This is a genomic window from Methylobacter sp. (assembly GCF_023227905.1).
Lineage (GTDB): Bacteria > Pseudomonadota > Gammaproteobacteria > Methylococcales > Methylomonadaceae > Methylobacter_A.
Genome location: NZ_JALOCF010000027.1, coordinates 1 through 54,942, shown reverse-complemented (window position 1 = coordinate 54,942; position 54,942 = coordinate 1). Strand labels below are relative to the sequence as shown.

The following is a 54,942-nucleotide window of genomic DNA, read 5'->3' as shown; positions in this document are numbered from 1 at the left end:
CGGCGAACACGCAATCCGTGCTCATATGCACCAGACGGGCGCCTGATAATTCACATAATCTGGCCAGCCTGTGCGGCAATAACGCATTGATCGGTATCGCCTGTAACGGATCGTCCGCATCGGCCAGTTGCTTGATTAACCCCACACAATTGATCACCAGCTCCGGGCGGGTTCGGATGAAGGCTTGCAACAGGGAGTCGTGCTGCTCGACATCGATACCTGGCAGCAGGCGCTCGGCGATGTCGGCAGAAAAAAATCGCTTGGCGCTTTCCGAACGGAGCGTCCCATAAACCTGCCAACCGGCTTTTTCGCTTAGCACCCGGATCATTGCATTCCCGAGCATGCCGCTGGCGCCTAATACTAATATTCTCATTCGGATTTCTCTTTAGGTGCGCACACAGAGCGCAGGTGTTCTATCAATTGATCAACCAGCATGTCATGCGCGAAATGCTGTTCGTAGTATAAGCGGCCGCGCATACCCATGGCTTCTCTCTCTTGCGACGGCATGTGATACAGCTGCAAGACTGTTTCTGCCAAGGCGCGCCCGTCTTCAGCCGGTACCGTTAAGCCAGCGCCGGCCTCGGCGACCAGATTCGCGCCCTCGCCGTTGAGACACGCCAGAATGGGCCGTCCGGCAGCCAGATAGGCCTGTACTTTACTGGGAATGGTGGCCCGGAATATTTCTCGATCCGCCAGCGTCACCAGTAGTGCGGATGCCTGCTGCATGAATCCGGGCATAGTTTCTACCGGAAACATACCGGGTAAATGTAAGTTGCTTAGCGCTCGCCTTTGAGCTTCCTGGCGCATCCACTCCCATCGACTTCCCTCTCCAAGCACGACAAAATGGATATCCGCATATTTCTTCAGCAACGAAGCCGCCTCCACAATCACCTCGACCGCCTGCGCGGTGCCGATGTTGCCCGCGAACATGACAGAAAATCCATCACCGAGCCCAGCAACAGCGGGAAGTTCGCCTTTGGCCGGAACGGCGAAGGTGTCGTCCACGGAATTCGGATAATACGCGATTGGCGTGTCGGATGCCAGCTCACGGACCGGCGCTTCAAAAGCTCTCGACTGCACCAACAACAAATCGGTACGCCTGTAGATGAGGCGCACCACCTGCTCGACCAGTTTGAGCACCGTGCGGTTTTGCAGATGCCCTGTCGCCGACAGACTTTCCGGCCATAAATCCTGCACCGACAATACCACCGGGCAGCTCTTCAACCATCCAATGAAAATTGCAGGAATGGCCTGAAGTATCGGCGAGGGTGCATAAACGAAAATTATGTCATATTTTTTCTTGCGCAACATCCAAGGGGCAAACATCATCCCTGATACAACGAAAGATAAGTAGTTCAGCGCCAGGCGCCATCCGCCTCCGCCTCTCGCCAACAATGGAAGGCGGTTTATGTTAATGCCTTGATAGATTTCTCGCTGGCCCCCCCAGGCACGGTACCCGGCAAATATCTCCCCGCGCGGATAATTCGGTTTACCGGTCAAAACTTCGACCTCGATCCCCTTCTCCGACAAGGTTTTGGCAATCTCGTTGATGCGAAAGCTCTCCGGCCAAAAGTATTGACTGACGATCAAAATTTTTTTCATTTTGATTTCACCAGGTTTTCATAAAGTTGTCTGTATTTCTCGGAGACAGCACCCCATGAAAAATTAAAAGCGACGTAATCACGAGCCTTGATCCCTGTTGGCTTGATTTCATCGGGTGATGTCAATGCCAATTCCAGCCCCTTTTTCAAGCCTTCAACGGTAGCTGGTACCGACCATCCGCATCCGGCTTCTGCCATAGTATTCAAGCCGCATTGGTCGGTAAACAATGCAGGCACCCCACACACCCCTGCCTCAAGCACAACGATGGACATTGCTTCCTGCCTGGATGAAATGGTGAGAATCCTTGCGGCATGAAACGCGCTGGACTTATCAGCTCCCCCCAGATAACCCAAAAAATGCACTCGCTTGCAGGCTCCATTTTTAGTGACGATCGCTTTCAGTTGCGAAAGCATGCCATTGTCAGGCCCAGCGAAAACGAGATCGTAATCGGGGAATGCCTCCATGATCTGGAGAAATGCGCTCAAAAGCAAGTCCGGCCCCTTGATCAGATTCAATCTGCCAAAGAAAAGAATAATTTGTCTATTGGTGAGTCTATATTTGCTTCTGAAGCCTATTTCATCCGCCATGGCAAAATCGGCTTCGTCGACTGCATTGGGGATAACATCAATTTTTTCCTGAATCACTCCGTATTCGAGAAATTGTTTTTTTTCAGCTTCGGTGATTGCAATACACCTATCTGCGTTTTGCGCGATTTTTCGACCAATAATCCAATTGTAGATTTTCTTCAGCATCAATGACCGGCCAAAAATTGGGAGTGCGCCTGCAGGACAAAATACGTAAGGTTTATTGAGACTTACGGCTGCAAGATAGACCGCTGCATTCAAAATCGTCCAGTGCCCCATCAGGTGAATGACGTCATGCTCCGCGACAATCTGCTTGATTCTACCGAAAGCACATCGCGGGAATGGGAAACGCCTGGATAGACTCGGAATCGTTACAATTTTCCCATTTATAAGTCTTCTGGCAGAAGACCCTGCTGTTTCCATCGTCAATATCGAACACTCAATACCGTTCCTGATAAGATGCTGACTCATCTGGAATGTCCTTTCAGCCGTTCCACCTCCGGTTACTTGATCGATTGTATGATTGACGTTCAGAATTTTCATTTGTTTTTGTACCACCTTGAAAAAGCATCTATCCCTGTTTCAAGTTTCATCGGTTTTTTAAAGCCAAGCTTGGTAAGCTTTTGGTCGCTATATTTTACTACCGGATTGGACTGAGGCTTCTTTGCCATTCTCAGAACTGTTGCCAACAGCAGCATAGGCAGTCGAACCACAGGAAATTGAAAAGGCTCGATCTCCAAGTTTTTTATCAGTCGTTTTTCGATGTCCCGGTAATTGTTGATTGACGCATCATCATCCGAAATAATAAAGACTTCACGGTCGATTTTACTGTTTGCGTCCAGAAGAAATATCAATGCAGCAACAACATTTTCTACGCAGACGAGGTTCATACTGCGACGTCCAAAAAGACAGGACTTTGCATAGGATTTCAGCTTATTACCTGCACAGAGCTCATCGGCGAGCTTGATCAGATTTTTCCCCTCTGAGCCAAAGACCGCTGAAGGCCGTAGAATTGAAAGTTCAAACCTGCCCTGTGCTCTTGCTAGCAGAACTGTCTCAATCGCGAGCTTGGACCTCTGGTATTCCGATGCAGGACTGCATAGGGTTGTCTCGACAATAACCTTTTCCGGGATGTTTCCGGCCACGACTGCGGTACTGCAGTGGATCAGCCTTTTGACTTTCCGTGCTGCGCACGCTTCTGCCAGGTTGACCATCGCATCAATGTTATCCTGAAAACGATGAGTGGCGAGGTAAGCCAGATTGATTACAGTGCACCCGGACTCGAATAATGGAATAAGTGTCTCTGGCTTGAGTAGGTTTCCTTCAATGAAAACGATGTTTGGCTTATCTCCAGCCCTTAATTTTCTATGATGAACAAGAACCCTAATCTCAACGTTTTTCCTGGCCGACAGAAACGCAACTAAATGCTTGCCAACAAAGCCTGATGCACCAATAACGGCAATTACTTCCACGTCAGGAAGGCCAAGATTCTTATTCATTCAATTTCTAGCTATACGACACAAAAGCCATGGCTTCCAAGATCCTCGTCTGGTTCATTTTTCTTTCCATTCGCTACCAATCCAAGGTTATCAATTACCATAATTCAAACGATTTTTAATCGTTCTCAACACTTTATGACCCCATCTGTTAAAAAGTCCATTGGCAAGCATCCTTTGCACTCTCAGTGAGAAGAAAGTCCCGGGCGATATGAGCATCGCTTTACATATCTCAAAAAACGCCGCCTTATACCTACCAGCCCGAAGATGCAACTGTGCTACTACGAATCTCGCATTAGCCATCGCTCGACCATTAACTGAAATGATTTCAGCGGGTATACATGGCAACTGAAAATACTTTTCCATTACCCTTAACGCTTCCTCTGCGCGCTCGGTTGGGGCCTGTGCAAATGTCTGTGAATCTTCATGTACTCGAAATGCAGCCAGCTGTTCATGAATGTGAACGAAGCTGCCTAATAAACCTAACCGCAGCCAATAGTCATAGTCGGGATATTGCCGAAAAGAAGCGTCCCACCCATCCGTGTGAACGAAAGCACTGCGCCAGAAATAGGCCCCAGGGCCTGGAGCACAGATAAACCTTACAACCATTTCTCGATAACTATATTCAGGAGCCACTACGCTTCGGATTACCCTTGATTCCGAGTCAATCAGCCGAAAATCGCCATAACATAGAACGGCATCAGGATTACCCAGCAAACATTTTACAGACTTGCTCGTGGCTTGAGGCAATAGCACATCATCAGCCGAGAGATAAGCCAGGATTTCTCCTTTCGCCATGCTCCAACCTTTATTCAAAGTACTTGCCTGCCCCATATTCTTCTGAGACTCCCAATAGAACTGATTTCCGAAGCTGTCTAGCACCTCGCGTGTATTATCAGTCGATCCATCGTCTAAAACGATCAATTCAATATTCGAGTAATCTTGGTTTAAGACACTGTCTATTGCCTGTTTAAGGTACTTACCGTGGTTATAAGCTGGAATCACTATCGTGACTAATGGAGTAAGCATTACTTGCATAGACACTGCCTCACCTTATTAAATGACTCATATCCAACTTAGAATTGCTGTACTGAACTTTGAAAGAGATCATAGTAAAATGGTCCCCAACAACTTTCGCGTTAATCGAACAAAGACGAAGTATATTCGAGCCAATGTAATAGGTAATGAAATCAATGGCTCAAGAAACAAACGGTATCTCCAATTGCCATTAAACACTCGCCCCATGTCAATTGCGACATCCTCCTTCAGATAACCAGATTCGCCTTTTCGAAGGTTCATGATGTAAGTAGGAAACCATGTCACTATGACCCCGTTCTGAATAGCTTGCGCTAACTCCGGTTGAAGTTTAAATATACTGTTCGTAATATTAATCAAATTATTACCGAATACATTTATTGCTCCGTATCCTCCAGAGTTTCCAATTTTGGCCGCGTAAATCCTGTCTTCAAGTATTGCAAATTTTTTGCCGTCACGAACTAAGGGCAAAATCCAACCCAGTTGAGGGAGATTGCTGCCATCAACCAATTGGCTAACAGATTCGGTTTTCACTCCACTGCGTACAATCAAGGCGGTAATAAAGGTGAGCATTACATGAGTGCTCTTAACAAAATCTAAGGCTCTTGAGCATTCTACAAACCCACTTTTACCTCGCCCCCGCTTAGGCTCGTCCAGATAACTTTCGAAGTAACCGTAGCCACCCAGATACAGGATATCTATTTCCTGCTTAACCAAAATATCCAACACCAGCTTGAGCTTTCCGGGAAGTATGACATCGTCGTCTCCAAATAACCAAACATAGGGTGTGGTAGCAGAGGCATAGCATTGGGCAACATTACGTTCAGCTCCAATATTTTCGGTGTTATGCACAACCTCAAATACTTCTGTATCTATGAGTTGATATTGGAAAATGACCTCGGCTGTATTATCAGTGGAGGCGTTGTTCGCAATATACACTTTCACCCAGCTACGCTGATCTTCACTTAGGCTGTCGAGCTCTTCGCCAATACGCTTGAGGCACAGCTCAAGAAAAGCGGATCTGTTATAAGTGGGTATCGCAATTGTTAGCAGTGGTTGTTTGCCCTTCATTGAATCGATAACTTGCATTTATAACATTCCGTTTTTAGACGTTTCGAGTACGCACTGCTTTTGCCACTCATGTCGCTTAGACAAAAAAATCTTACTACCCCAGCCTAATCCGATAACCGTGCATACGGATAAATAGCCGGACATTACTCCCACAGCACCATATTCTTTTCCAAGAACCAATGTTAGGGCAGCGATCAATCCGGCACTCACCAGACTAATCAGCAAAAAAGGCTCTTGCTTATGCGCTCGCAAATAAGCTGATTGCGCATAAGTCACATAATTTAGCGTTGTAGCCAACATAAGAAGTGTGAAAGGCAATGGGTCGAGGAAACGCGATGCAAATTGAACGTGTTCTACATGCAGAAAATAGTTCGCGAGACATAACACAGCCCCAAGCACAACCATTACAAAAAGCGAACGCGACAATGTCAAATTGAATATCTGATCCAAGTTAATGTAATCTTTCCTCGCTATCAGTGTTCCGAATTGAGGCGCTTTTGTACTCATCCAAGCCATCGCAATACTCATTAGCGCATTGGCTATTGAAAAACTCATTCCCATTTGCCCTGCCTGTACCGCACCACGGTAAGCGAAGAGTACTGGGGTAAATAACTGAAAGATGAAATAACCGCTTAACCAACTGAGCGCAATCTTCCATTGGAACGGCCAAATTTCAGTTTTCCACTGTATACCGGCGGTCGCATCGATCTTGCAATCCAATAAGTTTTTAAAAAATACCCTTTTGGTGCGCCACAGCCACACCAAAGCCGTAAATGCCAAGCCTGTGTTCATGGCGGGCATAGCCAATAAACCGCCACCGCTGATTAGCATCCCCCATGCGGCCAAGCTACCTATGATGTTTTGATACATCCTTAGCCGTGCAATTTCGGTTATATGCCCGCACCCTTCCAACAACGCTAATAATGGCAAGAAAAAAATGTTTATTGCGGCCGAGGACACCAACCAGACCCAAGCCACTTGCCAACTCACACTCGATTGCGGATAGCTAACAGAAAAGAATACCCACCCGATTGGCAGTATTAGCGCAATGATAAACGTTGCAATGACGCCATACCACTTGGCCATCAGTACCAATAATGAGCGTAGGCGATTTTTTGACTGGGCGTTCCCCTCGATGGTACCGTTATCCGACCATGACAAATGCACCATTTCATGGCTGGAAAATTGCATAATCACGTAACTCATCCCCAATTCAAAAAAAATCTGCATCGCTAGCAGGCTGGCAAATGTGTAGTAGTAGCCTTGTTCATCAGGCGTTAGAAAGCGCACAACCAGCAATAAAGTAACGGCGCTGGAAAGCAAGCCCCAGCCTCGTCCCGCCAAGGTGTAAACAATCGCGCGATCAACACCCATATAGCCAAGCAGTTTTTTCATTAGCTGCAAACTACTGCGTAAATCTGATAATCATCATGAGTTGGACAACTCATCAATGAGCTGTTGGTGTTTTTTAGCATGCAGGAAAAAGAAATTGGTCTCTACCGTCTTGTCCGTCATTTCAACCAACTCTTTTAAAGCGGCTCCGTCTGCATAAAAACAGCGATACTCAAAGGATGCAAAGAGGCTGATGATTTCATTCGGATGGTAATTAAACTTCGCCGCCCATTTCCGCAACATTTCAGTAAACACAATGGGTTTATCTCTTTGCAACGTTTCTATTGCTCCTTGAAATGCAAACAACTCCGCTCCCTCAACATCGCACTTAATGAAATCGACATGAAGCTTATTGGCCGAAACAAAGTCATCCAGCCGTTCGACATGGCATGTTATTAACTCGGCATCCATACGTTCGCTAACGTTTGCAGCTGATGCATTGACACTTCCTTCAGGATAAAAGTAGAACGTCAAATCCTTACACTCGTCGGACAATCCAAAGTGGTGTGCGACCACATTCGAAACCTGGTTTAGTTTGATGTTTTTCTCAAGAAAATCATAAGTCTTCGGGATAGGTTCGAATGCATGCACAGTACTTGCGGGATATGTTTTGGCAATATTAACGGCATACCATCCCGCATTGGCCCCGATGTCTATAACACAGTCCTCTGGCGATACCAGTCGCATAATCATGGTTGAGTCGGTTGTTTCATAATCCAAAAAATTGAGCGCTTCAATGGGGGCCACACGATGATCTCCCAATGGGCAAATCATCTTTACACCCTTGTCTCGCGATGTCATGACCACTGAGCCGTCAGATATTTCAATGGAAGCTATATTGGTCTGCTTAATATAATTTGCATACTCAAAAAGCTTGGCATGATGCAATTGATACATCGTCCGGATAAATTCAGGCTTAGTAAGGTCGCCTTTCAAGAAATCGCTACGTGTATCGGAAATATTCATGATAAATAACCTTTTATTGTTTTGAGAAAACCATTTTCAAGCGAAGTAATAGGGCTCCAGCCCAATCCTCTTGCAAGCGTTATATCAGGACATGTCACTGAAATTTGACTGGCGAGATAACTCTCCGATACTTTTCGTTGTTCCATCCTGACTGATAAATGCTTGTCCGAACAGATTCTTGCAACCAGATGCGCCAAGTCATGAATGCTAATCTCAGCATCAGGATTTCCGATGTTATAGGCTTTGGCATTTGTTCCATTCAATAGCACCGTCCAAAATCCGGCGGTTGCGTCTGCCAAGTAACAAAATGAGCGTCTGGTTAAGCCGTCGGTTTTCAATACTATATCTCGGCCATTCACTGCATCAGCCACAAAATCGGCATAAACACGGCCATCATCCAGACGCATACCGGGACCGTATGTATGAAAGGGCCGAACAATTTTGGCCGGGACTCCAAATTGATGATGCCACGAAACACACATATTTTCGCCCATGCGTTTACTTTCCGCATAGCATGAACGAACCGCCAAGGGATCAAGATACCCATAATCCGACTCGGACGTTGGCACACGGGCAGCTTCGCCATAAACCTCCGCACTGCTAAAATAGAGAAAGCCTTTCACATTATGATTTCGAGCCAATTCAAGCAGATGTGCCGTACCTAATGTGTTTGCACTCAAAGTCCCTACCGGATCAGTCGCATAATATTTTGGGCTCGCTTGACTTGCTGCATGAATAATGAAATCAAGCGGCTGATTCACTTGCATCGGTAAACTAATATTCTGCTCGATGCAGATTAAATCCGGCCTTTTTTGATGATGACTAAACCTTTGCGCAAATCCATTACGGTCCCTAACAACAGCGATAACCGTCACGTTGAGCTGTTGCGTTTCGTTAAGAAACAATAATGTTTCTATCATGTATGCGGCCAGGAAACCCGCTGCACCGGTTACCATCACTGTTTTTCCGCTCAACGCCTGCCATGGAATCGCATAGTGAGTGGTTAGTAACTTCATGTCTGCGGTCACTACGGAGTGGCGGCCGACGCTTAGAGCTTTATTCATCAACAGGAGAGTAATATGGGCGGCACATTGGCTACTTGGTTATCGCAGGAAACTGTTCGTCGAGCTTTGATCCAAAAGCCAAGCGAGGCCTGCATTCGGTCGCGCCCTCCAGCATAATTTCAATGAGTAACGGTCCTTTGCGACCGGCCATTAAACTGAAAGCGTCATCAAGATCCGTAATATTGGTAACACAGCGGGATTCGATGCCATAGGCTGACGCAATATTTGTAAAGGAAGGACTGCTATAGCCTTTTCGGGTTGATTGATCGCGCCCGTTAAAATACATGTCCTGAAAGTTTTTGACCATTCCTAATGCGGCGTTATTCATTACGATAATGGTGATGTCCAATGCCAAACGGTTAAGTGTATCCAGCTCCTGAATGTTAATTTGAAGGCTGCCATCACCGGTAATCACAACTACCCTGCCTTGAGATTGCAGGGCAACCCCTATTGCCGTCGGCAAAGCAAAACCCATCGCCCCCATGCCGCCGCTGTAGTGAACGGCATTGTTTTGAGACAAGCGCAGATTTTGCGCCGCCCACATTTGATGATTACCAACATCGCAAACATAATCCACAGGCTGGCAGGACAAACGATTATTCAGTTTTTTGAAAATCTCACTAGGGCTGATTTCCCACTCCGGATATTCATTGATTTGCGCATCACTACGCTGCATTGACAGCTCGTGTAACCACGCATGATCCAAGTCGGGAAATGTGTCGACGTGTAGAGGAAATTCTCTAAAGAAACTTTCAGTCGCTGCGCAAATATTAAGATCGGCGTGAACCCGATTACCTAGTTGAAACGGATCAATATCAACCTGGACGATGTGCGCTTTACGGGCAAAGTCTTTAGTGTCGGCACCAGTCTGACGCACATCGAGACGGGCGCCCAAAACAATCAGCAAATCGCAGTTCTGAACGGCCCAGTTAGCTTCACGATTGCCATAACTACCGATCATGTTCATGTACTGGCCGCGCGCAATCACCCGTTCATGCCCCATCAGCGTCGAAACATAAGGAATGCCCAGAGCATCCGCTGTTAACAGCCATGCATCCATTGAGTCGGCCCAACGCGCGCCACCGCCGATACAAAACAATGGTCTCTTTGCTTCGCCGCACACGGCTTTCAGCGTGTTTAGATCGTCTATGCTTATTGCAGTCCCCGTATTGGCCAGTAATGGCATGTTCAGCCATTTTTCAACCAGAGCATCCGGAATGTCCGCCCGTTGAATATCATTGGGAATATCCAGTAATACCGGGCCTTGCCGCCCGTTAAAAGCAGCCGTCAACGCTTTGTGCAATTCGGGCAAGAGATCCTCGGGGCAATCCACCCGCGCGGCGTATTTGGTCAAAGAATGTACAACTTCAACAATATCCAGTTCTTGGAAACCTTGTTGCCGGATAGGGCGGTTTCCTCTAAGTTCATGGGTATTCACTTGCCCGGTTATGAATAAGCAGGGAACCGAGTCGAACCAACAACTACCGATACCTGTTATTAAATTAGTGGCACCAGGACCGCTGGTTCCCATTGCCACTGCAATCGTTTTTCCTTTCGCATATCTTGCGACACCTTCCGCAGCAAACGCTGCGGACTGCTCATGATGCATTGAGACGATATTGAATTGACCTGTTTGGGCAAAGCTATCCAATAGATGAGTGATCATCCCGCCCACAAGTTCAAAGCAAGTTTGAATACGGTGAGCAATTAGGAATTGAGCGAGGGCATCTGAGGCTTTCAATGGGTATTACCTGTTATTTTCGTTATTGAGGCTATTACTTATCCAGCCCCAAAAACGACTCAATCCGTTCGCACACATAGTCCAGCATCGATTCGTTTAAGCCGGGGTAAACGCCGATCCAGAAAGTATTGTTCATGATGTCGTCGGTGCGAGCAAGTTCGCCACTGACGCGATAGACTCTGTCTTTAAAATAAGGCTGACGTGTGAGGTTACCGGCAAACAAAAGACGGGTACCTATTTTATATTGATCCAGGTATTTCAGCAGCTCTACCCGTTCGATACCGGCCGACTCCCGGATGGTGATCGGAAAACCGAACCAGGACGGCTCACTATCCGCAGTCGCCTCGGGCAAAATCAGCTGCTGTTCACAGGATTTCAGCCGTTCTTTAAGGAAGGCAAAGTTTTGTTTACGCGCGGCTATAAATTCCGGCAAGCGATCCATTTGCGCCAAAGCACAAGCAGCTTGCATGTCGGAAATATTGAGGTTATAGCCCAAATGCGAGTAGGTGTATTTGTGGTCATAGCCTTTCGGCAGGGTTCCAAGCTGCCAGCCGAAACGTTTGCGGCAGGTGTCGTCGCAACCGGGCGCACAGTAACAATCCCGACCCCAATCGCGAAAGGATTCGATGATTTTTTTCAGCTTGCGGTCTTTGGTAAAAATCATGCCGCCTTCGCCCATGGTGATGTGATGGGCAGGGTAAAAACTACAGGTGGCGATATGGCCGAAAGTGCCGACATGCCGGTCTTTGTAAAGCGAACCTAGCGCATCGCAGCAATCTTCAATGACCCACAGATTGTGCTTTTGCGCGATAGTCATTACCGCATCCACGTCAAACGGATTGCCCAAGGTGTGGGCAATCATGACGGCGCGAGTACGGTCGGTTATCGCCGCTTCAATTTTTTTGGGATTGATGTTGTAGGTTGGAATATCCACATCCACAAACACCGGTACCATGCCGTTTTGCAAAATAGGATTAACGGTAGTTGGAAAACCTGCCGCTACGGTAATCACTTCATCACCCGGTTTTAAAGCGCGCTCACCCAGTTTGTAAGAGGTCAATGCGGTAAACGCCAGCAGATTGGCCGCAGAACCTGAAGTGGTCGTCAGTGCATAAGGCACGCCGACAAACTCGGCAAAGCGTTGTTCAAATTCCTGGTTGAAACGTCCGGTGGTGAGCCAACCGTCCAGGGAGGCGTCGACCATGTTGATCAGTTCGCCGGCCCCCAGCACTTTACCGGACGGAGGAATCACGCTGGTGCCAGCCTCAAATGACTGCTCCGCGAAATGTAACTCACTGTAACGTTCAACCAGATCGAATATCTGTTGTTTCAACTCTGCCTTACCCACTTCAAATTCCCGCTTAATATTTTTCAAAACTATTGTTATACGCTCTGATCTGGCGCAACGTCAGCTCGCGCATGTCTTGCCCGTCGCGATGGGCTCGATACCAATCGATAATCGCAGCCAATGCCTCTTCGAGACACCATCTAGGCTGCCAATCCAACTGAGCTTTTGCCTTGGAACAATCCAGTTTCAAGTAATGCGCCTCATGCGGATGAATGCCCGAATCCAGCGCCCAGCTCGCATCCTCGCCCCAGGATTCAGTTAAACTTTCCACAATCCATTGCACAGGCTTGGCATCTTCACTGTTCGGCCCGAAGTTCCAACCCTCTGCATAAGCTGCACCTTGTTCATAGAGCTTTTGCGCTAATAATAAATAACCGGACAACGGCTCCAACACATGCTGCCAAGGACGGATCGCGTGCGGATTGCGAATATGCATCGGCTCGCCTTGCATGATTGCACGCATAATGTCGGGAATAAGCCGATCTTCCGCCCAATCGCCTCCACCGATCACGTTGCCGGCTCTGGCCGATGCTAATGCCACACCGTGATCAGTAAAATTACCAGGATTGAAATAAGAACTTCGGTAAGCCGATGTCACCAGCTCAGCGCACCCTTTACTATTGCTATAGGGATCATAGCCGCCCATCGCTTCGTTTTCCCGGTAACCCCACGCCCATTCGCGGTTTTCATAGCACTTGTCGCTGGTAACGTTAACAATTGCCCGCACGCTGCTCGTCAGTCTTGCCGCTTCCAACAAATGAACAGTGCCCATTACGTTAGTCGAATACGTTTCTATCGGGTTAGCGTAGGAATAGCGCACCAAAGGTTGAGCCGCCATATGAATGACGATCTCGGGTTGATATTTTTCAAACACGGCTGCCAGCGCCGCAAAATCGCGTATATCCGAGTCGATGCTAACCATGCCTTCAGCAACATTAGCGGCATCAAATAAACTGGGATTAGTGGGTGCCGCCAGCGCATAGCCGATTACTTTGGCCCCCATGTCTTGCAACCAAAGGGAAAGCCAACTGCCTTTGAAACCGGTATGGCCGGTTAACAATACTATTTTATCGGCCCAGAAAGATGGCTCTACCATATTTTCCACGGCGCTTTACCGCTTGCCCACAACTCTTCAAGATAGTTTTTATCGCGCAAAGTATCCATAGGCTGCCAAAAACCGGAATGGAAATGAACGGCCATTTGTCCGTCTCTGGCTAACTGCTCCACAGGCTCACGCTCCCATATCGTCCGATCGTCTTTAATGTAATTAAACACCTCAGGCGAGAGCACAAAGAAACCACCATTAATCCAGCCACCATCTCCATGAGGCTTTTCCTGAAAACTAATGACACTGTTCCCGCTTAAATTAAGCGCACCAAATCGTCCTGGCGGCTGCGTTGCTGTTAAAGTAGCAAATTTGCCATGTTGTTTATGGAATTCAATTAATGCTTTGATATTCACATCGCCAATGCCATCACCATAAGTACAGCAAAAATTTTCGTCTCCAACATACTCGGCAATACGCTTAATACGACCGCCGGTCATGGTTTCTTCCCCGGTATCTACCAGCGTTACTCGCCATGGCTCAGCATTACGCTGATGAACTTCCATCTTATTATTTTGCATGTCAAAGGTCACATCGGACATATGCAAAAAGTAATTGGCAAAATACTCCTTAATGACATAGCCTTTATAGCCGCAGCAAATAATAAAGTCATGTATGCCATGAGCTGAATAGGTTTTCATGACGTGCCATAGCACTGGTTTGCCGCCAATCTCAACCATAGGCTTAGGCCGAATTGATGTCTCTTCACTAATCCGTGTGCCTAAACCGCCTGCAAGAATAACCGCTTTCATACCTGTACCTCATCGGCTTCAGGCTGATCTAAAGTGGCGCCGATATAAGCCCCAAAAGCGAATAGGTAGACCTGCACAGGGAGTAGTTGCCGAGAAGCCAACAAGGGCCACTTCGATTTCACAACTCGAATCATTAAAACATCTGTCACAATTATTCTCTCAGCTGATAAGCAAAATTTTTTCTTATTCAAGCCCTGTTATAGGCTAATTGTTTCATAGACAAGGTAATCCAGCCAAACTTTAATATCATTGTCCGCCTTAACTAAAGTTCATTTAACTCAATAACTTCTTTAGACTTTGGATGACATTTGCAATCTCTAGCCCGTGCCTTGCCTGCACGTACAAATATTTGCATCTGCCTTCACAGCTAGGGGTTACTTAGGAGAACACACTCCAAGAATATGAAGGCAGAGCAATTCAGGATCAACGTAGCGGTATGCCGAAGAACGAGCTTTGCAGATGTTTCACGGCTAAACTTAACTTTGCCCTTTCTGCTTTACTCCAGGGAGAGAATAAACTTCCACTGCCCTTTACTAACCGGCATTATCGACAACCGATTGCCGGGCCTTACCAGCGCGAGGTCTGCCAGTTCGTTGTAAGCTTTCAACTCTTTAAGCGTAATAGTGCGGGACAACGTTTTGACGTATTTAACATCAACCATTATCCAGCGGGGATGCTCGGGATCGCTTTTGGGATCAAAATGCGTGTCGTCAGGATCAAAAGCGGAAAAATCGGGGTAACCTTCCTTAACGATTTCCATGATGCCGACTATGCCCGGCACATCGCAGTTGGAATGATAGAAGAAAACCTGGTCGCCTAATCTCATACCGTCCCGCATCATATTTCTGGCCTGATAATTACGTACACCGTCCCAGTGCTCGGTCTGGTTGGGCTTGTTGTACAGATCATTAATTCCGAACGTATCCGGTTCGGATTTCATTAGCCAATAATTCATGGGAATTTTGATTTAATGGGGAGTGATTGTTATGGAGCATCTCCCGCCTGCGCCGTAATGTGCTTTCGTCCTTGAACCGGAAGTTCAAGTGGGGACATGGCCGGTAAATCAGGCTTCCCGTATAAAACGGGCATGCTCACCAATACTGGTGTCCGCCCCCGGGGTAATAACAGGTTCAGGAAACACCCAGCACACTCTCGAACGCCGCAGGAAATGCTAAACTGTATTTTAGCGCGTTTAAGTATTTTCTAAAACGTTTTCTATCTTGTGAGTCATTTTTGCCAAGCATTCGCTCAAGGTTTGGGTGAGCATGGCATTTTGATTTTTCATCAATTGTAACTCATGAGCCAAATTAAGCGCCGCCATGACCGCAATTCTGTCAGCGCCGGCTACTTTACCGGAATCCCTCATTTGGCGCATTTGAATATCAAGCTGCTGAGCCGACCGGATCAGGTCGTTTTGCTCTTCAGGCGCACAGGCAATTTTATATTCCTTACCCATAATGATCAGCGATACCGGCTGGAGCTTCTTGTTCATGATCCGTTCTCCATTGCTTTCAGACGCGCAATCATCGCTTCAACCCGGGTTCTGGCCAGAGTGGTTTTTTCCAAAAGCTTGGCTTTTTCCCGAACTAATGAATCCTGTTTGGTTTTCAGCGAACTGTTTTCATTTTTTACGCTAGTATATTGCTCGATGAGCTGATCCAGCTTTTCTTCGAGGTCTTTTAACTCTAAAGATTGATTTGATTTTGTCATGGTGGTAACTAGGTTGTTGCAAGCAAGTTAACAGGCGATATTTGCATTTTGCGCAGCGATCCAAAATTAACAAATATTATCCAAGTCAATGATCAATGGTAGCATAAGCGATATTTTTAGTCCGCGATAGTGAAATAATTATGTGGAATTTATGACTTACCAAATAATTAATGAAATAGTTGTACAAAACGATGCCGACCTTTCGGCGGGGTACGCCCACGGCATGGCGACAGGTATGTTGTGCGCCAATGAGCAGGCACAGAGTGAAGAGTGGCTAGCCGAACTGTTTCGGCAAGGAACTCCGCCAAATGATGAAGACCGGGCGACCTTGATACATTTGTTTGAAGATACGCAAGGCTTGCTGGCTAGCGATGATTACGAATTTGACTTACTTTTACCAAATGATGACGTATTGTTGAGCGCGCAGGTTGAAGCGCTCACCTACTGGTGCCAAGGCTTTTTATTGGGTGTAAGCTTTACCCATGCCGCCTCCGACCTGCCCAAGGAAATACGCGAGATATTAAAAGACATTATCGAATTCACTAAACTGGATACCGAGGCTGAAGGCGAAGAAGATGAAAGTGATTTTATGGAAATTACTGAATACATGAGGTCGGCTGTTTTATTGCTGCGGAGCGAATTAAACCAAAAAGGCCCAGGGCAAACAGTCCATTAAACCCTAACCTTTTATGTAATTTAAATATGAAACAAAGTGAATTTAAAAAACGCCGCAAGCAGTTAATGCAACACATCGGCAAAGGCAATATTGCCTTGATAGGCAGCGCGTCCGAGCGAACTCGCAACCGGGATGTAAATTACCCGTTCCGGCAGGACAGCGACTTTTACTATTTAACCGGCTTTAATGAACCGGATTCTCTGGCCGTTTTTATCCCTGGCCGCAAACAAGGCGAATACATTTTATTTTGCCGGGAATTCGATGAGAAAAAAGCCCTGTGGGAAGGCGCGCATGCAGGTCTTGAAGGTGCGACTACTCATTATAAGGCGGATGATTCCTTTCCGATCGATGATCTGGATGACATTTTGCCTGGAATGCTGGAAGACAAAGGCAAGGTCTATTATCCGATAGGGCGAAATTCCGACCTCGACCACAATCTATTGGTCTGGATAAATAACATTCGCAGCCAGTCCAGAACAGGTGTCACCGCACCCGGCGAGCTGGCTTCACTGGAGCATATCCTGCACGAAATGCGCCTGTTCAAGAGCCCTGAAGAAATCAAGCTGATGCGCCGCGCCGCCGATGTTTCCGCTAACGCCCATGTCAAAGCCATGCAAAAATGCAAACCCGGCCTGTATGAGTACCAGATAGAAGCGGAAATCATTTATAACTTTATACAAGGCGGCTTACGCGCGGTCGCTTATCCTTCGATTGTCGCAGGAGGAAAAAATGCCTGCGTACTGCACTACACTGAAAATTCCGACAAATTAAAAAACGGCGATTTACTGCTGATTGATGCCGGTGCGGAGTGTGACCATTACGCCGCGGATATTACCCGCACTTTCCCGGTTTCCGGACGTTTCAGCGAGCCGCAAAGGCAGCTTTACCAGCTGGTCCTGGATGCCCAGGCAGCCGCAATCGCACAAATCAAGCCGGGGCTGTCATGGCATCTGGCGCATGATGCTTCGGTTGAAGTATTGACCAAAGGGCTGGTCGCGCTGGGCTTGCTCAAAGGCAAAGTCTCAAAGCTGATCAAGGACGAAAAATACAAGCAGTTCTATATGCACCGGATCGGCCACTGGCTGGGCATGGATGTGCATGATGTCGGCGATTATAAACTGGATAAGGAATGGCGCTTGCTGGAACCCGGCATGGTGCTGACCGTCGAGCCGGGCTTGTATATCCCGGAAGATTGCCAGAGCGTTGACGAGCAATGGCGCGGCATCGGCATACGCATCGAGGATGATGTTCTGGTAACTGCTGAGGGACATGAAATTTTGACCAGCGGCGTACCCAAAACCATTGCCGAAATTGAAAGCTTAATGCAGGCGAGCTGATGCAACATGATTATGACTTATTGATTGCCGGCGGCGGCTTGGCAGGCAACTGTCTGGCGCTGGCGTTAAAACAAACCGGACTTCGGATTGCGATCGTTGAAGCCAGCACCCGCGAGCAACAACAGGACTCCCCGGCCGGCGACCGGGCCTTGGCTTTAGCCGCCGGCACGGTAAAAATGCTTGAAACGCTAGGCATCTGGCAGGGCATCAGTCGGGCGGCCACCGCCATCAAAGACATCCACATTTCCGATCAAGGCCATTTCGGCAAAGTCCGGCTTTCGGCGCAAAAAGAAAATGTGGAAGCATTGGGCCACGTCATTACCGCAAGAGACATTGAGGCGCATGTCGCCAAGCTTGTTACCGAGTCCGATATAAAACTGCTTTGCCCGGCCCGTGTGGTCGGCCTGATGGCCGGCAGCGATGCCGTCAACGTCAACCTGAAGCGCGGCGATGAGCCGCTTAGCGTCTCCGCCAAACTGCTGGTCGGTGCGGACGGAGGTAACTCCTCGGTTCGCAAATTGTTGGAAATAGCCCAGCACACCACTGAATACGGTCAAACGGCGCTGGTCACTACCGTGAAATCATCCCTGCCCCACAAAAATGTCGCGTTCGAGCGTTTTACCGCTTCAGGGCCGCTGGCCTTGCTGCCTGTTGCCGATAATCATTGCGCGGTCGTCTGGACACGCTCCAGCGAAGATGCCGACGCGCTATGTCCGGCAACGAGACGGACTTTTTGGCCGAACTTCAACACTGTTTCGGTTACAGGCTGGGCAAACTTAGTTTGACGGCTCCCCGGCGGGCGTTTCCGTTATCATTAATACGCGCCGAAAAAATGACATCAGCCCGAACCGTGGTTATCGGCAATGCAGTGCACCAGCTGCATCCGGTTGCCGGACAGGGATTTAACCTGGGCCTGCGCGATGTCATGCAACTGGCCGAAATGATCATCAAGCAGCATCAGACCAACCAGGACATCGGCGCCGGCGATTTTTTAACGGCTTACGCTGACGCCCGGCAAAAAGACCATGACCGAACCATCGGCTTTACCAATAATGTGGTGCGCATTTTTTCCAATGACTGGCTGGCGCTGGCTGCCGCCAGAAACATCGGTCTGGCAATGCTGGACCATATTCCTGCCGCAAAAACATGGCTTGCCCGTCAGGCTATGGGGTTGGCCGGGCGTTTGCCCCGTCTGCTTTGATCCAACGCAAGAGATAGAGCAATGATAGATCGCTATGAAGTAATTGTTGTCGGCGGCGGCATGGTGGGCGCGGCAACCGCTTGCGCCTTGGTGCAGGGCGGCGTCAAGGTTGCGTTGCTGGAGCGCTTTAACCCGGAAAGGCGGTGGCCGCCGGAACCTATCGATATTCGCGTTTCCGCCTTAACCAAAGCCTCCCAGAATATTTTTGAAATGCTGGGAGCATGGCCGGGCATGGTACAGCGCGGCGCTTGCGCTTATCGGGACATGCGAGTATGGGATGTCCGTGCCGGCGGAGAATTGCATTTTGATTGCGCCGACACACCTTTCCCCGAACTGGGGCATTTGGTTGAAAACCGGACCGTCGTCGCTGCTCTTTGGGATGTGCTGGACACCTTGCCGTCGGCCACTTGCATTACCCCCGCAAAGGTAATCGACATGCAGCTTAACGAAAGCGGCAGGCAGTTACGGCTGGAAGACGGACGCACCCTTGAGGCTGAGTTGATTATTGCCGCCGACGGGAGAGACTCTGCCTTAAGGGCAATGGCAGGTATTGACGTGACCGGCTGGGACTATCATCAGGATGGTTTGGTCGCTACGATAAGCACTGAGAAGAGTCACCAGTTCACGGCATGGCAACGTTTTCTGGATGAAGGGCCGTTGGCTTTCTTGCCGCTGAAAAACGGCCAGTGTTCCATCGTTTGGACCCTGAGTTCGGAAACGTCAAAAAACCATCTGGCGCTTTCCGATCAGGATTTTTTGCAGGTTCTGGAGCAAGCTTCAGGCGGCATTCTGGGCAAGATACTGGGCGTAGGGCCGCGCGCCGCATTTCCGCTACGCTTTCAATATGCAAACCGCTATGTCGACCAGCGATTCGCCGTCTGCGGCGATGCAGCTCATGCCATGCATCCTCTGGCAGGACAAGGCGTCAATGCCGGGCTGTTGGATGCCGCAGCGATTGCGGAGCTGACCATTCAAACCAAGCATGAAAAAAGGCCATTATCCAGTTCACGCTTCCTACGTCGTTACGAGCGCTGGCGTAAAGGCGATAACCTGATAATGATGTCGAGCATGGATGTGCTGAACAAGACCTATAGCGTAACCGCACAGCCCTTTGCCAGCCTGCGCTCTGCGGGAATGAACCGGATAAATAACACGGCACTGGTCAAGGCTTATTTTAACCGTTACGCCATGGGCTTGCGTGATGATTTACCCAAACTGGCCAAAAGACAGCCATGCTGGTAATCGTCGTGTTTAGCCTCTAAGTGCCGGACAAGTTTGCAGTTTTTCGAATTAGAATTTTCCCATCTCACTGGCTTCTGGTATATTCCGGCACTAGCAATACGGTTTACCTGCTAAAAGGATAGGTAAGCGACGCAAACGGAAGATTTACCTGTTGGCCAGCAATGCTTAATTTTAAAGCAGTGATAAGAAAAATTAACTTTTAAAGAGGTGGAGAGCCATTATGACTGAAGGGTTGTTTATATTAACTACTATATTTGTTGCATATGTTGTCTATGCGATTATAGGCGAACAGAGAGCATCTGCTAAATCCAAAGCGCTGGCGGAAAAACCTGAAACACAGGTAGCCGCCGTAGAACAGCCAAAACCCCCGGTTGCCGTTGCAAAAGAAAAACCGGCAACTAAAACTGTTGCAGCTAAGTCCGCGGCGGCCGAAAAAGTAACGCCTCCTGTAGCCGCCAAGCCCGCGGCGGTTAAATCAACTGCGGAAAAGCCGGTAGCGGCTAAACCGGCTGCACCCAAGGCAGCGGCCAAGCCTGCAACAACCAAGACAACAACTACAGCCAAACCGGCTGCGACTAAAAAAGCCCCTGCCGCCGCCGCTGTACAAAGCACAGGATTAAAAAATCCGAAAACAGGAGAAGTCGCTACGGCTTATCACAATTACCGATTCACCAAGCGTTGGATAAAAGATGCCTTGGTTGAAGAAGGCTTATTGGACAAAGTCTACACCGCCAATGAAATGACTCCTGAGGCTGACGCAAAAATAAAAGATGCCATAGCAAAGCTGGAAGCCATGGATAAATACAAAGCGTAAGGCTTAAGTCATCCGGAATAGATTAAAGGGAGGCTAAATAGTCTCCCTTTTTTATGGCCTTTAAAACGCCCTTATCAGGGCAACCTAACAATTCATAGCCGCTAGTAAACGCACTTTGATGGCGATATTCTGCGTCGCAAGGCAATGCCGACGGGATCGCAGGTTAATTTACGAGGCCGTTAAAGAGCTTATGCTGCCACTATCGCCTAATGGAATATTTACCAACGCGCTTTCAGAGCAGATTGGGTTAAATCTTAATCTTTTGCGTTGATACCGGCATTAAATTTCCATATCAAGCTGTTTCAAACGATAGCTTAACGACCTGAAAGATAGCCCCAGCTGGCTGGCGGCGGCTGTCTTGTCCCAATCATTGGCTTCCAGTGCCAGAGTGATCGCCTTTCTTTCGATTTTTTCCAAATGGTCTTTCAGCGATCCCAGGACTGGATTATATTCCTGCGATTTAGAAGTGTTATTGACGTCTACCGGCAAGTTCAAATCGTTACTTTCTATGCTGTTGCCTTCGTATAGCGCAAGGGCTCTTTCCAGGATATTTTCAAGTTCTCGCACGTTGCCCGGAAAATAATAGCGCTGCAATGAGCTTAATGCTGATGCCGATAAGGTGGGCCTGTCCTGTTCGCCGACGCCCGTCAGTTGGGTCAAGATATGATCGACCAGAACCGGTATATCGCCAGGTCGCTCACGTAGGGGCGGGACATAAAGATCGATTACGTTGATGCGGTAATATAAATCCTGCCGGAAACTGCCGTCCCGAACCATATCGCCAAGGTTTCGATGGGTAGCGCTGAGCAACCGGATATCAACCGGAATTTCCTGCTGCTCCCCGACCGGACGGATTTTTTTCTCCTGTATAGCACGCAGCAATTTAACTTGCAGGGGCAACGGCAAATCGGCGACTTCATCAAGAAACAAGGTGCCGCCTTCTGCGGCCTGGAACAAACCTATTTTGTCGCTGACCGCACCGGTAAAACTGCCTTTTTTGTGTCCGAAAAACTCGCTTTCCATCAGCTCGTTCGGGATCGCGCCGCAGTTAACCGCTACAAAAGCATGGTCGCTACGGGAACTTTGCTGATGAATCAACCTTGCAACCAGCTCTTTGCCTGAGCCCGACTCGCCGCTGATATAGACTGGCGCCTGGCTGCGGGCGAGCTTAGCTATTTTTGTCCTGATCTCCTGCATAATTGATGAATCGCCCAGCAGCGTGTGCCGGATTCGTCTTTCTTTACCCGGGCTTGCATCGGAAAGCTTTAATGCATTGTTAACGAGCAGCCTCAATGCGGACAACTCAACCGGCTTGGAAACAAAATCGAAAGCGCCTTTTTTCATCGCCAGAATGGCCGACTCCATATTGCCGTGTGCGGTAATAACGGCAACCGGTACCGAGCCGGACAGTGACTGTATAAAATCAACCAGCTCCAGTCCGTTGCCGTCAGGCAGTCTCATGTCGGTCAGGCAAAGGCCAAAGGTCTTTTGCTTTAATAGCGCCTTAGCTTGAGCAATATTTTCGGCACAGCAAGTCCGGATATCCATCCTGTTAAGGGTGATTTCCAGCAACTCACGAATATCGGGTTCGTCGTCTACAATCAGTGCCAATGGTTTGTTCATAGTTCAATTATTGTCTGTTCCGCATTTAACAAGCAAAGCCGAAAACAGCTTCGGTTATCGGCGGTTAAATAATAGCTCAATTTTGCCTGATTTAATTCGGCTAGCTCTTTTGAGATATAAAGCCCCAATCCTGTGCCGCTGGAAGAGGTGGTAAAAAAGGGTTCAAACAGGTGATTTTGATGTTTGCGGCTGATGCCGGAGCCGTTATCGATAACTTCTATGCAGGGCGCCTGTTGTACAGTAAAAACGCGTAGCATTATTGGCCCGGACTCGGGCTTGCCGTATTTCAGCGCATTCCGGCACAAATTGTCCGTAATCTGCTTTAAATGCCCCGGATCTATAAACGCACATAAGGATTGTTCCGGGCATATAAGCTTTAACGCATCGATATTAACGGCATGTTCAAGCATGAAATTCTTCAGGTAATTGTCCAGCCACGGCTTTAGATAAATCTTTTCCCGCCGTGAGTCGGTTCTTCTGGAAAGCTGTAAAATATCCTCAATAATATGGTTGACGCGAACTGAATGGGTCTGGATGATCTCTGTCAGGCGCCTGTCCTGAGCGGATAACAGCGGATTGTCCGTGAGCAACTGCCCGGCATGGCTGATAGCGCTTAACGGGTTGCGTATTTCATGGGCAATGCTGGCAGTCAAGCGGCCCAGCGATGCGAGTTTGCTTTGCTGCACCTGCTGGTTATAAAGCGCAATATCCTCAAGAATAATCATGTAAAAAAACTCATGCCCGGTCGGCAGCGGCATGAACCGGCTATGAATTTCGGACTGGTTCGGCAGTTGCAGCAGCACAAGATTTTGCTCCGGATCGGCTAACCAGGTTTGAAAAGCTTCCGCTAAATAGTCTGAAATATCGCCCAGCTTGACCGGCAGCGTCGATAAGTTTGTCAACCGCAACGCAGACTCATTGGCCATCTGAATGACCTGCTGCTTGTTGGCGATAATGATGCCCGATTGCAGATGCTGGATAATATACTTGCTCAGATCCTCCAGTTTAATGATGGTCTGTTTTTGTTGATCGGCAAGCTGGAATATTTGTTCGCTACGTTTTGCGAGGATATACGACAGTAAAGCAATAGTAAGAAATGCAGCGCCGAGCATGCCTGCGTTGGCGTAAGAAGTAGAGCCGAAACTGTGCCTGTAATCGGCGACGAATTGTTCGGTCAGCACGGCCAAACTGGCTAGAGCCGCAAACAGCATCGCACAGCGGCCGCCGATTAATAAGCCGCCGGCGGCGATCGATACCGCAAGCAGAGCGCCCATGCCGCTGTTAATGCCGCCGGAAGCATGCATGATCAAGGTCAGAATGAGTATGTCTGAAAAAATCAGCAGCTGCGCTTGTGTGCTGTAGCTTGTTATTCGCCAGGCTATGCAGATGCCGGAGATGATTGAGAGCATCAAGTAGCTTTGGCTGCTGTAGATGAATAATTTGCTGTCGTACGTACCAAGTAAGGAAACATCCGTGGGATTGTAAAACAACGCGACAAACAGGCCTGCCAGAATAAGCCGATAGCCTAAAAAAACCTTCAATAACAACCAGGCCTGCTGGGCCGGAATGCCGTAGCCTTTAGAAAAAGGACAAGGAAAGATGGTTTCGTTGGTATTTGGCGGCATGTTTGTTTTTAAAATGGCGTTTTGCAGGGACTTCGTTAAAATGCTCAATAACGCTTTTAATCGTAGCATTTAGTTGTCATCTGTGTGTGAAAAATACCCGCCGGGCGTGTTGCCGGTTAATTCAAGGAGTAATTAATGAATATTCATGAGTATCAGGCTAAACAGCTGTTTTTGCATTACTCCATACCTGTGCCTGATGGCAAGCAAGTCACAACGCCGGAAAAGGCCGAGCAGGCTGCCGAGGAACTGGGCGGGGACGGTTGGGTTGTTAAAGCGCAGGTTCATGCCGGCGGCCGGGGCAAGGTCGGCGGCGTAAAACTGGCCAAAACTCCGGCCGAAGCAGCCAAGTTGAGCCGCGATATGCTCGGAACACGGCTGGTGACCCAGCAGACCGGCTCGGAAGGCTTGCCGATCAACTCGGTGCTGGTAGAAAAAACCTATCCCATCAAACGCGAGTTATATCTAAGCGTGCTAGTTGACCGTGGCAGCCAGCGCATTATTTTTATCGCTTCGGCCGCGGGCGGCATGGATATCGAAACGGTCGCCCACGAAACGCCCGAGCAGATTATCTCGGTAGCGGTGCATCCGGCCGCAGGTCTTCAAGGCTATCAATGCCGGAAAGTCGCCTATACGTTGGGGCTCAAAGGCGCACAGATCAAAGCCCTGGGAAAAATCATGCAGGGCTTGTACGATTTGTTTTTAGCCAAGGACGCCAGCCAGATTGAAATTAATCCGCTAATTGAAACCGACAGCGGCGAGTTGTTGGCCCTGGATGCCAAGATCAATTTCGACGATAACGCGGTCGAAGCGCATCCCGATATACTGGCAATGAAAGACCCCGACCAGGAAGATGAAAAAGAAAACAAGGCCCAACAATTCGGGCTGAATTACATCACGCTGGACGGCAATATCGGCTGCATGGTCAACGGTGCGGGGTTGGCAATGGCGACCATGGATCTGGTCAAGCTCAAAGGCGGACAACCGGCCAACTTTCTCGATGTCGGCGGCGGCACCAGCGTTGAAAAAGTCTGCGAAGCGTTCAAGCTGATCCTGTCGGATCACAGCGTCAAAGCGGTTTTGGTAAATATTTTCGGCGGCATCGTCCAGTGCGACATTATCGCAGCCGGCATTTTGGCCGCCGTCGAGCAGGTTCATGTCGCCGTGCCCGTGGTGGTGCGCCTGGAAGGCACCAATGCCGAACAGGGTCGGGCCTTGTTAACCAACACCGGACTCAATCTTTATGCGGCGGATGATTTGACACACGCGGCAGAACAGGTCGTCGCACTGGCTAAGGAGGCCGCATGAGCATTTTAATCGACAAAGACACCAAAGTGATTTGCCAGGGTTTTACCGGCAAGCAAGGTACTTTTCACTCCCAGCAAGCGCTGGACTACGGCACCTTATTAGTCGGCGGCGTTACTCCGGAACGCGGCGGCGAAACGCATCTGGGTTTGCCGGTGTTCAACACCGTACAGGATGCCGTTAACGGCACCGGCGCAACGGCCAGCATGATCTATGTACCGCCTTTTTACGCGGCCGACGCGATTCTGGAAGCGGTCGATGCCGGGATTAAACTGATCGTCTGCATCACCGAAGGCATACCCATCTTGCAAATGCTGCGCGTTAAAGCGGCAATGGAAGGCACCGGCACATTGCTGATCGGGCCGAACTGCCCCGGCGTCATCACGCCCGGCGCATGCAAAATCGGCATCATGCCCGGCCATATCCACCTGCCCGGCTCGATCGGCATCGTCTCGCGCTCCGGCACTTTGACCTATGAATCGGTGCATCAAACCACCGCGCAAGGCCTGGGACAAAGCACCTGCGTCGGCATCGGCGGCGATCCGATACACGGCATGAACTTTGTTGATGTGTTGAGCCGATTCCAGGCCGACGAGCAAACCAAAGGCATCGTGATGGTCGGTGAAATCGGCGGCGGCGAAGAAGAGGAGGCCGCGGAATACATCAAAGCCCATGTCACCAAGCCTGTCGTTGCGTATATCGCGGGACAAACCGCCCCTCCCGGCAAGCGCATGGGCCATGCCGGTGCGATTGTGACCGGAGGCAAAGGTACGGCGGAAGGCAAAGTTGCAGCGCTTAAAGCGGCGGGGATTGAGGTGGTGAGTTCGCCGACTGATATTGGCGTGGCGATGAAAGGGTGTTTATAAAGATAAATATCACTTCGCAACTTGAAGTGATATAAAAAACCGCAGGTTAAAGATTGGCCCTACATCAAAAGTTCAAGAGGAAACGTCATGAATACCGCCGAAATCATTTATGAAAAATCCAAAGCCTTACCCGAATCCTTTGCGCTGGAAGTGCTCGATTTTATTGGCTATTTGGAGCAGAAAAAGCTTAAAGCCTCGCCATTTAAAAAAACGGATGTAGAGCAAGGACTCGGTTGTGCGGGTTATACCGGCGAAACTAAATCGTTAAACGATATGGAACAGGCTATTGCTAATGACATCAGGCAGCAATGGCATCAAGCATGACTGCTGTTGATACCAATATTTTGGTGCGTTATGCGGTAAATGATGAGCCGACTCAATCCCTGCAAGCTAAAACTTTACTCAAAAATACGGACGCAATCTTTATCAGTAAAACAACGCTACTTGAGTTTGAATGGGTACTCAGGTCAGCGTATAAGTTGCCACGTGAATCGATCTTGCATTCAATTTTAACCATATGCGGCTTGCCTAATATAACTGTTGAAAGCGCGTGGCAGGTTGCTCAGGCCTGTGAGCTTTATAGCAAAGGATTGGATTTTGCTGATGCGCTTCATTATTACTCAGCAAATACCAGCGTTGAAAAATTTTATACATTTGACGAGAAGTTTATTAAAAACGGCAAACTATTAAACTTACAAATTGGTAAACCAGACCCTATCCTGGATTAGCCTGCCTCATTACAAACCGTTATCAGCTTAATAATAGCTTTAATATCCCCACTACATGACCCTAAAAATAGCCCTGGCCCAAACCAACTTCCTGGTCGGCAACATCGCCGCTAACGTTGACAACATCGCCCAAGCCGCGATTCATGCCCGTGATGAATTGGGCGCGGATATGATCGTCTTTCCCGAACTGACCCTGACCGGCTATCCGGCGGAAGACCTGCTATTGCGCAACGACTTTATTAATACCGCCAATAATGCGCTTTACCATCTGGCCGACCGAGTTGCCGGTATTGCTATGGTGGTCGGCTTCCCCGAGCGCGATGGCGACAAGCTTTACAACAGCGCGGCAGTGCTTCATCAGGGCGCGATACTGGCCTGTTACCGCAAACGGGCTTTGCCCAACTACGGCGTGTTTGATGAGCAGCGTTATTTTATCGCGGGCACCCAGCCGTGCGTATTTGAGTTTAACGGCACGTTTATAGGGCTGACCATTTGCGAAGATGTCTGGAAGCTGGGCATGATTGAAGATAATAAACAAGCCGGAGCTGAACTGCTGCTGACTCTTAATGCCTCGCCGTTCAATTCGGGAAAAATACATCAACGCGAAGCCATTATTTGCAGCCAGATTAAAACCGCACAGATTCCGCTGGTTTATGTCAATCAGGTCGGCGGCCAGGATGAATTAATTTTTGACGGCGCGTCTTTTGTCGTAAATGCAGAGGGAGAGATCGTTTTCCGGGCAGCGGAATTTAAAGAGCAGATCAGCGTGGTCGAGTTTAACGGCAGCCACCCGGTAAAGAGTGACTGCGCACCTCTCTACAATAAAGTCTCCAGCGAATATCAGGCTCTGGTGCTGGGCATTAAGGATTATGTGCGCAAAAACGGCTTCCAGGGCGCCATCTTGGGCTTATCCGGCGGCATCGATTCGGCGCTGGTTCTGGCTCTGGCTGTCGATGCGTTAGGCGCTGATAAGGTTGAGGCCGTGTTGCTGCCGTCGCGCTATACCCAAGACATGAGCAACGAAGATGCGGTGCTGGAAGCAAAAGCCTTGGGCGTCAAGCATCATATTATTCCGATAGAGCCCGCCGTTAATGCGTTCACCGGCATGCTGGCCGACATCTTTGCCGGCACCGCCAAAGACGCCACCGAGGAAAATATTCAGGCGCGTTGCCGCGGCGTGGTGCTGATGGCACTGTCGAATAAACAGGGTAAGCTGCTGTTGACCACCGGCAACAAAAGCGAGATGAGCGTCGGCTATGCAACACTATATGGCGATATGTCCGGCGGTTTTGCGCCGATCAAGGACGTGCCCAAAATGCTGGTTTACCAATTGGCGTGTTACCGCAATTCGTTGTCGCCGGTGATACCGGAACGGGTCATTACCCGTCCGCCTTCTGCCGAGTTGGCGCCCGACCAGGTCGATGCAGACTCCTTGCCGCCTTACGATGTGCTGGACCCGATACTGGAGCGTTACATCGAAAAGGATCAATCCGCTGATGAAATCATCGCGGCCGGATTCAGGCGCGAAGATGTCGCCAGGGCCATCAGTTTGGTGGATCGAAACGAATATAAACGCAGACAATCCCCGCCGGGCATCAGGATTACCGGCAGGGCGTTCGGCCGCGACCGGCGTTACCCGATCACTTCAGGCTACCGGGGCATTTAGTTATCCATTGGATACTGTCTCTGCCTATCTTGGGTAATGGATTACCCTTTCTCAATTCCCGACTATTTGTAATACAATAGATGGGTTTACAACCGTTTGTTTCGATCACGTAATGTTCCTGCTGGCGGGTTATAAATAACAAGGCTATAGCTGTGCTGGCTGTCGATATTGCCTATTGAGGATCAATAGAATATACCTTTCAAAACACCCGCATAGCTAACTAAAACATTACTGCTAGCTCAGCTGAAATGTTTCTGAGTAGACAGTATTTAATAATTAAAAAAGGTCAGTATATGTGTTGGAGTGGTGAAGCGTCAGGCGTTTTAGCCGTCGCAGGTCTTAGTACCGCAACTTATGTTGCGCTTAAAGGGGAGTCAAAAGAACTCTGGATTCCGTTAACTTATTTTGCCTTAATGGAATTATTACAGGCATTCACTTATGTCTATATCGATTTATGTGACAATCCGAACAATCAGGTGCTCACATTGCTGGGCTATCTACATGTTTCGTTCCAGCCGTTTTTTGTCAACATGGTGGCGATGTATTTCATTCCGGAAAGCGTCAAACTGAAAATACGCACCACGGTCTATACCCTATGCGGGATCGGTACGCTGTTCATGCTGTTTAAGATGTACCCATTTGCCTGGGCAGGATCCTGCAATATCGGCATAGAGGGATTTTGCGGACCGAGCATCTGTTCCACTTCCGGTTCCTGGCATATTGCCTGGCAGATGCCGCTAAACGGCCTGATGTCAGATCCTGTCGGCTGGCTGTTCGGCTTTAACTGGGGCTTGCATGCGTTTACTTATATTTTGGTCGCTTTTTACTTGCCACTTATGTACGGTTCCTGGCGATTCGTGGGCTTCCATTATTTAATCGGCCCGTTTATTTCCGATATTACCACCACTGATCCCAACGAGTATTCAGCGGTTTGGTGCCTGTTTTCTATCGCATTATGCGTATCGGTTATCAAAACCCCGATCAGAAAACATCTGCATGTCAAAACGTGGCCTTTTTATAAAAAATATATTGGCGATTCGCTTTAATTTTTAAGCCATCCTGAATAACGAGCCGTAAGAAGACATTATTACGGCTCGTTAAAGCATCAGCAATTTTCTATCACTATTTCCAAGTCGTTTTTGAGATCATAACCTCCGTGGAAACAGAGTACTCGGAAGCAAGTCCAACGATGCTCCCTCCTCAGCCTGATTTGTGTGTGAACTCAAAAAACCTAGCCAAATCGGTAACTTTTCCTACGGAACGCTCCCCGATGTGCTGAAAGCGCTGTTGGCCGGGGCCGATATAATGCACCTTTGCAGCGTATTGCTACAGCACGGCACAGGACGCTTAGCCGAAATTCTGACTGAAATGGAACAATGGCTGGCCGAACATGAGCATGCATCGACTAGCCAGCTAAAAGGCAGCGTCAGCCAGCAACACCCCATCGATCCCAGCGCTTATGAACGAGCCAATTATGTGCAGGTGTTGGATAGTTATTCTTCGCGGGCGGGAGCGTTGAAGCTGGTTTTTCCAGTTTCTCATTCCCACGCAGCGCGTGGGAATGAGGAAAAGCAAGAGCTTGGGAACCAGCGTAAGCTTAGGAAATAAAATTAATTTTAACCAAAACATTGCATTTGGCAGGCAAAGACGGTTTATTGGCGCAATTACTTCAACACGGCTATAAAGTGGAGCCATTTTGAACACGACTGAAATAATGCCAAACTCGCCAAACTCGGAGCTTGATTCGGACTTGCCTGTTTTATACCAGGACGAATTTCTGGTGGCAATCAATAAACCGGCAGGATTATTGGTGCATAGGTCGGATATAGACCGCCATGAAACGCGCTTTGCGGTGCAATTGTTACGCGACCAACTGGGACAAAGAGTATTTCCGCTACATCGTCTCGACAAACCCACCGCCGGTGTATTGGTGTTTGCGTTAAATCCGGAAATTGCCCGAAAAATGATGGCAATCTTTATGGCCGATAGCGTGGAAAAAACCTATCTGGCCGTAGTGCGCGGTTACAGCGCTGAGCGGGCGATTATCGATTATCCGTTACAGGAGCAACTGGATAAAATGACCGACCGTCTGGCGCAACAGGATAAAGCCGCCCAGTCCGCAATGACCCATTATCGACGTCTTGCCACAGTGGAATTACCGTTTGCGGTGGGACGTTACCCGACCAGCCGTTATTCCTTATTACAGCTTTCGCCAAAAACGGGTCGCAAGCACCAACTGCGTCGGCATTTAAAGCATATTTTTCATCCGATTATCGGCGATACCACGCATGGGGATGGCAAGCATAACGATTTTTTTCGGCAACAATTAAATTGTCGGCAACTGTTGCTTGCCTCGACCCAGCTCAATTTTCCACATCCTGTCACAGGGCAACGGTTGGAAATTCAAGCTCCGTTGGATGCCGGTTTCAGCCGAATTGTTACAGAACTTAACTGGAATGTAGACAGTGCATAGGGTGTGCCGATGAAAGGAGGCGCGTCAATTGCGAATGATACCGTCAAGGACCTTTGCCGCCGGAGTGCAGGCTTCGCCTGCAAGCGCAAGTACCAAAAGTAGACGCTTTAGGCGAAGCTTGCACTCCGGCTATTAGCAACTTGCCCAAGTTATTTCGTACACATTCCTTAGCAACACTCAACAAATGGAGTTAGCAGCATGACAAAACCGCGTCTGGTAAAGCAATTTTGCACCGCTCATGACACTGCGTATCGGTTATCGGAATTGGAGCCGGTAGCGTTCGAACCTGCCACGGATTTTTCCGATCCCTCCGTGTTCATAGACACGACCGTTAAGTTTCAAGAAATTCAGGGCTTCGGGGGCGCTTTCACGGAAGCGGCTGCGGTAACCTTAGACAAAATGCCAACCCACTTGCGGCAAGAAATTCTGGAAGCCTATTTCTCTCCAAACACCGGCAATGCCTACACCTTATGCCGAACCCACATCAATAGCTGCGATTTCTCGCTGGGAAATTATGCCTATACAGAAGTGGACGGCGATGCAGAACTTAAGTATTTCAGCATCGAGCATGACCGGCAAGCCCTGATTCCGATGATTCGCGAGGCCATCGATTTGTCCGGCGGCCAATTAAAGCTGTTCGCTTCGCCCTGGAGCCCTCCGGCCTGGATGAAAACCAACGGGAAGATGAATAACGGCGGCAAGCTTAAGCCGGAATACCGCCAAGCCTGGGCGGATTACTACGTCCGTTACATTGAAGAATACGGACAGGAAGGCATACCGATGTGGGGGCTGACCGTGCAGAACGAGCCGGAAGCCACGCAAACTTGGGATTCCTGCATTTACACCGGCGAAGAAGAGCGGGATTTTGTCAGGGATTACCTTGGCCCAACTCTCCATGATGCCGGGCTTGGCAATGTTAAAGTGATTGTCTGGGATCACAATCGCGACCGCTTGTTCGAGCGTGCCAAGGTTGTTTTTGACGATCCAAAAGCCGCTCACTATGTTTGGGGCGTCGGTTTCCACTGGTATTGCGGGGATCATTTCGACAACGTGCAGCTGACTCATGACGCCTATCCTGACAAACACCTGATTTTCACCGAGGGTTGTCAGGAAGGCGGGCCGCATCTCGGTTCGTGGGATACCGGAGAGCGTTATGCCCGTTCGATCATCAACGATCTTAACCGCTGGACCGAGGCATGGGTGGACTGGAACCTGGTTCTGGATGAAACGGGCGGCCCCAACCATGTAAACAATTTTTGCAGCGCGCCGATTATTGCCGACACCCAAGCGGGGGAAATACTCTACCAAAGCTCTTATTACTACATCGGCCATTTTTCCCGATTCATCCGGCCGGGGGCGCGCCGGGTGGCCTGCGCCAAAACCCTGGACAGCCTTGAAACCACCGCATTTCTGAACAGTGATGGGAGCGTCGCCGTAGTGGTCTTGAACCGCACCGGGCAGGCAATTGACTTTATTCTAAAGAGCCAGGGATTGCAGGCTAAAACCTCGATACCGGCTCGCGGAATCATGACTTTTGTTTTTTAATAAATGCTGGGTAAGTTGCTTATGCCCGGCATTTTGGTGTGTGTGAATGTCGGGTAATGAAAAGCTGATATCCGACTTACGAGGCTATTGTGCAGGATAGGTCAATAAAAAACACGGTGTGTAGGATGTGCTGAACAAAGTGAAGGTTTTGAGGCTTTGGCGGAGTGACAACAGGACAAGCGCACGTTGAGAACTCACGAAGTTGAGATGAAGCCTGCGCCGGAATTGGCTGCCGCCGAACTGCCAGTGTTGCGGGGGCGGCTACCTTTATCTCGGGCGGATTTAATCGATAACGAAGAACATAACGGCATTAATGTAATGCATTAAAAACAGCATGTTCCCCTTGTTCTTCATGGATTGGTTTTAAAAGCGGCGTCCGGCGCATCGGAACCGGACACCGCCGAACCTTGTCACGCGGCTTTAACTTTCAATAATTTCCGGCGCTTTTCTGGTTTCACCCTTGCCTATGGTTAGCAAATCCCAGACTAACAAAACAAATCCGGCAAAGGTCATGCCGCCAAAAAACAAGCGCCAGATCATCGCGCTTTGAAATGACGGATGGTTTTGCGCGGTAAAGTAGCCGCCCCAGGTTGAGCCTTCCACAGCCCGTTCGATAAAGGATTGTTCGTAACCCGCTATCAATAGCGCTATCGTCATACCGAGAACGCCGCCATTGAGCAAACCTAAAGCCCATTTCCAACGCCAGGCATTCTGGCTGCCGCTGCCCATCCAGACATCGCCGCGCCAGTGTTGTATGGCCAGGTAAAAGAAGGCGATGTTAATCGTGGCGTAAGCGCCGAAAAATGCCAAATGGCCATGTGATGCCGACCACTGGGTGCCATGGGTATACAGATTGATTTGCGGCAGGGTGTGCATAAAGCCCCAGACGCCGGCGCCAAAGAAATTACCGAAGGCTTGGGCGATAATCCAGGCTAAGGCGGGGTGGTTGCCGCTTTTAAGGGCGTGGCTGCCGGAATCGTAAACCGCATGAACCACCATGGCGACCAGTGGAATGGGTTCGAGCGCCGAGAAAAAACCGCCGATGGTCAGCCAGTATTCAGGGGTTCCGATCCAAAAATAATGATGCCCCAAGCCTAAAATACCCGAGCCGAACATCAAGGCGACTTCAATATACAGCCAGGTTTGGACGATTTTGCGTCTGACGCCTAACAGTTTCATCAGCGACCAGGCCATAATCACGCCTACCAACACTTCCCAGGTTGCTTCGACCCACAAATGGATGACCCACCACCACCAGTATTGCTCGTGGGTGATGTTGGTCATATAAAACATGCCGGCAGTATATAGACCCGCCAATGCCACCAAATCGAGGGTTAGAACCCCGGCGATACCCGACCATTTGCCTTTGCTGAAGGTGGCGACCACATTATAGAAAAAGATCAGCATGACCACCACGATGCCGATGTCCGCCCAACGCGGCGCTTCAATATATTCGCGGCCTTCGTTGATAAACCAAAGGCTGGAATCCTTGCCGGGGCCTATCTGCACCAATAAGTAAACCAGCACCACCAGGGTAACGGCGCCGGTGAGCACCCAGAAGGCGATATTACCCAGTTTCAGGCCGACAATTTCCGTGCCGCTCTCGTCTTCAAGAAACCAGTAAACGCAGCCGATAAAACCATACAGCATCCACACAACCATCGCGTTGATATGGATCATGCGGTTGACGCTGAAATCCAGGATTTCATAAAGAAAGCCGGGGAAGATAAATTGTGTCGCGGCCACCAGGCCGAACAGAATTTGCGCAAAAAACAAAATAACGGCAACGGTGAAATATTTAACGGCCAGTTGCTGCCCATCGCTTAAATTACTGCTGTCCAACTGCACCCATGCTTTGAAATTATTGAGATAGACACGCGACTTATCACCTAAAGCGGTCGCATGTTGAATGACTCCATTTAATCCACTTGTATTCATGCTCATTCCTCGGCATTAATGGTTTTGAAGTTATAGGGGAAGCCGTTGGTATCAATGCTCGACATCCACTTTAAAAAAGCAATAACGCCTTTTGCTTCCTGTTCGGTGATCTTCAAATTCGGCATTTTCCGGTTGCTGCCATAAGTACGGGCATTATTTTCAGGATCCATTAAAAACTTCACCATCATGTCTTCGCGCATTTCCTTGGAAATCCAGCCTTTATCCAGCCAGGCTTTGGTCAAATCAGGGGCGTAATAAGCGCCATTACCCAATAGGGTATGGCAATTCATACAGTTCTTGGCCTGTGTGGTTTTTTTGCCTAAATCGACCAATTGCCGCGCTTCCTCTTCGCTGTATTGTTTACCGAACAGAAATTCGTCTTCACCAATAACCGGCATAAATTTATGCAGTTCTTTATCGTATTGGTAATCGATTTTTTTGTTAATGACACTGTAGGCGGGTACCCGCTTACTGCCTGCGCTGGTTTTGCTTAATGAATCCATGGTCAGCACCACTAGAATTAAAAACGACCCGGCTGTTACCCAGATTGCCGTTTTCTTCCAGAATGATTCCGAAGCCCATAAGGGTGCTTCATTCATAACTTATCCTCTGTTGTTATTGTTATTTTTAAATTGGAATCGGCATGTGTTTTAACACACAGATGCCAAATGCCTATCGGTGCAAAAAAATAGCCGACCACCATCACAATCGAAATGATCAGCCAGTAACCTTGAAAATGCGCGGCCCGTGTTAATTCGGCCACGGCAAGTACCAACACGGCATAACAAACATAGGCGGCAATTTTTATGCGAACTGATGGATTCACTTTAGACCAGGAAAACAATAATGCATAGCCCGCGCCTGCCAGTATGATTAATGCGGATGAAAAAAAGGTAATAAAGAAGTCTTCTAAAGCGACAGGTTCTATCATGAATGATTATCCGAAAAGTGTTATTGCAGGCAGCGAAAAGCAATGACCGGGGCGCATGCTATTTATGCCCGATTTACGAGACTGGCTTTTCCAGCATCTGCCGCCGTTGCAATTTGGCTACGCGTTTTTTCACCAGCGTTTTGGCTGCATCTGCGCCGATATGCGCTTCGCCGCGCTTTCTGGCTAATTCCATTTGCTTTTCACGCTCCATGAAACGGGTTTTCCGCTCAGCGGTGATTTTGTCGTAACAATGCGGGCAGCTAACGCCTTGCTGATAGTGTTCGCTGGCTTTATCGGCTTCGGTGATTGGCAGGCGGCAAGCATTGCATTGGTCGTAATTGCCTTTTTCAAGCTGTAGATTAACAGTCACTCGCTCGTCAAAAACAAAGCATTCGCCTTGCCAAAGCGTTTCCTGTGCGGGGACTTCTTCCAAATACTTTAATATGCCGCCTTTAAGATGATAAACCTCGTCAAAGCCCTGTTCTTTTAAAAAGGCCGTCGATTTTTCGCAGCGGATACCGCCAGTGCAGAACATCGCTACTTTTTTGTGCTTTTCGGGGTCGAGGTTTTCTTTAATGTACTGGGGAAATTCGCGAAAGCTGGTTGTATTTGGGTTAATGGCGTTTTTAAAGGTGCCGACTTGATATTCGTAGTCGTTGCGGGTGTCCACCAGTATCACCTCGGGATCTGAAATCAGTTTGTTCCAATCTTTAGGGCTGACATAAGTTCCCACCACGCGCTTGGGATCGATGCCTTCCACGCCCATCGTCACGATCTCTTTTTTGAGTTTGACTTTGGTGCGGTTGAAAGGCGGTTTGTCGGTTATCGATTCCTTGTGATCGATATCGGCCAGACGCGGATCGTTGCGCAGCCAGTCCAGCACGGTGTCGATGGCTTGCCGTGATCCGGCTATCGTGCCGTTGATGCCCTCGCCAGCCAGCAGCAAGGTGCCGCGAACCTGATTGGCTTCCATGACATCGTGCAGGGGTTGACGCAAAGCCTGATAATTTTCCAGGGTGACAAATTTGTACAGGGCACAAACTACTATGTGAGACATGATTATTCCTTGTTGCGGGCCGGAACGTAAATCCGGTGCAGATAAAAACGATAGACTCTCAGGAAATTAACTTCCCGAAATAAAAGTAAAATTCCTTTGAGAAAGCTTCTCAAAGGAACTGCCGTGTAAGATAGGCAGTACCATCATTATACTGATTAGTTACGCGCTTTTTACAATTCACTGAAACTCCAAGCCAAGCTTTTGCAAATATTGCTTAAGCCGGTGCGAGTCGTTGGCGCAGGCTTTTTGGGTGCGGCTATGATTGAACAAAACCCGTCCGGCCTCGGCTAAGCTGCGACTGGCGCGACAGACGCGCAGCACTTCGGCAAGTTGCCGGACGGTGGTCAGCACGTAAACTTTGGATGCGTTGCTGGCCGATAAAAAATCCTTAGACACTCAGGTTCTAACGATCGTTGCCGAAAAAGCGACTGTTTACGGTATTGAAGTAAAAACCGTCGGCGCGCACGATATTGTTTTGCCCGATGAAATGAAGGCGATTTTGACCCAGGTGGTTGAGGCGCAAAAACTCGTCGAAGCGAATTTAATCAAGCGCCAGGAAAAAAACCCAGGCCACGCGTTCTTTGCATAACACCGCGAAAGTCATGGAAGGCAATCCTGTGTTGCTGCGCTTGAAAGAGCTGGAGATATTGGAAAAATCACCGGCCGTATCAATACGTTGAATGTTTACGGCGGATTGGAGGGGTGATGAACGATATGGTGCGCTTGACGAAGCAGAGCAAGCAGCTTCTATGAGTGGAATAGGCGTTATAGATCACCCGCTATTCCGAATGGCCTTTATCAACGAGGTAAGGCTTAATCCAAATGAGTGCGCTGCTAGAGCGGAATACATTACGATATTCCGCTCTACGCAAGCTGCCATTTTTTTATTGGCGGGGAAATTACCGTGTCTTGGATTAGTTCGAGTAGCGGCGATAAGCCGAAACTCATGACCTATGTAACTCTGGGCTTGGCCGGACAATTAGCGTGAAAAATTTGCCAGCTTTACCCTAAAAGATCGTCTACACTTTCCAGCTGGAAATGACTACTCTAGTGTTTTTATTAAATGAATTTATTTTCTTTAGTTAGAAAAACCAATGCCGACGATTGGAGAAAACTAAACGCTGTTTTACAAACTGAGCAATACGTCGTCGAACTAAACCATGAAAACTAAAGAAGGGGGAAGTCAATTGCATCGTTTAACAGGAGTTCTTTGTGTGATTTTTCTATCAGGTTGCGCAACCTTGAGCCAGGAAGACTGTCGTCGTGGCGATTGGTTTGGACTGGGGGTTCGTGATGGACTCGCTGGTGAAACCAGTAGCCGACTGTCAGATCACGTAAAAGCCTGTTATGAATATGGCATTGCAATAAACAATGGGGCGTATTTTGCCGGTCGCGAACAAGGATTGCACGATTATTGCCGAATCGATAATGCTTTCAGCGTAGGATTAAGTGGGCATCAGTACCGCCATGTCTGCCCACCATCCATAGATGGCTTATTTGCACGCTATCATTCAGCTGCTTTTTCCATCTACGAACACCGCGCCGAACTGGATAGGCTTGATCAAGAAATCTCCAGCAAAGAAAGCAATTTGCACGACAAAAAATTAAGCGATAACGACCGCAAACGGATTCGTTCCGATTTGCGCGACTTGGATCACCGACACCATCATCTTCGCGATGATCTTTACTACCACGAACGGCAGCTTGGTGATTTGCGCCGCGAAGCCCAGTTTTATCGTTGAGGAGTTAAGTATTTGCTGACAATGGCCTCACTGAGGCATTCAGTAAACAGTTGCCGTTTCCGACAACTATTTTTTTCCTGGTTACTTGCCCTTGCGTTTCTGCATCGCCAGGAAAATGGCAGTTTTCTGGCTTTTTATCTACCGTTAACTTGAAACTCTTTATGGTCGAATTGAGACCGTCCATGACTGATGCGGTTGGGACTGATTTTGGCAATTGCCAGGTCACGTCCAGAGTTTCACACCTGATATGAACCACTGCAACTGATCAGCCCATAACAACCGCTTTTCGCTTCGCTCCCCAGTCTCCCGGATTTGGATTGAACACCCCCGCGCAACGTGCGCCGCAAAAACGACAATTCCCTGAGTCATCCAGGTTCCAGTCGGACAATTCGTACCAGTCACGGCCTATCAGTAGTCCTCTGCACTTGTGGCAATAGGTGCTTTCTTCCGCCTTATCATGCACATTGCCAACGTAGGCATAGCGTATCCCATTTTTTAAAGCGATTTGCCGCGCCTGCAATAAAGATGAAAGCGGCGTAGGCGGCTTGTCGCGCATTTTCCAGTCAGGATGAAACGCGGTGAAGTGCATCGGCACATCAGGCCCCAAATTCTCGACCACCCATTGGGTCATTGATTCCAGCTCCGCTTCAGAATCGTTCTCGTCTGGAATAATCAGGGTGGTCAGTTCCATCCAGACAGATGTTTCGTGCTTGATGTATTTAATCGTTTCCAACACGGGGTCCAGATGCCCGCCAGCAATTTTGTAATAAAAGCGCTCGGTAAAAGCTTTTAAATCGATATTGGCCGCATCCATATATTGATAAAATTCGGCTCTGGGTTCGGCGCAAACATAACCCGCCGATACCGCCACCGATTTTATGCCCAGTTCCCGGCAGGCCTGGGCCGTATCGATCGCATATTCATGGAAAACCACCGGATCGTTATAGGTGTAAGCGACGCTGTGGCAGCCGTTATCCTTCGCCGCCTGTGCAATGGCATCGGGCGATGCCTTGCTCATCAGGGTGTCCATTTCCCTTGATTTGCTGATGTCCCAGTTCTGGCAAAAGTTGCAGGCCAGGTTGCAGCCGGCGGTGCCGAAAGAAAACACCGAGGTGCCGGGCAGGAAATGGTTCAGCGGTTTCTTTTCGATAGGGTCAATCGCAAAGCCGCTGGAGCGGCCGTAACTGGTCATTACAATCTGGTCGTCCAGGTTCTGTCTGACAAAACACAGGCCGCGCTGGCCTTTGTGCAGTTTGCAAAATCTCGGGCAAAGATCGCATTGAATCCGGCCATCGTTTAGCACATGCCAGTAACGGGTTTTTACGGTATCTTGGGTAACAAAATCAGTCATGGTTTATTCTCCTGTTTCTGCTAATAAACAGTAAAAGGCCGGCGCTTTATTCAGGCGATAATGCACCACGGCTTATTTAATAGATCAGCCATTTTGCAGAACGAACTCTGTATATTACTATTTACTGTCTTTAGCATGACTTACCCACAAGATAAAATAAATCATTTTTGTAGGCTTAAGTAATGATACGTATGGTTGCCATATGGCTTTGACTCTATCATCACGTGCCGTTAAATAATTCGCTAATAATTTGCTCGGACTAACGGCCTGAGACTCCGGAACCGCCGCCAGGATTTACTCGGCAAGTGCTAATTGCGGAAGATATCGCCGCCCTGCTCCACATAGCTGCATCGATTACATAAAAGGACAAGCTAATGAATAGACAGCCCGCCGTAGCAGGTTCTTTTTATCCTGCCAATCCAGAGCAACTTCATTTGATGTTGGATCGGTTTTTGAGTGATGCGGCGACCGATGAAAAAGTGCCCAAAGCCATCATCGCGCCGCACGCCGGTTATATTTATTCCGGCCCGATCGCTGCGAGCGCCTATACCCGGCTAAGAAAGGCCCATGACCGGATAACCCGCGTAGTGCTTATCGGCCCTTCTCATCGCGTAGCTTTCAGGGGCTTGGCCGTGAGCAGAGCGGAAACGTTTACTACGCCTTTGGGACGCGTCCATGTCGATCAGGCGGCCGTGCGGACTATAGTCCAACTGCCTTTTGTCGAATACATCGAGCAGGCCCACACCTATGAACACAGCCTGGAAGTGCATCTGCCTTTCTTACAAGAAGTGCTCGATGACTTTAAAATAGTGCCCATCGTTGCCGGCGAGGCCTCGCCGGACCAAGTCAGCCAAGTGCTTGACGCACTTTGGGGCGGCGATGAAACGCTGATTGTGATCAGTTCAGACCTGAGTCATTATCATGATTATGCAACCGCCAAGCAGATGGATACCTCAACCAGCCAAACCATAGAACAGTTGCAATATGAGCGGCTCGCCTCCGAATCCGCCTGCGGTAAAGTGCCGGTCAGCGGCTTATTGAAACTGGCCCGGAAAAAGTCGCTGTCAGTAACAAACATCGACCTGCGCAATTCCGGCGACACCGCAGGAGATAAGGCCCGCGTTGTCGGCTACGGCGCTTATGTCATTGAATGAGGCGAACCGCCAACGCCTGCTGGAGCTGGCAAGAAGCTCCATTCGGCATGGGGTGTTGACAGGCCGCCCCCTAAGGGTCAACTTGGACGATTATCCCGAAGAATTAACAGAGCGGCGCGCCACTTTTGTCACCTTGCAGAGAAACCATCAACTGCGCGGCTGCATTGGAACGCTTGAAGCTTACAGGCCGCTGGCTGAAGATATTGCCGAAAATGCATTTTCCTCCGCTTTCAGAGACCCTCGCTTTCCGCCGCTGCAAGCGGACGAACTCGGCGACCTGGAAATATACCTGTCCTTGCTCTCACCTTCCGAACCCATTACATTTACTTCTGAACAGGACTTAATATCTCAACTGCAACCGGGCATAGACGGCTTAATATTGGAAGAGCCGGAAGTTTACAACGCTGCGAACACACGTGAACAGCTGCCGCCGAGAATAGATGGTTTAACATTGGAAAAAAACCGCCGGCGCGGGACCTTTCTGCCCTCGGTATGGGAACAACTGCCGGAGCCCGAGCAATTTTTGCGGTATTTGAAGCAAAAAGCCGGGTTGCCGCCTGACTACTGGTCCGAAGATATCCGAATGTATCGCTACCATGTAGAAGTGATAGAGTAAGGCTCAAACGTTATGCCTTAATAAGCATCCGCAAGAGATTCCTGCTATCGGGTAACAAATTGATTTACAAGGCACGATACACCCTGCAACTTGCAAGACTGGTTCCGCTAAACTTTCAAGTATCACCTGAATCCTGGCTTTCATCGTCTTCGGCGCCCCGGATTTGCCCTGCGCTCACGTTGCGCCGACCAGTCTCGTTGTTGGCTAGATTTTTTTGCAGGTCTGCAAAGTGAATCATTAAACAGTCACCATGAGAGGATGAAATAAGGATAATGTCGCCATACTCGGGATGCTTGGTACATTTAGCTGCAATCATTCCGGCGAACTCGACCCTGTCCACTTCATCGTGAACATATTCGGAAATATCCGCGTATTGCTGTATTGTCAGAGGTGTTATCTTTGCGTCTTTCATTTAGATAGTCTCCGCTAGATTAAAGAAAGGCGAGCATAGCAAGTAGCTATTATTTTGCTTTGTTAAGACCATGTTCTTTTTCATTATTGGGATTTAAATCCAACCCGCATATAAACTACCCTTAACATTAAGAACTCTCCTCATATAGCCTGGGGCCAGTCCCTGAAAAAAGTCTGGGAACTGGCCCAACTTAATTCATAAAAATCCAAGAATCGTTCTATTCCGTGTTAATTAGCGGTCAAGGTCAATGCAGTGCAAATAAGACTTACGGTCAAAGAGCAGCACTACCATTAATGTGATTTGAACAATGATGTTAAATATCCATGCTATGTTTTTCATGATAATTTCCTCAAAGCGAATTTACAAACTTATGCTTGCGCTTCAATCATGTCGGCAATGTCGATCTAGCACTCCTTATCGGCCGACATTTTTATTACTAAAGGCAAGACATTAAATTCCAATCAGTCATTGCTCCATAACACCATTTTTTGAAAGTTTTCATCACGGCGAAAAAGACGGTGCTTTACATTTTGCCGGGGTATGGTTTCATTCCTCAAAAATAAGTTGGTGTTGCATAAGCGATATTTAGGGTAAGTCATCCAATTTATTCAATCAATAAGTGCTGATACCTATTAAGTTGACCCGCTATTGAGCTGGATGCGCGGCATTAAGCAGAGCCTCAGGTATTTCCGCTTTTTGACTTTAAAAAGCCAGCCATTTTCATCACAACAAACCATGCTCTGCAAACGAATAAGGCTGTCCGTCACCGATAATAAAATGATCCAGCACCCGTATATCAAACAAGGCTAAGGCCTGCTTAAGCTTTTCGGTAATGTGTTTATCGGCCTGGCTGGGTTCGGAAATGCCGGACGGGTGGTTATGGGCGAAAATGACCGCTGCCGCATTATGGCGCAGCGCCTGCCTGGCAACCTCCCGCGGATAAACGCTGGCGCCGTCTAGGGTGCCTCTGAACAATTCATCCAGTTGGATGACCCGGTGCTGGTTATCAAGAAACAGGCAGGCAAACACCTCATAGCTGTAGCCGCGCAACTGCGCGCTGAGATAGGAACGGGTGATGTCCGGACTGGTTAACGCATCGCCGCGCTGCAAGGCTTCCTTAAAATGTCGCCGGGCCATTTCCAGCACGGCCTGGAGCTGGACATAAGTGGCCTCGCCCAAGCCTTTGCCCTCGCAAAAACTTTGCTGGTCGGCGCCCAATAAAGCTTTCAATGAACCGAAATTGCTCAACAACTCACGAGCCAGGTCAACTGCGGATTTACCGGGCAAGCCGGTACGCAGGAAAATAGCCAGCAGTTCCGCATCGGTTAAAGCGGCTGAACCGCGCCGCAACAGTTTTTCTCTAGGTCGATCTTCAGCCGACCAATCTTTAATAGACATGGGCTTTCCTCTATACGATAGGAATTAAGCATAGAAGAATTTTCTCATCCTTGCCATAATGTCATCATTTGTTCAACTTTCCGGGCATGACTATTAACAAGCATATTTTATTGGCTGTCAGTGGCGGCATTGCTGCCTACAAGTCGGCTGAGCTAGTCAGACTGTTGCGAAAACAGGGCGCTACAGTGCGCGTAGTGATGACCCGATCAGCCATGCAGTTTGTCAGCCCGCTGACTTTCCAGGCGCTGTCCGGCCATCCGGTGCATAGCGAACTGCTTGATGCGGATGAAGAAAATTCGATGGGGCATATTAATCTGGCGCGCTGGGCCGATGCATTGATTATCGCCCCGGCAACGGCCAATACCCTTGCAAAGTGCAGCCACGGCCTGGCTGACGATTTATTATCGACCTTGTATCTGGCGGCAACCTGTCCTGTTTACATTGCCCCGGCGATGAATCAGGCCATGTGGCATAAACCGGTCACCCAAGAAAACATCCAAAAACTCAAAAACCACGGCGTTATCGTGATCGGCCCCGAACAAGGCGATCAGGCTTGCGGCGAAACCGGCTTCGGCCGGATGTCCGAGCCTGCGGAAATCTGCGACCGTTTAATGGCTGAACCGACCGCGCAATGTTTAAGCGGGTTCAAGGTTTTAATCAGCGCCGGTCCGACCCGCGAACCTTTGGACCCCGTCCGCTACATCACCAATCGCAGTTCCGGAAAAATGGGCTATGCGCTCGCCAAGGCCGCACTCAAAGCGGGCGCCAAGGTCACGCTGGTCAGCGGCCCGGTATCGCTGGCCGCGCCTGCCGGTGCCGATGTGATCAACGTAGAAACCGCCGCGCAAATGCATGTGGCGGTTATCGCCAAAGCCCCGGAACATGATATTTACATCGGCGCGGCGGCTGTTGCAGATTACAGCCCTGCCCTCATGGAAAACGAAAAAATAAAAAAACAGGACAGCCAAACCACGCTAACGTTAGCGCTGCAAAAAACCAGAGACATTCTGGCGGAAGTTGCGCAACTTCCTAACCGCCCGTTCACGGTCGGATTTGCCGCGGAAACCCATGATCTTGAACAATACGCGCTGGACAAATTGGCGCGAAAAAACCTGGATATGATTGCGGCCAATTGGGTGGGGCGCGATCAGGGCGGCTTTGACAGCGAGCAAAACGCATTGCAGGTATTCTGGAAAGAGGGTCAAAGAACCCTGGAAATGACCGACAAAAATCGCTTGGCCGAACAACTCATCAGCTTAATCTCAGAGAGAATGGAACATGAAAGGCACAACAAAAATACAGCTTAAAATTCTGGACGGTCGCCTGGGCAAAGACATTCCGTTGCCTGAGTATGCGACATCCGGTTCGGCGGGGCTGGATTTACGCGCCTGCCTGGAGGAGCCGGTCGAATTGAAACCGGGCGAGACAGTGCTGATTCCCACCGGACTGGCTATTCATATCGATGATCATCAATTAGCCGCGGTTTTGTTGCCCAGATCCGGTCTGGGGCATAAACACGGTATCGTGTTGGGCAATCTGGTCGGGCTGATCGATTCAGATTATCAGGGACAGGTTTTCGTGTCCTGCTGGAACCGGGGCAACACTGCCTTTACGATTAATATCGGCGAGCGCATCGCGCAAATGGTTTTTGTGCCGGTGGTGCAGGTGGAATTCGAACAAGTCGCCGAGTTTGACCAAAGCTTGCGCGGGATCGGCGGTTTTGGTCATACGGGTCGTCACTAAGCCGTTATCCATGGAGCTATAAATAAATGATACGACTATTTTCCTTATTGTCAGCGCTGGCTGTTTTAATGGTTTTAACCGCCGGAGTCGGCGTTTACTGGATCGGCGCGTCCCAAATTACGCAATCAAAGCAAGACTCAACGGCAGCAATCGCAAAGAGCGTCGCATTAGGCATATCGGCACAGATCAATCTGTTAACCGACACACTGGAAAAAATGGCGCAGGACCCCGAAGTGTTGGCAGCGGTCACCAGCGCAGACGCCGCCCAATTAACCTTAGTGTCTGAAAAACTTGAAAAGCATTTGCCCTTCATTCTGAAGGTCAGGCTGTTATTGCCCGGCGTCAGCGAGCTTGATGACAAAAGCGTGCCCAAAATGGGTTATGCCGACCTGGACATGGTGCGGGAAACGTTTACCAAGAATCAATTGCCGGCCATACAAGGCGATAACGGGCCTGACCGGCATCTGGCTATCGCCCGTGGCATTATGCAGAATGGTCAAGTGGTCGGCGTCATTCTGGCCAGCTTGAAATACGACTTTATCAGTAAAATCGTTCAGGCAGCGGAGCTAAAAGACGGGCATATTGAACTGAAACAAGCAACACTGGTATTAGGTGCTGCCGGCGCACCGGTTAGAGCAGAGCAAAACAGCGATGCGCAAGTGCCCGTAGCCAATACCGGCTGGCAACTTCATTACCAGTCTGCCGACAGTGCAAGTTCTGAAGGGCTGGCGCTCATTGCCGGCATAGTTATTTTCCCGGCGTTATTAACGCTGCTGGCTTTTTTTATGGGGTACCGGAAGCTCTCAACGCTGCTGAAGCACGATCTGGGCAGCGTGATAAAAGCCTGTAAAGACATGATGACTAACAAATTACAAGGTACCTACCCTGTTAAGTTATCCGAAATTAACCCCGTTATTTCAACACTGGCGCAGTTCAAGCGGGTTCTGGATAATGGGGACAGCGATGTAACCGACGGTAATATCGTTACCGAAACGAACGATTTTTTTGGTGGCTTCGACGATTTCATGGCCGCGCCTGTTTCTGACAGCTTGGCGACATTTTCTCCAGCCATGGAGGTTAAATCAGCCGCTACGCCGGAAGAGCAACGCATGGAACAGCCGCCTAAAGCGCCCGCCGACGCCCCCCATATCAATCAACCCGCTGTCGCGCTCAACAAACCGGAAGTCGTTGAAAAAACCGTACCGGACTTCTTTGACATGCCCATTTCCAGCAAAAAAGCGGCTGGTACCGACATCATTTTCAGGGCTTATGACATCCGTGGCATAGTCGGCAAGACACTGACTAAAGAAGTGGTTTACGACATTGGCCGCGCACTGGGCACCCAGGCTAAAGAGCAGGGCTGTAAAAAAATCGTGGTCGGCCGGGATGGCAGAACTTCCAGCCCTGTATTGGCGGAAGCCCTGGCTAAAGGGATTATTGCAACCGGACTCAATGTGCTGGATATAGGCATGGTGCCTACGCCGGTGCTTTATTTTGTGGCGCGGCACACCGAAGGGCGCTCCGGCGTGATGATTACCGGCAGCCATAACCCTGCCGATTATAACGGCCTGAAAATGGTCATCAACGGCGAAACGCTGGCCGGCGAAAAAATCCAGCAGCTTAAAGCCTGCATTGACAGCCAAGCCTATGCCACGGACAAACCCGGCAGCATCGAGCAGAACACCCACTTCAGCAGCGAATACATCGGCATTATTTCTGAAGATGTGCGTATTGCCCGGCCTATGAGCGTTGTGCTGGACTGCGGCAACGGCGTTGCCGGCGAGCTGGGCCCCATGCTGCTGAAAACGCTGGGCTGCGAAGTCATGGAGCTATTTTGCGACATCGACGGGACTTTCCCTAACCACCATCCGGACCCCAGCAACCCTAAAAACCTGAGTGAATTGATTGCAACAGTCAAACATTATAAGGCCGATATCGGCATCGCTTTCGATGGCGACGGCGACCGTTTGGGCGTTGTCGATTCAAACGGCAAGATTATCTGGCCGGACCGGCAAATGATGTTGTTTGCCAAAGATGTGCTGGCAGGCAAACCCGGATCGGAAATCATCTACGACGTTAAATGCTCCCGCCATCTGACCGATCAGATCACAAAATACGGCGGCAGGCCGATAATGTGGAAAACGGGGCATTCCTTAATGAAAGCCAAGCTCAAAGAAACCGGCGCAAAATTGGCCGGTGAAATGAGCGGACACATTTACTTTAATGACCGCTGGTTCGGTTTTGACGATGCCTTATATGCGGCCGCGCGTTTGCTCGAAATAATGTCCAAAGACACACGCAGCAGTGCCGAGGTGTTTGCCGATTTCCCCGACAGCGTTAGTACCCCGGAATTGAATGTCGCGCTGGAGGAAGGTGAAAACTTCACCTTTATGAAAAGCCTGTTAGCGGCAGCCAAGTTTAGCGACGGTAAAATCACCGATATAGACGGACTGCGCGTCGACTTTCCGAACGGCTGGGGGCTGGTGCGGGCATCAAACACCACGCCGTCGCTGGTCATCCGTTTCGAGGCCGACTCGGAAGCCGCCATGAATAGCATTCAAGAGCAGTTCAGGCCGTTGATGAAAAAGATCAAGTCTGATATCGCCTTGCCTTTTTAACACGCATGCAAAATTTTACCGCAAGAGAAACCCTACAAAGACAAAGTTAAATGCTGCCCGACTCAGGTTTCTTGTACAATAGCGCTGCTAGAGAAATCGTAGTTTTATACTCAGTTTTTTAACTCAGGAAAGCATAATGAAAAAAATCAAACTCTTACTTGCGGCATCCTTGTTGGGCTTATCTTGCATGACTGCATTTGCCGGTGCCCTGACGTCCAACAAAGACATCATCGGCAGCTGGTTTTTGGAATATACAAAAAAATCGCCGGAAGATACTGAAAAGAAACCGATGGGCATGACCTGGGTGATCGATAACAGCCAGTTGATCCAAAAAGATATTCCTCAAGTCAGAGGCAACCCCTATGATGCGCCGGCAGTTGACTATATTGTTGAAGACGGCAATTTAAAAGTCAGCATACTGGGCAGAGCAGGTAAATATGATGTTTACTCGGTAGTGGAAAAAACCGATACCACTATGGTGCTTAAAGATAATAAGTACGGCACTTACATGTATTTCACCAAAAAATAAATCTCCCCCCGCCGAGGCTTAACATTTAAGTCTCGGCACACCCTTTACCTTGCTCTAACTCCTTTTCTTGGCGGCATCGTAATTACCCTGTCTTACTCTTTGCACCTCGCTCGTTTCCATGACGGGACAGCACAGACAAGAAGCCAAGTTGGCCGTTCTGTCATCCAATGAATTGCTATTGATTTTGTTTGAATGGATAATCGAATGATTTTAATGGATAATGCACGCCTATTTACATGATCTAACCTACGCAGTGAAGCAATGAAAAAAAAGATAGAGGAACTTATCCTGCAATCCGTTGAAACACTTAAATCGGACGGTGTTCTCGCCCAGGAAATCATCCCGAACATTAATATTGACCGTACCCGTGACCCACAACACGGCGATTTTGCTTCGAATCTGGCATTAATGCTGGCTAAACAAGTCAGCACAAACCCGCGCCAACTGGCCGAAAAACTGATTGCCGCACTGCCTCAAGATGACGCAATTATTAAAGTTGAACTGGCGGGGCCCGGCTTTATCAATTTTTTTATCGATCCCACAGCCCAATATCAGATCGTTAAGCAAATCCACGACGAAGGTCGGAAGTTCGGCTTGAGCCATGTCGGTGCCGGTAAAAAAGTGCAGGTCGAGTTCGTTTCCGCCAATCCTACCGGACCTTTGCATGTCGGTCATGGACGCGGAGCCGCCTATGGCTCGGTGGTTGCCGATTTATTGGATGCAGTCGGCTTTGACGTGCATCGCGAATATTATGTCAACGACGCCGGGCGGCAGATGGATATTCTTGCCACCAGCATCTGGCTCAGATACCTCGAAGAATGCGGCGAAGTCGTGCATTTCCCCAGCAACGGTTATCGCGGCGAATATGTGCGCGAAATCGCTAACGACATTCACAACAACACTAACAATGATTATCGCAGACCGGCAGAGCTGGTGTTTGAAGACATTCCTCTCGATGAACCTGCGGGCGGCGACAAAGAAGAACATATCGATGCGCTGATAGCCCGCGCTAAAACCTTACTGGGGGCATCGCTATATCAGGACTTTTTTCAAATAGGCTTGGACAATATTCTGGATGACATCAAAATCGACTTAAGCGAGTTTGGCGTTAATTATCAGGAATGGTTTTCAGAACGCCAGTTGATGGATGACGGTTCGGTGGAAAAAGCACTGCAACGCTTGCGTGACAGCGGCCATCTCTATGAAAAAGATGGCGCGACTTGGTTTGCCTGCGCCGATTTAGGCGACGAAAAAGACCGGGTGGTGGTCCGCGACAACGGCCAATCCACCTATTTTGCGTCCGATATCGCCTACCACATGAACAAACTGGACCGCGGTTTCGACCGGATCATCAACGTTTGGGGCGCCGATCATCATGGCTACATACCTCGCGTCAGAGCGGCTATGACGGCTTTGGGCGCCGATGAATCGAAATTAAAAGTGCTGCTGGTGCAGTTTGCCTCGCTGTATCGCGGCGAAGAAAAAGTGCAAATGTCGACCCGCTCCGGCGAGTTTGTCACCTTGCGGCAATTGCGCAATGAGGTGGGCAAAGATGCGGCGCGTTTCTTTTATGTGATGCGCCGGTCGGAACAGCACATGGACTTCGACCTGAAGCTGGCGACCTCCCGGTCCAACGAGAACCCGGTATTTTATGTGCAGTATGCCTACGCCAGAGTGTGCAGCGTGTTACGTCAGTTGGACGAGAAAAACCTGGAGCGGGATCTGCTGCTGGGCATGACCAACCTGGCGCTGCTGACCGAAGAGCATGAAACCAACCTGCTGGGAACCTTGTCGCGCTATCCGGAAACGCTGGAACGGGCGGCATTGCAGTACGAACCGCATCAACTGATTCAATACCTGCGCGAATTGGCGACCGAGTTCCATACTTACTATAATGCGCATCAATTTCTTGTTGATGATGCCAAAATTCGCAATGCAAGGCTCAATTTGATCTGCGCTGTAAAACAGGTGTTGGCAAACGGCTTGGACTTGCTGAATATCAACACACCTGAAGCAATGTAAGATGGCTAAAGACTACAAACATAGAACGCAGAGTAAGAATACCTCCTCGTACAGGCAGAACACAGGCCCAAAAAGCCTCAGCCTGTGGCGATGGATGCTGATTACCGCATTGATTATTTCGTTTGTAGTCTTTCTGGTTTATTTGCGCAGCACCGGCTCAAAGCAAGTAAGCCCTGAGCAAAATATATCTGCCAAGCCGGAAGAGACAAAAGCCGAAGCGCCCAAGCAGGAGAAAAAACCTGAGCCGGGGCCGGTGTTGCCGCAATTTGATTTTTATACCATCCTGCCGGAAAAGGAAGTCATCGTGCCGGATTACGAAATCAACACGCGCGCCAGAGAAGAGCGGGTAGGACAGGCAAAAATCGCCAGTTATATTTTGCAGGCCGGTTCGTTCAGGGAATTTAAAGACGCCGACAGCCTAAGGGCCAAGCTGGCGTTAATGGGCATTGAATCCAGGGTGGAAAAGGCAAAAGTCGGTAACGTGATCTGGAATCGGGTCAAAATGGGCCCTTATACCCAGATGACCAGCGTTAGCACTATCCGGAGCCGGTTAAGGGAGAATGGCATCGACGCGGTCGTTATGGAAGTTAGCCGTTAATAAAAGCCTCTTCTCTATGGCGAATATCCACTTAACTCCCAGCCAATTTATCTATTCTGTAGTCTTACCATCAAAATGTTCGTTATCGGCTTCCGCATCATCGCGGCTATGATGGACGACGCCGTCCCGATGATTCGGCGGTGCATATAGCGTATAAAGCTTTAGCGGAACGCTACCGGTATTAATGATGTTGTGGTTCATCCCGGCTGGAACGATTATCGCGAAGTCCTCCCGGATGGAGGTCCGAACGCCATCAAGCACCACCTCACCGCTTCCCTCCTCTACGCGAAAAAACTGGTCGAGCTGGTGAACTTCGGCTCCGATCTCTTCCTTGGGCTTTAACGCCATCACAACAAGCTGACAGTGTTTTGCCGTGTACAGTACTCGGCGAAACTCCTCATTCTTGACAGTAAGATCTTCGATATTCTGCACAAAACCTTTCATAACGACGCCTTTTTTATTTTTACCGGATGGGAGAGTCATACTGCTGCCTTAACCGTTAACTGAGCGGAATACGAAGCGAACAACAAAAGCGCTTCAACCCCTCGCCCAGCCAACAGTCATTTTGACAACCCCAGGTCAACAGCATGGAGCTGGTATATTTATTAATGTATCGAGGGAGTTGTCGACCACTCCTTCATAGCTTGATCACCCGGACGGTCCACCTTAATCTTGCCGCCTTCGGTTGAGGTTACCCAGCTTACCGGAATGTAATGGTGCTGCCCGGACTTATCTTTATTCAACTTGATGACATCCTGGCCCTCCATGTGATCGACAGTGGCAAACTGGCCGTCTTGAGAACAGACGACAGGCATATCAGGCTTGATTGCGTCGGTATTAACGTTGGATCTAATCATAATCTTGCTCCTGTTAGCTCAATCTGAGCGGGTTATAGGGATCATTGGTCAGGCAAGGCCATATATCAACTTAGTAGACTAATCGCCTCCGCCATTCCTCGCCTGTACTGTAAATTTATACCTGCAACCAAGATCCGTCTGTTCGATTACACACATAGCCACTTCCGGCAAAATCTAAGCTGGAATACTTTATGAAATAGGGCGCGCGCAAGCCCTGCTTGCGGACCGGCAAAGCTTCCGCTCCTCGGCAACTGCTCCTGCGTTACCTACATAATCCACATGGATGTGATGGCCGCGATTGCTCCAGGCAACCTTGCGGCATTTCCTCCATCCGTGGAGGTCAATGCAGATATTGCATAAGGCCATGGATGGCCTGTAGTAGAGCAACGCAGGAGCAGTTGCCTCGAAGCAAATATCTGTCCATGTAGGCAAAGCCTGTACTCCTGATTTATCTCACTTTAAGTTGATAGCAGAAACCGAGACTGGCCTGTTGCTTAATCATGGCAATTTTTGCACTCGTAAATAGACCAAAACCCCAAAATAATATCTGGAGCATATCTGCTATGTTATGCTTTTCAATCAATGCGGATCTGCACGAAATACATGAGGAAACCGATATGGCTTTAGCATTAAAAGATACTCAACATCACTGTTACGGCGATTATCTGACTTGGCCTGATGATAGCCGCTATGAACTGATCAATGGCAGCGCCTATGCGATGGCTCCGGCTCCCGATCTGGCGCATCAGGATGTGGCGGGGGAGATTTACCGGCAAGCAGCTAACATTTTAGTCGGGAAACCTTGCCGCGCTTTCATCGCGCCGGTCGATGTTCGCCTACCGATGCACGATGAAGCGGACGAAAATATCAACACCGTCGTGCAGCCGGACGTATTAGTAGTCTGCGATAGCAATAAACTGGATCGGCGCGGCGTGCGCGGTGCGCCGGACTGGATCGTGGAAGTGTTGTCGCCATCCACGGCCGGACACGACCAGATCAAAAAACGTAATCTTTACGAACGCCATGGCGTCAAAGAATATTGGCTGGTTCACCCGGTAGATCGGGTGCTAACCGTTTACCGTTTGATCGACGGCGAATACGGTAAGCCCGAACTCTACGAATTAAATGGCGAAACCCAGGTCAGCGTATTGCCGGATATTGTGATTCGGTGGGATGAATTGACGGCGCGGTTGCCGGTTGATTATTGACGTTTGGCAAACCAAAAGTAGCGACCGCGTCCAAAACATTTGGGACGGAATGACAGGCTCCGTCCCGCTTGGAGTTGCTTAATGCGCCGAGTGTGACGGCGCTGATTCTTTTATATCAGTTCTACGTAAAATATAGCGTTCTGCAAGTTTTCCGGAGATAAGATTGCCAGTGTTATCGAGCTGAGTAAGCATATTTTCGCCGACAACATATTGCCGTGTAGTTGAGCTATCGCGTGGCGTTAAAACAACCATATTGCGTTCATTGTCCGAAGTAAATTTCCCTTTTTCCACAAACTCCCTTTCTGATTTGCCCACATATTGAGTGATCAAGATATAAGTGTTGTTTTTGTTCAAAGCGAGCGTCGCTTTAACGCCTTTACAATCTTCACAGGGTAAAAACCCGCGATAAACGCCCGGCCAATCAAGACTCTTTTGGCTGTGATGGGCATTTTCATCCTTTGTCTCAGCCGTTTCAGCAAAAACAGAGCTGTAATTTGAAAAAATTGCGATGAAAAGTAAAAAAGCCAGGATTTGTTTAATCTGTTGTTTAAATGTTCGCATATTTTTTCTCAGCAAAACGACGGTAGTAAAAGTGGAATGGACAAGCACAAGACAGCAAAAATCTCCTCACGCCAAGTCCAAACATTATATATTGCCCAGCCGAAGTTCAACGCCGGACGGTGTATGTTACCCCATCCGCAGGCTTTTCGCTGAAGCCAGAGATAGTGGCGGCGCCAAAACGTCCGGGATGGAGCTATAACTATGCCCCACTTAGAACTCAGGAAATAGGGATTAAAAATCTACAGGACGTAGAGCGGTTTCGTGTAGCAACCCGCCCTACAGCTTTATTCCCCATAAGTATCGCCCTCCTCAATCCCCGGAAGCGCCTGCTTATTTGGCGGATAAAGCCCAACACCAAGGAAGCGGTGAAAGCTCGAATAGGGTCACGCACCGGGATGGGATGCCAAGCCATGTTTCACCGGATTCCAATGGATGTAGTCGCAATGTTTTTTCAAGTCACGGTCGTCCCGGATTTGGTGTTCCCAGTAACGCGATTGCTAAATAGTTTGCGCCCGTTTTCGTCGTTGGGATGCAGAGGGCGGTAATTTGAGAGCATCCGGGCAACGACGGGTAAAATAGTTTCTGATCACGTTCCAGCGCATCGAATAATTATGGTCGCCCGGCGGCAGCGTCCAAATACAGTGCAGGTGATCCGGCAGCAGCACGAAAGCGTCAATCGTAAAAGGATGGAGCCGATTTAACGGCCCGGAATGCGGCGCGTAGCAATTCGACGTTATCCGGTTCGCAAAGAAATTTCCGCCGTCGAAAAGTCACGACGGTGAAAAAGTAAGTACCACCCGGGTGTTGACCGTGTACCTGTTAGAGAACGGCGGATACAGCAAGCCCGGACTCTACGAATTCATGGCGAAACCCAGGTCGGCGTGTGTCGGAGATTGTGATTCGGTGGGATGAATTGGCGGCGAGGTTGCCGGTCGATTATTGATGTTCGGCAAATTGCCGATACCGCACCATTAAGGTGTTCGAAACCACGCAGCCCGTATGCAGCGTAGCGGAATACGGGTTAATCAATGCTCCGAAACCCTGGATTCCGCAAGCTCCATCCAGGCTACTTGCTACGAGACTACGGAATTAAAAAGTACATCCACGAAGCATAAGTAGTGTTTGAATGAAAATTAATTAATCTCATATTCATCAATAGGTTATAATGATTTTCCAACACGAAGATGTGTTGCCCTGACCCCGGTTTTGTCTTATTTCCAGCGAAAATCGGCCCGTAACCGCC

54 protein-coding genes, 1 other RNA gene and 1 pseudogene are annotated in these 54,942 nt (G+C 49.0%); 26 read left to right on the top strand and 30 right to left on the bottom strand.

The window, feature by feature from the left end:
- From M0R47_RS12145 to M0R47_RS12065, 17 genes are all read right to left on the bottom strand, one after another.
- Positions 1 to 373: sugar nucleotide-binding protein (locus M0R47_RS12145; RefSeq protein ID WP_292555016.1), on the bottom strand; the 373-nt coding region annotated here is incomplete at its 3' end.
- Positions 370 to 1,602 carry a glycosyltransferase family 4 protein gene (locus tag M0R47_RS12140; protein WP_292555013.1) on the bottom strand — a complete coding sequence of 411 codons (1,233 nt, stop codon included), beginning with the start codon at positions 1,600 to 1,602 and terminating at the stop codon, positions 370 to 372. The genes M0R47_RS12145 and M0R47_RS12140, both read right to left, overlap by 4 nt.
- Entirely contained in the window at positions 1,599 to 2,729 is a 1,131-nt protein-coding gene (locus tag M0R47_RS12135) for a glycosyltransferase (protein WP_292555010.1), read from the bottom strand. The genes M0R47_RS12140 and M0R47_RS12135 overlap by 4 nt, the downstream gene beginning before the upstream one ends.
- Entirely contained in the window at positions 2,726 to 3,685 is a 960-nt protein-coding gene (locus tag M0R47_RS12130) for an NAD(P)-dependent oxidoreductase (protein WP_292555007.1), read from the bottom strand. Before M0R47_RS12130 ends, M0R47_RS12135 begins: the two co-directional genes overlap by 4 nt.
- Positions 3,686 to 3,775: 90 nt before the next feature.
- Positions 3,776 to 4,720 (bottom strand): glycosyltransferase, encoded by a 945-nt coding sequence (locus M0R47_RS12125; RefSeq protein ID WP_292555005.1) that lies wholly within the window; start codon positions 4,718 to 4,720, stop codon positions 3,776 to 3,778.
- 69 nt (positions 4,721 to 4,789) lie between these two features.
- Positions 4,790 to 5,806: a glycosyltransferase family 2 protein gene (locus tag M0R47_RS12120; protein ID WP_292555002.1), complete on the bottom strand. Its 1,017-nt coding sequence runs from the start codon at positions 5,804 to 5,806 to the stop codon at positions 4,790 to 4,792.
- Positions 5,807 to 7,183, bottom strand: coding sequence for a hypothetical protein (locus M0R47_RS12115; RefSeq protein WP_292554999.1), 1,377 nt, complete (start codon positions 7,181 to 7,183; stop codon positions 5,807 to 5,809). It abuts the gene before it with no gap.
- A gap of 33 nt (positions 7,184 to 7,216) precedes the next feature.
- Positions 7,217 to 8,146 (bottom strand): FkbM family methyltransferase, encoded by a 930-nt coding sequence (locus tag M0R47_RS12110; RefSeq protein ID WP_292554997.1) that lies wholly within the window; start codon positions 8,144 to 8,146, stop codon positions 7,217 to 7,219.
- Positions 8,143 to 9,162 (bottom strand): NAD-dependent epimerase/dehydratase family protein, encoded by a 1,020-nt coding sequence (locus M0R47_RS12105; protein WP_292554994.1) that lies wholly within the window; start codon positions 9,160 to 9,162, stop codon positions 8,143 to 8,145. Before M0R47_RS12105 ends, M0R47_RS12110 begins: the two co-directional genes overlap by 4 nt.
- 79 nt (positions 9,163 to 9,241) lie before the next feature.
- Positions 9,242 to 10,951 (bottom strand): thiamine pyrophosphate-binding protein, encoded by a 1,710-nt coding sequence (locus M0R47_RS12100; RefSeq protein ID WP_292554991.1) that lies wholly within the window; start codon positions 10,949 to 10,951, stop codon positions 9,242 to 9,244.
- A gap of 34 nt (positions 10,952 to 10,985) precedes the next feature.
- Positions 10,986 to 12,326, bottom strand: coding sequence for a lipopolysaccharide biosynthesis protein RfbH (gene rfbH / locus M0R47_RS12095; RefSeq protein WP_292554988.1), 1,341 nt, complete (start codon positions 12,324 to 12,326; stop codon positions 10,986 to 10,988).
- A complete protein-coding gene (gene rfbG / locus M0R47_RS12090) occupies positions 12,313 to 13,395 on the bottom strand; it encodes a CDP-glucose 4,6-dehydratase (RefSeq protein ID WP_292555019.1) in 1,083 nt (360 codons plus the stop codon). Before rfbG ends, rfbH begins: the two co-directional genes overlap by 14 nt.
- Positions 13,389 to 14,156 (bottom strand): glucose-1-phosphate cytidylyltransferase, encoded by a 768-nt coding sequence (gene rfbF / locus M0R47_RS12085; protein WP_292554985.1) that lies wholly within the window; start codon positions 14,154 to 14,156, stop codon positions 13,389 to 13,391. The genes rfbG and rfbF overlap by 7 nt, the downstream gene beginning before the upstream one ends.
- A gap of 496 nt (positions 14,157 to 14,652) precedes the next feature.
- Positions 14,653 to 15,111: an EVE domain-containing protein gene (locus M0R47_RS12080; RefSeq protein WP_292554983.1), complete on the bottom strand. Its 459-nt coding sequence runs from the start codon at positions 15,109 to 15,111 to the stop codon at positions 14,653 to 14,655.
- Positions 15,112 to 15,147: 36 nt separating this feature from the next.
- A non-coding RNA gene (ssrS, locus tag M0R47_RS12075) (6S RNA) lies at positions 15,148 to 15,327 on the bottom strand.
- A gap of 21 nt (positions 15,328 to 15,348) precedes the next feature.
- Positions 15,349 to 15,648 carry a cell division protein ZapA gene (locus M0R47_RS12070; RefSeq protein WP_292554980.1) on the bottom strand — a complete coding sequence of 100 codons (300 nt, stop codon included), beginning with the start codon at positions 15,646 to 15,648 and terminating at the stop codon, positions 15,349 to 15,351.
- Complete coding sequence (locus tag M0R47_RS12065; protein ID WP_292554976.1) at positions 15,645 to 15,866, bottom strand: TIGR02449 family protein; 222 nt, start codon at positions 15,864 to 15,866, stop codon at positions 15,645 to 15,647. Before M0R47_RS12065 ends, M0R47_RS12070 begins: the two co-directional genes overlap by 4 nt.
- 151 nt (positions 15,867 to 16,017) lie before the next feature.
- Here M0R47_RS12065 and M0R47_RS12060 point away from each other — a divergent pair, with 151 nt between their 5' ends.
- The 5 genes and pseudogenes from M0R47_RS12060 to M0R47_RS12040 all read left to right on the top strand — a co-directional run bounded on the left by M0R47_RS12060 (position 16,018) and on the right by M0R47_RS12040 (position 21,136).
- Positions 16,018 to 16,542, top strand: coding sequence for a UPF0149 family protein (locus tag M0R47_RS12060; RefSeq protein ID WP_292554973.1), 525 nt, complete (start codon positions 16,018 to 16,020; stop codon positions 16,540 to 16,542).
- 26 nt (positions 16,543 to 16,568) lie between these two features.
- Positions 16,569 to 17,879, top strand: a complete 1,311-nt coding sequence (gene pepP, locus M0R47_RS12055) for a Xaa-Pro aminopeptidase (RefSeq protein WP_292554970.1) — start codon at positions 16,569 to 16,571, stop codon at positions 17,877 to 17,879.
- Positions 17,879 to 19,080 (top strand): annotated as a pseudogene (gene ubiH, locus M0R47_RS12050) (2-octaprenyl-6-methoxyphenyl hydroxylase). Before pepP ends, ubiH begins: the two are co-directional and overlap by 1 nt.
- Positions 19,081 to 19,101: 21 nt before the next feature.
- Positions 19,102 to 20,322 carry a UbiH/UbiF/VisC/COQ6 family ubiquinone biosynthesis hydroxylase gene (locus M0R47_RS12045; RefSeq protein ID WP_292554967.1) on the top strand — a complete coding sequence of 407 codons (1,221 nt, stop codon included), beginning with the start codon at positions 19,102 to 19,104 and terminating at the stop codon, positions 20,320 to 20,322.
- A gap of 220 nt (positions 20,323 to 20,542) precedes the next feature.
- Complete coding sequence (locus M0R47_RS12040) at positions 20,543 to 21,136, top strand: hypothetical protein (protein WP_292554964.1); 594 nt, start codon at positions 20,543 to 20,545, stop codon at positions 21,134 to 21,136.
- A 279-nt stretch (positions 21,137 to 21,415) separates the two neighbouring features.
- Here M0R47_RS12040 and M0R47_RS12035 read toward each other — a convergent pair whose 3' ends face one another.
- A complete protein-coding gene (locus M0R47_RS12035; RefSeq protein WP_292554962.1) occupies positions 21,416 to 22,759 on the bottom strand; it encodes a sigma-54 dependent transcriptional regulator in 1,344 nt (447 codons plus the stop codon).
- Positions 22,756 to 24,453: a HAMP domain-containing sensor histidine kinase gene (locus M0R47_RS12030; protein ID WP_292554959.1), complete on the bottom strand. Its 1,698-nt coding sequence runs from the start codon at positions 24,451 to 24,453 to the stop codon at positions 22,756 to 22,758. The genes M0R47_RS12035 and M0R47_RS12030 overlap by 4 nt, the downstream gene beginning before the upstream one ends.
- 66 nt (positions 24,454 to 24,519) lie before the next feature.
- Here M0R47_RS12030 and sucC point away from each other — a divergent pair, with 66 nt between their 5' ends.
- From sucC to M0R47_RS11980, 10 genes are all read left to right on the top strand, one after another.
- A complete protein-coding gene (gene sucC / locus M0R47_RS12025; RefSeq protein ID WP_292554956.1) occupies positions 24,520 to 25,689 on the top strand; it encodes an ADP-forming succinate--CoA ligase subunit beta in 1,170 nt (389 codons plus the stop codon).
- Complete coding sequence (gene sucD / locus M0R47_RS12020; protein ID WP_292554953.1) at positions 25,686 to 26,552, top strand: succinate--CoA ligase subunit alpha; 867 nt, start codon at positions 25,686 to 25,688, stop codon at positions 26,550 to 26,552. Before sucC ends, sucD begins: the two co-directional genes overlap by 4 nt.
- Positions 26,553 to 26,639: 87 nt before the next feature.
- Positions 26,640 to 26,876: a DUF2281 domain-containing protein gene (locus tag M0R47_RS12015; protein ID WP_292554950.1), complete on the top strand. Its 237-nt coding sequence runs from the start codon at positions 26,640 to 26,642 to the stop codon at positions 26,874 to 26,876.
- Positions 26,873 to 27,280 carry a type II toxin-antitoxin system VapC family toxin gene (locus M0R47_RS12010; RefSeq protein WP_292554948.1) on the top strand — a complete coding sequence of 136 codons (408 nt, stop codon included), beginning with the start codon at positions 26,873 to 26,875 and terminating at the stop codon, positions 27,278 to 27,280. The genes M0R47_RS12015 and M0R47_RS12010 overlap by 4 nt, the downstream gene beginning before the upstream one ends.
- 55 nt (positions 27,281 to 27,335) lie before the next feature.
- Entirely contained in the window at positions 27,336 to 28,946 is a 1,611-nt protein-coding gene (locus M0R47_RS12005) for an NAD+ synthase (RefSeq protein WP_292554945.1), read from the top strand.
- Positions 28,947 to 29,239: 293 nt separating this feature from the next.
- Positions 29,240 to 29,992 carry a DUF5765 domain-containing protein gene (locus M0R47_RS12000; protein WP_292554942.1) on the top strand — a complete coding sequence of 251 codons (753 nt, stop codon included), beginning with the start codon at positions 29,240 to 29,242 and terminating at the stop codon, positions 29,990 to 29,992.
- 166 nt (positions 29,993 to 30,158) lie between these two features.
- Complete coding sequence (locus M0R47_RS11995; protein WP_292554940.1) at positions 30,159 to 30,554, top strand: hypothetical protein; 396 nt, start codon at positions 30,159 to 30,161, stop codon at positions 30,552 to 30,554.
- Between the two features lie 106 nt (positions 30,555 to 30,660).
- Entirely contained in the window at positions 30,661 to 31,419 is a 759-nt protein-coding gene (gene truC, locus M0R47_RS11990; protein WP_292554937.1) for a tRNA pseudouridine(65) synthase TruC, read from the top strand.
- A gap of 198 nt (positions 31,420 to 31,617) precedes the next feature.
- Complete coding sequence (locus M0R47_RS11985; protein WP_292554934.1) at positions 31,618 to 32,964, top strand: glycoside hydrolase family 30 protein; 1,347 nt, start codon at positions 31,618 to 31,620, stop codon at positions 32,962 to 32,964.
- A gap of 186 nt (positions 32,965 to 33,150) precedes the next feature.
- Positions 33,151 to 33,291 carry a hypothetical protein gene (locus tag M0R47_RS11980; RefSeq protein ID WP_292554931.1) on the top strand — a complete coding sequence of 47 codons (141 nt, stop codon included), beginning with the start codon at positions 33,151 to 33,153 and terminating at the stop codon, positions 33,289 to 33,291.
- A gap of 93 nt (positions 33,292 to 33,384) precedes the next feature.
- Here the strand turns inward: M0R47_RS11980 and M0R47_RS11975 are convergent, their stop codons facing one another.
- From M0R47_RS11975 to M0R47_RS11955, 5 genes are all read right to left on the bottom strand, one after another.
- The gene (locus M0R47_RS11975) at positions 33,385 to 34,902 is read right to left on the bottom strand and encodes a cbb3-type cytochrome c oxidase subunit I (protein ID WP_292554928.1); all 1,518 of its coding nucleotides are present in this window, start codon (positions 34,900 to 34,902) and stop codon (positions 33,385 to 33,387) included.
- 2 nt (positions 34,903 to 34,904) lie between these two features.
- Complete coding sequence (locus M0R47_RS11970) at positions 34,905 to 35,501, bottom strand: cytochrome c (protein ID WP_292554925.1); 597 nt, start codon at positions 35,499 to 35,501, stop codon at positions 34,905 to 34,907.
- Positions 35,498 to 35,833, bottom strand: a complete 336-nt coding sequence (locus M0R47_RS11965; protein ID WP_292554922.1) for a hypothetical protein — start codon at positions 35,831 to 35,833, stop codon at positions 35,498 to 35,500. Before M0R47_RS11965 ends, M0R47_RS11970 begins: the two co-directional genes overlap by 4 nt.
- A gap of 73 nt (positions 35,834 to 35,906) precedes the next feature.
- Positions 35,907 to 36,893 carry a rhodanese-related sulfurtransferase gene (locus tag M0R47_RS11960; protein WP_366513207.1) on the bottom strand — a complete coding sequence of 329 codons (987 nt, stop codon included), beginning with the start codon at positions 36,891 to 36,893 and terminating at the stop codon, positions 35,907 to 35,909.
- A gap of 174 nt (positions 36,894 to 37,067) precedes the next feature.
- Complete coding sequence (locus tag M0R47_RS11955) at positions 37,068 to 37,241, bottom strand: hypothetical protein (RefSeq protein ID WP_292554918.1); 174 nt, start codon at positions 37,239 to 37,241, stop codon at positions 37,068 to 37,070.
- Positions 37,242 to 37,248: 7 nt separating this feature from the next.
- Here M0R47_RS11955 and M0R47_RS11950 point away from each other — a divergent pair, with 7 nt between their 5' ends.
- Together M0R47_RS11950 and M0R47_RS11945 are read left to right on the top strand one after the other, a co-directional pair.
- Positions 37,249 to 37,479 (top strand): SPFH domain-containing protein, encoded by a 231-nt coding sequence (locus M0R47_RS11950; protein ID WP_292554915.1) that lies wholly within the window; start codon positions 37,249 to 37,251, stop codon positions 37,477 to 37,479.
- A gap of 571 nt (positions 37,480 to 38,050) precedes the next feature.
- On the top strand, positions 38,051 to 38,632 hold the full coding sequence (locus M0R47_RS11945) for a DUF2799 domain-containing protein (protein ID WP_292554912.1): 582 nt from the start codon (positions 38,051 to 38,053) through the stop codon (positions 38,630 to 38,632).
- Positions 38,633 to 38,897: 265 nt separating this feature from the next.
- Here the strand turns inward: M0R47_RS11945 and amrS are convergent, their stop codons facing one another.
- Entirely contained in the window at positions 38,898 to 39,983 is a 1,086-nt protein-coding gene (amrS, locus tag M0R47_RS11940) for an AmmeMemoRadiSam system radical SAM enzyme (RefSeq protein ID WP_292554909.1), read from the bottom strand.
- 374 nt (positions 39,984 to 40,357) lie between these two features.
- Between amrS and amrB the strand changes: the two genes are divergently transcribed.
- Complete coding sequence (gene amrB, locus M0R47_RS11935) at positions 40,358 to 41,137, top strand: AmmeMemoRadiSam system protein B (protein WP_292554906.1); 780 nt, start codon at positions 40,358 to 40,360, stop codon at positions 41,135 to 41,137.
- Positions 41,124 to 41,753, top strand: coding sequence for an AmmeMemoRadiSam system protein A (gene amrA / locus M0R47_RS11930; RefSeq protein WP_292554903.1), 630 nt, complete (start codon positions 41,124 to 41,126; stop codon positions 41,751 to 41,753). Before amrB ends, amrA begins: the two co-directional genes overlap by 14 nt.
- A gap of 115 nt (positions 41,754 to 41,868) precedes the next feature.
- Here the strand turns inward: amrA and M0R47_RS11925 are convergent, their stop codons facing one another.
- Complete coding sequence (locus M0R47_RS11925) at positions 41,869 to 42,165, bottom strand: hypothetical protein (protein WP_292554900.1); 297 nt, start codon at positions 42,163 to 42,165, stop codon at positions 41,869 to 41,871.
- Between the two features lie 723 nt (positions 42,166 to 42,888).
- Positions 42,889 to 43,563: a DNA repair protein RadC gene (radC, locus tag M0R47_RS11920; protein ID WP_292554897.1), complete on the bottom strand. Its 675-nt coding sequence runs from the start codon at positions 43,561 to 43,563 to the stop codon at positions 42,889 to 42,891.
- A gap of 86 nt (positions 43,564 to 43,649) precedes the next feature.
- On the opposite strand from radC, the gene coaBC reads away from it, so the two are divergent.
- The 6 genes from coaBC (at position 43,650) to M0R47_RS11890 (ending at position 51,073) form a co-directional block, all read left to right on the top strand.
- Positions 43,650 to 44,870 (top strand): bifunctional phosphopantothenoylcysteine decarboxylase/phosphopantothenate--cysteine ligase CoaBC, encoded by a 1,221-nt coding sequence (coaBC, locus tag M0R47_RS11915; RefSeq protein ID WP_292554894.1) that lies wholly within the window; start codon positions 43,650 to 43,652, stop codon positions 44,868 to 44,870.
- Positions 44,842 to 45,306 (top strand): dUTP diphosphatase, encoded by a 465-nt coding sequence (dut, locus tag M0R47_RS11910; protein WP_292554892.1) that lies wholly within the window; start codon positions 44,842 to 44,844, stop codon positions 45,304 to 45,306. The genes coaBC and dut overlap by 29 nt, the downstream gene beginning before the upstream one ends.
- A gap of 26 nt (positions 45,307 to 45,332) precedes the next feature.
- Positions 45,333 to 47,924: a phosphomannomutase/phosphoglucomutase gene (locus M0R47_RS11905; protein ID WP_292554889.1), complete on the top strand. Its 2,592-nt coding sequence runs from the start codon at positions 45,333 to 45,335 to the stop codon at positions 47,922 to 47,924.
- Positions 47,925 to 48,060: 136 nt separating this feature from the next.
- Positions 48,061 to 48,453 (top strand): hypothetical protein, encoded by a 393-nt coding sequence (locus M0R47_RS11900; protein WP_292554887.1) that lies wholly within the window; start codon positions 48,061 to 48,063, stop codon positions 48,451 to 48,453.
- Positions 48,454 to 48,714: 261 nt separating this feature from the next.
- Positions 48,715 to 50,475: an arginine--tRNA ligase gene (gene argS / locus M0R47_RS11895; RefSeq protein ID WP_292554886.1), complete on the top strand. Its 1,761-nt coding sequence runs from the start codon at positions 48,715 to 48,717 to the stop codon at positions 50,473 to 50,475.
- A gap of 1 nt (position 50,476) precedes the next feature.
- Complete coding sequence (locus tag M0R47_RS11890) at positions 50,477 to 51,073, top strand: SPOR domain-containing protein (RefSeq protein WP_292554883.1); 597 nt, start codon at positions 50,477 to 50,479, stop codon at positions 51,071 to 51,073.
- 51 nt (positions 51,074 to 51,124) lie between these two features.
- Here M0R47_RS11890 and M0R47_RS11885 read toward each other — a convergent pair whose 3' ends face one another.
- Both M0R47_RS11885 and M0R47_RS11880 read right to left on the bottom strand, forming a co-directional pair.
- A complete protein-coding gene (locus tag M0R47_RS11885) occupies positions 51,125 to 51,556 on the bottom strand; it encodes a cupin domain-containing protein (RefSeq protein WP_292554880.1) in 432 nt (143 codons plus the stop codon).
- A 122-nt stretch (positions 51,557 to 51,678) separates the two neighbouring features.
- A complete protein-coding gene (locus tag M0R47_RS11880; protein ID WP_292554877.1) occupies positions 51,679 to 51,930 on the bottom strand; it encodes a DUF2171 domain-containing protein in 252 nt (83 codons plus the stop codon).
- A gap of 617 nt (positions 51,931 to 52,547) precedes the next feature.
- Here M0R47_RS11880 and M0R47_RS11875 point away from each other — a divergent pair.
- Positions 52,548 to 53,138: a Uma2 family endonuclease gene (locus M0R47_RS11875; RefSeq protein ID WP_292554875.1), complete on the top strand. Its 591-nt coding sequence runs from the start codon at positions 52,548 to 52,550 to the stop codon at positions 53,136 to 53,138.
- Positions 53,139 to 53,216: 78 nt separating this feature from the next.
- Here the strand turns inward: M0R47_RS11875 and M0R47_RS11870 are convergent, their stop codons facing one another.
- Positions 53,217 to 53,699 carry a copper resistance protein NlpE gene (locus M0R47_RS11870; RefSeq protein WP_292554873.1) on the bottom strand — a complete coding sequence of 161 codons (483 nt, stop codon included), beginning with the start codon at positions 53,697 to 53,699 and terminating at the stop codon, positions 53,217 to 53,219.
- Positions 53,700 to 54,942 lie beyond the last annotated feature (1,243 nt).

What these genes read in the sequence shown, in the direction of transcription:
- M0R47_RS12140 (WP_292555013.1), bottom strand. Translation starts at nt 1,602, where the DNA reads ATGAAAAAAATTTTGATCGTCAGTCAATACTTTTGGCCGGAGAGCTTT.
- M0R47_RS12135 (WP_292555010.1), bottom strand. Translation starts at nt 2,729, where the DNA reads ATGAAAATTCTGAACGTCAATCATACAATCGATCAAGTAACCGGAGGT.
- M0R47_RS12130 (WP_292555007.1), bottom strand. Translation starts at nt 3,685, where the DNA reads ATGAATAAGAATCTTGGCCTTCCTGACGTGGAAGTAATTGCCGTTATT.
- M0R47_RS12125 (WP_292555005.1), bottom strand. Translation starts at nt 4,720, where the DNA reads ATGCAAGTAATGCTTACTCCATTAGTCACGATAGTGATTCCAGCTTAT.
- M0R47_RS12120 (WP_292555002.1), bottom strand. Translation starts at nt 5,806, where the DNA reads ATGCAAGTTATCGATTCAATGAAGGGCAAACAACCACTGCTAACAATT.
- M0R47_RS12115 (WP_292554999.1), bottom strand. Translation starts at nt 7,183, where the DNA reads ATGAAAAAACTGCTTGGCTATATGGGTGTTGATCGCGCGATTGTTTAC.
- M0R47_RS12110 (WP_292554997.1), bottom strand. Translation starts at nt 8,146, where the DNA reads ATGAATATTTCCGATACACGTAGCGATTTCTTGAAAGGCGACCTTACT.
- M0R47_RS12105 (WP_292554994.1), bottom strand. Translation starts at nt 9,162, where the DNA reads ATGAAGTTACTAACCACTCACTATGCGATTCCATGGCAGGCGTTGAGC.
- rfbG (WP_292555019.1), bottom strand. Translation starts at nt 13,395, where the DNA reads ATGGTAGAGCCATCTTTCTGGGCCGATAAAATAGTATTGTTAACCGGC.
- rfbF (WP_292554985.1), bottom strand. Translation starts at nt 14,156, where the DNA reads ATGAAAGCGGTTATTCTTGCAGGCGGTTTAGGCACACGGATTAGTGAA.
- M0R47_RS12080 (WP_292554983.1), bottom strand. Translation starts at nt 15,111, where the DNA reads ATGAATTATTGGCTAATGAAATCCGAACCGGATACGTTCGGAATTAAT.
- M0R47_RS12070 (WP_292554980.1), bottom strand. Translation starts at nt 15,648, where the DNA reads ATGAACAAGAAGCTCCAGCCGGTATCGCTGATCATTATGGGTAAGGAA.
- M0R47_RS12065 (WP_292554976.1), bottom strand. Translation starts at nt 15,866, where the DNA reads ATGACAAAATCAAATCAATCTTTAGAGTTAAAAGACCTCGAAGAAAAG.
- M0R47_RS12060 (WP_292554973.1), top strand. Translation starts at nt 16,018, where the DNA reads ATGACTTACCAAATAATTAATGAAATAGTTGTACAAAACGATGCCGAC.
- pepP (WP_292554970.1), top strand. Translation starts at nt 16,569, where the DNA reads ATGAAACAAAGTGAATTTAAAAAACGCCGCAAGCAGTTAATGCAACAC.
- M0R47_RS12045 (WP_292554967.1), top strand. Translation starts at nt 19,102, where the DNA reads ATGATAGATCGCTATGAAGTAATTGTTGTCGGCGGCGGCATGGTGGGC.
- M0R47_RS12040 (WP_292554964.1), top strand. Translation starts at nt 20,543, where the DNA reads ATGACTGAAGGGTTGTTTATATTAACTACTATATTTGTTGCATATGTT.
- M0R47_RS12035 (WP_292554962.1), bottom strand. Translation starts at nt 22,759, where the DNA reads ATGAACAAACCATTGGCACTGATTGTAGACGACGAACCCGATATTCGT.
- M0R47_RS12030 (WP_292554959.1), bottom strand. Translation starts at nt 24,453, where the DNA reads ATGCTACGATTAAAAGCGTTATTGAGCATTTTAACGAAGTCCCTGCAA.
- sucC (WP_292554956.1), top strand. Translation starts at nt 24,520, where the DNA reads ATGAATATTCATGAGTATCAGGCTAAACAGCTGTTTTTGCATTACTCC.
- sucD (WP_292554953.1), top strand. Translation starts at nt 25,686, where the DNA reads ATGAGCATTTTAATCGACAAAGACACCAAAGTGATTTGCCAGGGTTTT.
- M0R47_RS12015 (WP_292554950.1), top strand. Translation starts at nt 26,640, where the DNA reads ATGAATACCGCCGAAATCATTTATGAAAAATCCAAAGCCTTACCCGAA.
- M0R47_RS12010 (WP_292554948.1), top strand. Translation starts at nt 26,873, where the DNA reads ATGACTGCTGTTGATACCAATATTTTGGTGCGTTATGCGGTAAATGAT.
- M0R47_RS12005 (WP_292554945.1), top strand. Translation starts at nt 27,336, where the DNA reads ATGACCCTAAAAATAGCCCTGGCCCAAACCAACTTCCTGGTCGGCAAC.
- M0R47_RS12000 (WP_292554942.1), top strand. Translation starts at nt 29,240, where the DNA reads ATGTGTTGGAGTGGTGAAGCGTCAGGCGTTTTAGCCGTCGCAGGTCTT.
- truC (WP_292554937.1), top strand. Translation starts at nt 30,661, where the DNA reads ATGCCAAACTCGCCAAACTCGGAGCTTGATTCGGACTTGCCTGTTTTA.
- M0R47_RS11985 (WP_292554934.1), top strand. Translation starts at nt 31,618, where the DNA reads ATGACAAAACCGCGTCTGGTAAAGCAATTTTGCACCGCTCATGACACT.
- M0R47_RS11975 (WP_292554928.1), bottom strand. Translation starts at nt 34,902, where the DNA reads ATGAATACAAGTGGATTAAATGGAGTCATTCAACATGCGACCGCTTTA.
- M0R47_RS11970 (WP_292554925.1), bottom strand. Translation starts at nt 35,501, where the DNA reads ATGAATGAAGCACCCTTATGGGCTTCGGAATCATTCTGGAAGAAAACG.
- M0R47_RS11965 (WP_292554922.1), bottom strand. Translation starts at nt 35,833, where the DNA reads ATGATAGAACCTGTCGCTTTAGAAGACTTCTTTATTACCTTTTTTTCA.
- M0R47_RS11945 (WP_292554912.1), top strand. Translation starts at nt 38,051, where the DNA reads ATGAAAACTAAAGAAGGGGGAAGTCAATTGCATCGTTTAACAGGAGTT.
- amrS (WP_292554909.1), bottom strand. Translation starts at nt 39,983, where the DNA reads ATGACTGATTTTGTTACCCAAGATACCGTAAAAACCCGTTACTGGCAT.
- amrB (WP_292554906.1), top strand. Translation starts at nt 40,358, where the DNA reads ATGAATAGACAGCCCGCCGTAGCAGGTTCTTTTTATCCTGCCAATCCA.
- amrA (WP_292554903.1), top strand. Translation starts at nt 41,124, where the DNA reads ATGTCATTGAATGAGGCGAACCGCCAACGCCTGCTGGAGCTGGCAAGA.
- M0R47_RS11925 (WP_292554900.1), bottom strand. Translation starts at nt 42,165, where the DNA reads ATGAAAGACGCAAAGATAACACCTCTGACAATACAGCAATACGCGGAT.
- radC (WP_292554897.1), bottom strand. Translation starts at nt 43,563, where the DNA reads ATGTCTATTAAAGATTGGTCGGCTGAAGATCGACCTAGAGAAAAACTG.
- coaBC (WP_292554894.1), top strand. Translation starts at nt 43,650, where the DNA reads ATGACTATTAACAAGCATATTTTATTGGCTGTCAGTGGCGGCATTGCT.
- dut (WP_292554892.1), top strand. Translation starts at nt 44,842, where the DNA reads ATGAAAGGCACAACAAAAATACAGCTTAAAATTCTGGACGGTCGCCTG.
- M0R47_RS11905 (WP_292554889.1), top strand. Translation starts at nt 45,333, where the DNA reads ATGATACGACTATTTTCCTTATTGTCAGCGCTGGCTGTTTTAATGGTT.
- M0R47_RS11900 (WP_292554887.1), top strand. Translation starts at nt 48,061, where the DNA reads ATGAAAAAAATCAAACTCTTACTTGCGGCATCCTTGTTGGGCTTATCT.
- argS (WP_292554886.1), top strand. Translation starts at nt 48,715, where the DNA reads ATGAAAAAAAAGATAGAGGAACTTATCCTGCAATCCGTTGAAACACTT.
- M0R47_RS11890 (WP_292554883.1), top strand. Translation starts at nt 50,477, where the DNA reads ATGGCTAAAGACTACAAACATAGAACGCAGAGTAAGAATACCTCCTCG.
- M0R47_RS11885 (WP_292554880.1), bottom strand. Translation starts at nt 51,556, where the DNA reads ATGACTCTCCCATCCGGTAAAAATAAAAAAGGCGTCGTTATGAAAGGT.
- M0R47_RS11880 (WP_292554877.1), bottom strand. Translation starts at nt 51,930, where the DNA reads ATGATTAGATCCAACGTTAATACCGACGCAATCAAGCCTGATATGCCT.
- M0R47_RS11875 (WP_292554875.1), top strand. Translation starts at nt 52,548, where the DNA reads ATGGCTTTAGCATTAAAAGATACTCAACATCACTGTTACGGCGATTAT.
- M0R47_RS11870 (WP_292554873.1), bottom strand. Translation starts at nt 53,699, where the DNA reads ATGCGAACATTTAAACAACAGATTAAACAAATCCTGGCTTTTTTACTT.